48 protein-coding genes (2 of these 48 running past the window's edge) are annotated in these 56667 nt (G+C 71.0%); 18 read left to right on the top strand and 30 right to left on the bottom strand.

The features are described 5' to 3' along the window. Window positions 1-151 carry the end of a TolB family protein gene (locus OV207_RS16030; RefSeq protein WP_267556070.1) on the top strand. The gene continues 818 nt to the left of window position 1, outside the view, so 151 of the gene's 969 nt are visible here — the last part of the coding sequence; its start codon lies off the left edge, out of view; the stop codon is at window positions 149-151. Between the two features lie 22 nt (window positions 152-173). On the opposite strand, the gene OV207_RS16025 is transcribed toward OV207_RS16030, so the two are convergent. From OV207_RS16025 to OV207_RS16010, 4 genes are read right to left on the bottom strand one after another with little or no spacing between them, the layout of a single operon-like run. After that, on the bottom strand, window positions 174-581 hold the full coding sequence (locus OV207_RS16025; protein WP_267556069.1) for a DUF3592 domain-containing protein: 408 nt from the start codon (window positions 579-581) through the stop codon (window positions 174-176). Then, on the bottom strand, window positions 578-1039 hold the full coding sequence (locus tag OV207_RS16020; RefSeq protein ID WP_267556068.1) for a DUF3592 domain-containing protein: 462 nt from the start codon (window positions 1037-1039) through the stop codon (window positions 578-580). Before OV207_RS16020 ends, OV207_RS16025 begins: the two co-directional genes overlap by 4 nt. Before the next feature lie 7 nt (window positions 1040-1046). Next, on the bottom strand, window positions 1047-1517 hold the full coding sequence (locus OV207_RS16015; protein ID WP_267556067.1) for a DUF3592 domain-containing protein: 471 nt from the start codon (window positions 1515-1517) through the stop codon (window positions 1047-1049). A 52-nt stretch (window positions 1518-1569) separates the two neighbouring features. Beyond that, on the bottom strand, window positions 1570-2055 hold the full coding sequence (locus OV207_RS16010; protein WP_267556066.1) for a hypothetical protein: 486 nt from the start codon (window positions 2053-2055) through the stop codon (window positions 1570-1572). Window positions 2056-2341: 286 nt separating this feature from the next. On the opposite strand from OV207_RS16010, the gene OV207_RS16005 reads away from it, so the two are divergent. Next, on the top strand, window positions 2342-2821 hold the full coding sequence (locus tag OV207_RS16005) for an ankyrin repeat domain-containing protein (protein ID WP_267556065.1): 480 nt from the start codon (window positions 2342-2344) through the stop codon (window positions 2819-2821). A 94-nt stretch (window positions 2822-2915) separates the two neighbouring features. Here the strand turns inward: OV207_RS16005 and OV207_RS16000 are convergent, their stop codons facing one another. Beyond that, on the bottom strand, window positions 2916-5129 hold the full coding sequence (locus OV207_RS16000; protein ID WP_267556064.1) for a (Fe-S)-binding protein: 2214 nt from the start codon (window positions 5127-5129) through the stop codon (window positions 2916-2918). A gap of 419 nt (window positions 5130-5548) precedes the next feature. On the opposite strand from OV207_RS16000, the gene OV207_RS15995 reads away from it, so the two are divergent. The 4 genes from OV207_RS15995 to OV207_RS15980 all read left to right on the top strand — a co-directional run bounded on the left by OV207_RS15995 (window position 5549) and on the right by OV207_RS15980 (window position 10651). After that, the gene (locus tag OV207_RS15995) at window positions 5549-5710 is read left to right on the top strand and encodes a hypothetical protein (RefSeq protein ID WP_193349868.1); all 162 of its coding nucleotides are present in this window, start codon (window positions 5549-5551) and stop codon (window positions 5708-5710) included. Window positions 5711-6222: 512 nt separating this feature from the next. Next, complete coding sequence (locus OV207_RS15990; protein ID WP_193349867.1) at window positions 6223-7518, top strand: vWA domain-containing protein; 1296 nt, start codon at window positions 6223-6225, stop codon at window positions 7516-7518. 168 nt (window positions 7519-7686) lie between these two features. Further along, a complete protein-coding gene (locus OV207_RS15985) occupies window positions 7687-10008 on the top strand; it encodes a protein-disulfide reductase DsbD family protein (RefSeq protein ID WP_267556063.1) in 2322 nt (773 codons plus the stop codon). 58 nt (window positions 10009-10066) lie between these two features. Continuing rightward, window positions 10067-10651, top strand: coding sequence for a redoxin domain-containing protein (locus OV207_RS15980; RefSeq protein ID WP_193349865.1), 585 nt, complete (start codon window positions 10067-10069; stop codon window positions 10649-10651). A 61-nt stretch (window positions 10652-10712) separates the two neighbouring features. Here OV207_RS15980 and OV207_RS15975 read toward each other — a convergent pair whose 3' ends face one another. Then, window positions 10713-11717 carry an oxygenase MpaB family protein gene (locus OV207_RS15975; RefSeq protein ID WP_267556062.1) on the bottom strand — a complete coding sequence of 335 codons (1005 nt, stop codon included), beginning with the start codon at window positions 11715-11717 and terminating at the stop codon, window positions 10713-10715. Window positions 11718-11890: 173 nt separating this feature from the next. Here OV207_RS15975 and OV207_RS15970 point away from each other — a divergent pair, with 173 nt between their 5' ends. Together OV207_RS15970 and OV207_RS15965 are read left to right on the top strand one after the other, a co-directional pair. Then, the gene (locus OV207_RS15970; protein WP_193349863.1) at window positions 11891-12127 is read left to right on the top strand and encodes a hypothetical protein; all 237 of its coding nucleotides are present in this window, start codon (window positions 11891-11893) and stop codon (window positions 12125-12127) included. A 68-nt stretch (window positions 12128-12195) separates the two neighbouring features. Then, the gene (locus OV207_RS15965; RefSeq protein WP_267556061.1) at window positions 12196-12804 is read left to right on the top strand and encodes a DUF6992 family protein; all 609 of its coding nucleotides are present in this window, start codon (window positions 12196-12198) and stop codon (window positions 12802-12804) included. A gap of 20 nt (window positions 12805-12824) precedes the next feature. Here OV207_RS15965 and OV207_RS15960 read toward each other — a convergent pair whose 3' ends face one another. The 5 genes from OV207_RS15960 to OV207_RS15940 form a co-directional block, all read right to left on the bottom strand. Next, entirely contained in the window at window positions 12825-13739 is a 915-nt protein-coding gene (locus OV207_RS15960; RefSeq protein ID WP_267556060.1) for a S1C family serine protease, read from the bottom strand. Between the two features lie 12 nt (window positions 13740-13751). After that, the gene (locus OV207_RS15955) at window positions 13752-14642 is read right to left on the bottom strand and encodes a S1C family serine protease (protein WP_267556059.1); all 891 of its coding nucleotides are present in this window, start codon (window positions 14640-14642) and stop codon (window positions 13752-13754) included. Between the two features lie 155 nt (window positions 14643-14797). Continuing rightward, on the bottom strand, window positions 14798-15655 hold the full coding sequence (locus OV207_RS15950) for an ROK family protein (protein ID WP_267556058.1): 858 nt from the start codon (window positions 15653-15655) through the stop codon (window positions 14798-14800). Beyond that, window positions 15652-16845 (bottom strand): glycosyltransferase, encoded by a 1194-nt coding sequence (locus OV207_RS15945; RefSeq protein ID WP_267556057.1) that lies wholly within the window; start codon window positions 16843-16845, stop codon window positions 15652-15654. The genes OV207_RS15950 and OV207_RS15945 overlap by 4 nt, the downstream gene beginning before the upstream one ends. Continuing rightward, on the bottom strand, window positions 16830-18416 hold the full coding sequence (locus tag OV207_RS15940; RefSeq protein ID WP_267556056.1) for an asparagine synthase C-terminal domain-containing protein: 1587 nt from the start codon (window positions 18414-18416) through the stop codon (window positions 16830-16832). The genes OV207_RS15945 and OV207_RS15940 overlap by 16 nt, the downstream gene beginning before the upstream one ends. Before the next feature lie 206 nt (window positions 18417-18622). On the opposite strand from OV207_RS15940, the gene OV207_RS15935 reads away from it, so the two are divergent. From OV207_RS15935 to OV207_RS15925, 3 genes are all read left to right on the top strand, one after another. Then, entirely contained in the window at window positions 18623-20563 is a 1941-nt protein-coding gene (locus OV207_RS15935) for a RecQ family ATP-dependent DNA helicase (RefSeq protein ID WP_267556055.1), read from the top strand. Window positions 20564-20737: 174 nt separating this feature from the next. Beyond that, window positions 20738-22525: a DEAD/DEAH box helicase gene (locus tag OV207_RS15930; protein ID WP_267556054.1), complete on the top strand. Its 1788-nt coding sequence runs from the start codon at window positions 20738-20740 to the stop codon at window positions 22523-22525. Window positions 22526-22565: 40 nt separating this feature from the next. Beyond that, the gene (locus OV207_RS15925) at window positions 22566-23360 is read left to right on the top strand and encodes a radical SAM protein (RefSeq protein ID WP_267556053.1); all 795 of its coding nucleotides are present in this window, start codon (window positions 22566-22568) and stop codon (window positions 23358-23360) included. A 9-nt stretch (window positions 23361-23369) separates the two neighbouring features. Here OV207_RS15925 and OV207_RS15920 read toward each other — a convergent pair whose 3' ends face one another. The 6 genes from OV207_RS15920 to OV207_RS15895 all read right to left on the bottom strand — a co-directional run bounded on the left by OV207_RS15920 (window position 23370) and on the right by OV207_RS15895 (window position 31663). After that, window positions 23370-25532, bottom strand: a complete 2163-nt coding sequence (locus tag OV207_RS15920; RefSeq protein ID WP_267556052.1) for an ATP-binding protein — start codon at window positions 25530-25532, stop codon at window positions 23370-23372. Between the two features lie 228 nt (window positions 25533-25760). After that, on the bottom strand, window positions 25761-27065 hold the full coding sequence (locus OV207_RS15915) for an AMP-binding protein (RefSeq protein ID WP_267556051.1): 1305 nt from the start codon (window positions 27063-27065) through the stop codon (window positions 25761-25763). Beyond that, window positions 27062-27628, bottom strand: a complete 567-nt coding sequence (locus OV207_RS15910; RefSeq protein WP_267556050.1) for a hypothetical protein — start codon at window positions 27626-27628, stop codon at window positions 27062-27064. The genes OV207_RS15915 and OV207_RS15910 overlap by 4 nt, the downstream gene beginning before the upstream one ends. Next, the gene (locus tag OV207_RS15905; protein ID WP_267556049.1) at window positions 27625-29304 is read right to left on the bottom strand and encodes a M48 family metalloprotease; all 1680 of its coding nucleotides are present in this window, start codon (window positions 29302-29304) and stop codon (window positions 27625-27627) included. The genes OV207_RS15910 and OV207_RS15905 overlap by 4 nt, the downstream gene beginning before the upstream one ends. Further along, window positions 29301-30131 (bottom strand): hypothetical protein, encoded by an 831-nt coding sequence (locus OV207_RS15900; protein ID WP_267556048.1) that lies wholly within the window; start codon window positions 30129-30131, stop codon window positions 29301-29303. The genes OV207_RS15905 and OV207_RS15900 overlap by 4 nt, the downstream gene beginning before the upstream one ends. Further along, on the bottom strand, window positions 30128-31663 hold the full coding sequence (locus tag OV207_RS15895; RefSeq protein WP_267556047.1) for a MoxR family ATPase: 1536 nt from the start codon (window positions 31661-31663) through the stop codon (window positions 30128-30130). Before OV207_RS15895 ends, OV207_RS15900 begins: the two co-directional genes overlap by 4 nt. Before the next feature lie 80 nt (window positions 31664-31743). Here OV207_RS15895 and OV207_RS15890 point away from each other — a divergent pair, with 80 nt between their 5' ends. Continuing rightward, complete coding sequence (locus OV207_RS15890; protein WP_267556046.1) at window positions 31744-33015, top strand: tetratricopeptide repeat protein; 1272 nt, start codon at window positions 31744-31746, stop codon at window positions 33013-33015. A gap of 14 nt (window positions 33016-33029) precedes the next feature. Here OV207_RS15890 and OV207_RS15885 read toward each other — a convergent pair whose 3' ends face one another. Then, window positions 33030-33659 carry a response regulator transcription factor gene (locus tag OV207_RS15885; protein ID WP_267556045.1) on the bottom strand — a complete coding sequence of 210 codons (630 nt, stop codon included), beginning with the start codon at window positions 33657-33659 and terminating at the stop codon, window positions 33030-33032. Window positions 33660-33766: 107 nt separating this feature from the next. Then, window positions 33767-34843, bottom strand: a complete 1077-nt coding sequence (locus OV207_RS15880; RefSeq protein WP_267556044.1) for a dipeptide epimerase — start codon at window positions 34841-34843, stop codon at window positions 33767-33769. 309 nt (window positions 34844-35152) lie between these two features. On the opposite strand from OV207_RS15880, the gene OV207_RS15875 reads away from it, so the two are divergent. Continuing rightward, entirely contained in the window at window positions 35153-37195 is a 2043-nt protein-coding gene (locus OV207_RS15875) for an ATP-binding protein (RefSeq protein WP_267556043.1), read from the top strand. 8 nt (window positions 37196-37203) lie between these two features. Here the strand turns inward: OV207_RS15875 and OV207_RS15870 are convergent, their stop codons facing one another. The 3 genes from OV207_RS15870 to OV207_RS15860 all read right to left on the bottom strand — a co-directional run bounded on the left by OV207_RS15870 (window position 37204) and on the right by OV207_RS15860 (window position 39712). Beyond that, window positions 37204-37899 (bottom strand): suppressor of fused domain protein, encoded by a 696-nt coding sequence (locus OV207_RS15870; protein ID WP_267556042.1) that lies wholly within the window; start codon window positions 37897-37899, stop codon window positions 37204-37206. 115 nt (window positions 37900-38014) lie between these two features. After that, window positions 38015-39211, bottom strand: a complete 1197-nt coding sequence (locus OV207_RS15865; protein ID WP_267556041.1) for a GNAT family N-acetyltransferase — start codon at window positions 39209-39211, stop codon at window positions 38015-38017. 90 nt (window positions 39212-39301) lie between these two features. Further along, complete coding sequence (locus tag OV207_RS15860) at window positions 39302-39712, bottom strand: winged helix-turn-helix transcriptional regulator (RefSeq protein ID WP_193349840.1); 411 nt, start codon at window positions 39710-39712, stop codon at window positions 39302-39304. Window positions 39713-39820: 108 nt separating this feature from the next. Between OV207_RS15860 and OV207_RS15855 the strand changes: the two genes are divergently transcribed. Then, a complete protein-coding gene (locus tag OV207_RS15855) occupies window positions 39821-40678 on the top strand; it encodes an SDR family oxidoreductase (RefSeq protein ID WP_193349839.1) in 858 nt (285 codons plus the stop codon). Here OV207_RS15855 and OV207_RS15850 read toward each other — a convergent pair. The 3 genes from OV207_RS15850 to OV207_RS15840 all read right to left on the bottom strand — a co-directional run bounded on the left by OV207_RS15850 (window position 40665) and on the right by OV207_RS15840 (window position 43006). Next, window positions 40665-41447 (bottom strand): DUF5953 family protein, encoded by a 783-nt coding sequence (locus OV207_RS15850; RefSeq protein ID WP_267556040.1) that lies wholly within the window; start codon window positions 41445-41447, stop codon window positions 40665-40667. The two genes, OV207_RS15855 and OV207_RS15850, sit on opposite strands and share 14 nt — an antisense overlap. Window positions 41448-41449: 2 nt before the next feature. Next, window positions 41450-41902, bottom strand: coding sequence for a DUF6310 domain-containing protein (locus OV207_RS15845; protein ID WP_267556039.1), 453 nt, complete (start codon window positions 41900-41902; stop codon window positions 41450-41452). A 306-nt stretch (window positions 41903-42208) separates the two neighbouring features. Continuing rightward, complete coding sequence (locus OV207_RS15840) at window positions 42209-43006, bottom strand: acyl-CoA desaturase (protein WP_193349837.1); 798 nt, start codon at window positions 43004-43006, stop codon at window positions 42209-42211. Between the two features lie 257 nt (window positions 43007-43263). Between OV207_RS15840 and bioA the strand changes: the two genes are divergently transcribed. After that, window positions 43264-44595 carry an adenosylmethionine--8-amino-7-oxononanoate transaminase gene (gene bioA, locus OV207_RS15835; protein WP_193349836.1) on the top strand — a complete coding sequence of 444 codons (1332 nt, stop codon included), beginning with the start codon at window positions 43264-43266 and terminating at the stop codon, window positions 44593-44595. 163 nt (window positions 44596-44758) lie between these two features. Further along, on the top strand, window positions 44759-46213 hold the full coding sequence (locus tag OV207_RS15830; protein WP_267556038.1) for an FAD-binding oxidoreductase: 1455 nt from the start codon (window positions 44759-44761) through the stop codon (window positions 46211-46213). A gap of 12 nt (window positions 46214-46225) precedes the next feature. Here the strand turns inward: OV207_RS15830 and OV207_RS15825 are convergent, their stop codons facing one another. The 3 genes from OV207_RS15825 to OV207_RS15815 all read right to left on the bottom strand — a co-directional run bounded on the left by OV207_RS15825 (window position 46226) and on the right by OV207_RS15815 (window position 51537). Continuing rightward, window positions 46226-49651: an ATP-binding protein gene (locus tag OV207_RS15825; RefSeq protein WP_267556037.1), complete on the bottom strand. Its 3426-nt coding sequence runs from the start codon at window positions 49649-49651 to the stop codon at window positions 46226-46228. A gap of 192 nt (window positions 49652-49843) precedes the next feature. Further along, window positions 49844-50455, bottom strand: coding sequence for a DedA family protein (locus tag OV207_RS15820; protein ID WP_227027440.1), 612 nt, complete (start codon window positions 50453-50455; stop codon window positions 49844-49846). Beyond that, window positions 50455-51537 carry an AI-2E family transporter gene (locus OV207_RS15815; RefSeq protein ID WP_267556036.1) on the bottom strand — a complete coding sequence of 361 codons (1083 nt, stop codon included), beginning with the start codon at window positions 51535-51537 and terminating at the stop codon, window positions 50455-50457. The genes OV207_RS15820 and OV207_RS15815 overlap by 1 nt, the downstream gene beginning before the upstream one ends. A gap of 403 nt (window positions 51538-51940) precedes the next feature. Between OV207_RS15815 and OV207_RS15810 the strand changes: the two genes are divergently transcribed. Further along, window positions 51941-52462 (top strand): hypothetical protein, encoded by a 522-nt coding sequence (locus OV207_RS15810; RefSeq protein WP_193349832.1) that lies wholly within the window; start codon window positions 51941-51943, stop codon window positions 52460-52462. Between the two features lie 76 nt (window positions 52463-52538). Continuing rightward, window positions 52539-54635: a S9 family peptidase gene (locus OV207_RS15805; RefSeq protein WP_267556035.1), complete on the top strand. Its 2097-nt coding sequence runs from the start codon at window positions 52539-52541 to the stop codon at window positions 54633-54635. Here the strand turns inward: OV207_RS15805 and OV207_RS15800 are convergent. Both OV207_RS15800 and OV207_RS15795 read right to left on the bottom strand, forming a co-directional pair. Next, complete coding sequence (locus OV207_RS15800) at window positions 54632-56239, bottom strand: hypothetical protein (protein WP_267556034.1); 1608 nt, start codon at window positions 56237-56239, stop codon at window positions 54632-54634. The genes OV207_RS15805 and OV207_RS15800 overlap by 4 nt on opposite strands. A 55-nt stretch (window positions 56240-56294) precedes the next feature. Next, window positions 56295-56667, bottom strand: partial view of a GNAT family N-acetyltransferase gene (locus tag OV207_RS15795; RefSeq protein ID WP_227027439.1) — the 3' portion only. It continues 224 nt past the right edge of the window; 373 of the gene's 597 nt are visible here — the last part of the coding sequence; the start codon falls outside the window, past its right edge; its stop codon occupies window positions 56295-56297.

The raw sequence follows: 56667 nt of genomic DNA, 5'->3' as shown, positions 1-56667 counted from the left end.
CCCCAGTTGGACGAGCAGCACGGAGCTGGGCTTCCTCTTCAACGACTCCGGCGGTGACCCGAGCATCTACCGCGCCCCGGTGTCCTCGACGGCCAGCTCCGTCAGCCTCGCGGTGCCCGCCGCGAACGAGCCCTTCTACGGGCCCCGCTGACGGGCGCTCGTGAGACCGGGCCTCAGCCCAGGAGCACGCCGAAGCCCCCGGCCATGAGGCCCAGCATCACCAGCGTCCAGAAGCCGGTCCTCACCCAGCCGACCCCCATGCCCAGGGGGCGGCTCCGGCGCGGATCCTCCGGCAGGTAGACGACCTCCAGGGGCGAGCCGGGGGACAGCGCTGTCCAGTCCTCGTGCGTCTCGCTGTACTCGTGGTGGAGCACCGTGCCGTCGGGCAGGCGGAAGGCGTAGTGCACCGCCGCGTTCTCATCCACCTGGCCTGGAGTGATGCGGAGCACCTCGCCCCGCACGCGCTGCCCGCGCCGGTGGAACCTCCAGGTGACGGCGAAGTCCTTCCATTGGAACGCCAGCATCACCGCGGGGACTCCGACGAAGAGCGCCGCGGCCAGGACCTTCGCCAGGAGGTTCATGGGGGCGCCGGGGTGGTGCGTGCGGGCGCTTCTCCCTGTCGGGTGAAGTACTCGCGCAACACGTCCCGGGTGGTGCAGCTCGCGAACAGCACGAGGCAGGTCGCCGTGATGAGGAAGAACCTCTGGCTGAGGCCCGTGCCCACGGCCATGTGGTCGTGCGGCGCGTCCGCCCGGTAGAGGATGTCGACGGGGGAGCCTGGAGCCCGCTCGGCCTCTGGACGCGGTGGCCACTCCTGGAAGCTGCCCCGGAGCTCCGGACCCTCCGGCGGACGGAAGGTGTAGTCGACGCTTCGCTTGTTGCTCCGGGGATACCTGACGCCAATCACCTTGCCCTGGGCGCGCAGCCCGTGCCGCTCCAGCCGCACGACCCCGTAGCGGATGTAGATGAGGACACCCAGGATGATGAGGGGGAATCCCAGGCCGGCCACGAGGAGGCCCATCAGCATCGAGAATTCCATGGTGTCCTCAGGATGGCGTGGGGGCGGACGCCGAATCAACCGCCGGTGACGCCGGTCCGGCCCGGGCCAGCAGGATCAACAGCCCGAGCAGGCTCAAGGGCACCAGCACCGCGGTGAAGAACAGGGCGAGCCCCAGGGACATCAGCCCGTGGCCCTCGGGGAAGCTCCAGCGCGGTTGTTCGCGGCTGTAGAGCACCTGGATGCGGTCTCCGACGCGCAGGCGCTTCCACAGCCCGGAGGAGACGTTGCGGCGGTTCTTCACCGGCGTGCCGTCGTGCGTCGTGAAGGCGTAGTGCAGCACGTAGTCACTGTCATCCGAGTACGCGTGGAACTCCTTCTTGAGCACCGTGCCTTGCGCGTGGACGTCCGCGTCCACGATGCGCGAGTCCCGCTGGTACATCCCCCACGTCATCACCAGCACTGTCAGGCCAACCGCCGCGAACGACGCGCCCAGGACGCGGGCCGCGATGAGGGACATGGTGGAGTTCTTTCTTGCGCCACGCTGTCGAGCCGCTGATTCCGCCCGCCTTCTAATACGGGCTCAGCGGAGGCGTTCCTTTGGAAGGGGGAGGCTTCCGGAACGGCTGCGGCTCGAATTCTCGCAATGGGCCTTGGGGCGAAGGATCCCGCTCACCCTGGTTGTGTGATCCGGTGATGCCACTGACGAAGTAGAAGATGAAGACGCAGACAAAGAGCGCACTGAGGATGAAACGGGTGAGTCCAATGCCCCCGTCCCTGGGCTGGTTCTGGCTGGGATCTTCCGGCAGATAGAGAATGTCGAACTGGGCTCCTGGATGCGGATTGGCCAGAGGGACGATGGCTCTCCTGTTCTGGATCCTTGATCCATCCGGGAGGAAGAAGAAGTAGTCCACCACGTCGCCTCCCTCGTCACTTTCGACGCGGAGCACGGTGCCTTGCGCGTGCACCCCCTCCTGGCGGAGACGCAGGGTGAGTCTGTGCTTCTTGAAAAGGCTCCCCAGCATCGCGAGGGGGACGCCCACGAAGACCAACAGCATGACGACCAATAACGGTAAAGGCATGGCGGCCTCAGATTGGCGAAGATTGCTGTGAGAGGGCAATCCGGGCAATCCACTGACTGGGTGGTTCCTTGTTCAGGGCCTGGGCCCGGGACCTGAAAGTGACAGTCCGGTGAACTGGGGCCCTGTCCGCCTCCACGGTGAACGCCCCGGGCGCACCGCGGCAATCACCGTGGGCCCCCAGCGTAGCCCCTGGCGGGTGGGGCGCCCTGGCATCGCGTGCGCCGACACGCGATGCTGCCCACCGCTGCTGGAGGTGTACACCGTGTCCCTGTTCGATGCCGTCACCGCGGGCGACCGCGCCGCCCTCGCCGCCCAGCTGGACGCGGGCGCCGACCCCAACCCCTTCGACGCCGACGGGCGCACGCCCCTGATGGCCGCCGCGCGCGTGGGCCGCGAGGACCTGGTGCGGCTGCTGCTGGAGGCAGGCGCGGACCCCACGCTGCCCGACAACCTGGGGGAGACGCCCTTCGTCACCGCCGCCGCCTATGGCCACGTGAAGGTGTGCGCGCTCCTGTCCTCCAAGGCCACCGACGACGAGAAGGACCTGGCCCGCACGCTGCTGGCCAACCAGGGCCTCACGGAGCTGCCCTCGCGCCCCTCCGAAATCGCCCCGGACGACTTCCGCCGCAAGCTCGCCTCCGCGAGCGCCTACGTCGTCGGCAAGCTGGGGGATGACGGCGCCACCAGGCGCCTGGAGCGCGTGCTGCGCTCGGAGAAGGGCGCCGACAAGGGCCGCAAGTAGCCCAGGCCTCGCTCGCGCTGAAAAGCAGAAGGGCCCGGCCGCTCCCACTTCGGGGAGCCACCGGGCCCTCGTCACATCTGGAGGCCTGTCGCCGCTACTCCGGCTTGGCGCTCACCACGGGGCTGGGGGACACGGTGCCGCCCTTGTGCTGGGGCTCCAGCGCGTCGGCGACCAGCTCGGTGATGTCCTTGACCTGGATCTGCTCGCGGCCGGTGTCGTTCTTCGCGTCGTTGAGCATCGTGGAGCAGAAGGGGCAGGCCACCGCGACGATGCCGCTGCCGCCCTGCTCCTTGTAGTCGCCCACCATGCCCGGCTTCTTCTTGTCCGCGGCGTCCGGGTAGGGCGTGTTCGGGTCCTCCGCGTGCTTGAGCGTGAGGGCCACCTCGTTGATGCGGTTGTGGTTGATGCGCGTGCCGATGTGCTCCTCCATCCACATCCGGCCGCCACCGGCGCCGCAGCAGAAGCCCTCGCGCTTGCTGCGCTGCATCTCCACCACCTCCAGGCCCGGGATGCTCTTGAGCACTTCACGGGGCGCGTCGTACACGCCGTTGTGCCGGCCCAGGTAGCAGGGGTCGTGGTAGGTCAGCTTGGTGCTGGTGTTCATCACCGACGAGAGCTTGATGCGCTTCTCGTTGAGCAGCTCGTTGATGAGCTGCGTGTGGTTGATGACGCGGTACTCGCCGCCGAACTCCGGGTACTCGTTCTTGATGGTGTTGAAGCAGTGCGGGCACTGGGTGATGACCGCCTTCACGCCCATGGAGTTCCAGGACTCGACGTTCGTCTTCGCCAGCGTCTGGTACAGGTACTCGTTGCCCATGCGGCGCGCGGAGTCGCCGTTGCACATCTCCTGCTTGGACAGTGTCGCGAACGACACGCCCGCCTCGCGCAAAATCTTCACCAGCGCGCGGCTGACCTTCTTCTGCTTGTCGTCGTAGCTGCCCGCGCAGCCCACGAAGAACAGGTACTCGTACGGGCCGCCCTCGTCACCCCAGGTGGGCAGCGCCAGGTCGGAGGCCCACTCGTCGCGCTGGTCCTGGCCGATGCCCCAGGGGTTGCCCTGGCGCTCCATGCCCTCGAACACGCGCTGGATCTCCGCCGGGAACTCCGCCTTCACCTGCACCTGGTAGCGGCGCATGTCGATGAGGCGCGGGACGTTCTCGATGAACACCGGGCACGCCTGCTCGCACCAGCCGCAGCTCGTGCACGCCCACACCGTCTCCGCCTTCAGCGCGCTGCCAATGATCTCCGGCAGGGGCTCCTTGATGCCGTTGGGGCCGTAGCCCTCCTCCACCCAGCGCTCGTTGTCCCAGAGCCAGTGCTTCAGGTCCTGGTTGACGGCCTTGTGCGTGAGCGGCTTGCCCGTGATGTACGTGGGACAGTGCGTCTGGCACCGGCCGCACTCCGTACAGGAGTACAGGTCCAGGCCGTTCTTCCAGGTGAGGTCCTTCACCGTGGCGGCGCCGAACTCCTCCTTCTCCAGGTTGGGCGTGGGCAGCTTGCCGGTGGAGTGCGTGCGCTGGAAGAAGACGTTGGGCAGGCCCGTGATGATGTGGAAGTGCTTGCCCAGCGGCAGGAAGTTCAGGAACGCCAGGATGATGGCCAGGTGGATGAAGAAGCCCGCCACGCCCAGCACGTGCGCCACCGTGGGGCCCAGCGGCATCATCAACAGACCCGTCAGGCTGGTGAGGGGCTCCCACCACACCAGCGCGGACGGCGTGGACGGCACCTGCGTGGCGCCCACCGGGACCTGCTGCGCGGCGGCGTGCGCGGCCACCATGTGGCTGCCGCCGAACATGAACTCCGTCACCATCAGCCCGGCGATGAAGCCCAGGATGAGGTACGCCTCCCACGACTGGGACATGCGGTCCGGCTTCACCTTCCAGCGCGTCCACACGAAGTACGCCACGCCCAGCAGCGCCAGCCCCGCCACCACGTCCTTCAGCAGCAGGTACAGCTTGTAGGCGAACAGCAGCGGCGGCGCCGCGTCCCACGCCGGGTGGCTCAGGTCGGTGAGCACCTCCAGCGCCGTGGACGAAAAGCCCATCACGAACATCATGACGGTGCGCAGCGCCAGCACCATGAACGCCGCGTAGATGAAGATGTGGAACAGGCCCGGCGTGAACTCCTCCGGATCCACCATGCGCTGCTGCCCCAAGCCGAAGCGCAGCAACTGCACCGCGCGGTAGGGGATGCGGTCCAGCCGGTTCTCCTTCTTCATCGCGAGCAGCACGCCCGCGCGGCCGGACATCGTGATGATGAAGAGTGAGAGTGCGCCTGCCAGCAGCAGGCCGGTGATGATGGGACTCATGGAACCTCGGGACCTCTGGGGCCGCACGGCGTGGGGCGCCGGGTTGCCGCGTTGCGGCAATTCTTGAGTGTTCGTCAACCCTAGCAGGGGTGATTCTCGAATCAAGCATCGAGCGGAAGGGGCGTGTCCGCCAGCAGGCCCTCCGGTGGCAGCGCCTGCTCTCCGGCCTCGTACCAGAACGGTGCCTGGTCTGCTGGGCGGCAGGCGGCCGGGCGGGCTGCATTCGTCACCGGAGAAACTTTGGGGCCCCCAGGGCTTTACAAAACAGAGGCGAACTCCCAACATGTTCGTAAATCGGTCAAGCAGCGCTTGTAAAGGGACCCGCATGGGGCGGGCCCGGTGACCGACGCAGGGCGTCCAAGGGGATGCGAGCCGTCCAGGCCGTACACCCCGTGAATGGAGCGCCAGAGGAGCCGGACATGAGCCACGACGACAGCACGTACCTGGATGAGGGGCGGGACTATTTGGCCATGGGCGACGACGGTCAGGCCACCACCGTGGTGCCGTTGCAGTCCGTGGAAGGCCGGCGCTGGGGCCATCTGGACGAAGAGGCCTGGGGCGGCTGGGACGTGGTGGAGTGAGCCGCGGCCCCCGCGGCCCGTGGACTGCGCGGGGGCATTCGTTTGGACGTCGGGGAGCTGACACTCCCGGGCGGTGATGCGGTGCGCTGGGCCCAGGCGCTCCCCTTCCTCCGAAGGGTCGAGCCCACCCGGAGCCGTCCGTGAGCCGACGCTCTCCGGCGACTCCTGAAGTAAATCCGTAAAGCGCTGAACGGTTCTGCCGACCTGTAGGTGACGCAGGGCGTCCTGGGACGCCGCGCGTGGGCCCCCGCGCGTTGATCGCCGCGTCGCGGTCCGCGTCCCCGGGAGGGCGCGTCCGCGTGTGCTGGCGGCCGCGCGGCGGAGGAGGGCCTCGCGCTGCGGGAGGGGACGCCGGGGCACGTTGCTTTCGCGACCGGAAACCCGACATCCTGTTTGAAGCGGTGGGACTTCCGGGACGGACGCGGGCCAGCGACAGGGGCGTCCGGGGTCAGGTGGAGTCTTCGCGACGGATTCGCGGCAGGATGGGCCCCATCCACCATGCGGGAGTGCGGATGAAGCAGACGGCCTGGGCAGTGGAGCGCGACGCGGAAGGCGGTCGCGAAGTCCTGCTGCTCGTGACCCTGGAGGCCGAAGCGGAGACGCCTCGGGCCCCGGTGGCGGTGAACCTGGTCATCGACCGCAGCGCGTCCATGCGCGGCGCGCCGCTGGCGGCGGCGGTGGAGGCGGCGCGCGCGTTGGTGGAGCGCGCGGGCCCCCGCGACTACGTGGGCCTGCTCACCTTCGACGCGGACGCGGAGCAGGTGCTGCCCGTGCGCGCGATGGAGGCCAGCGCGAAGGCGGCCTTCCTGAAGACGCTCTCCCGCCTGGAGTCCGGCGAGGGCACCGCGCTGCACGAGGCGGTGGAGCGGGGCGCGGAGGCCGTGCGGCGCGTGCTGGTGCCGGGCGCCCGGCCGCAGCTGCTGATGCTCACCGACGGCGAGCCCTCCGTGGGCCCCACCGCGCTGGGCGAGTTCAAGGTGCTGGGCACGCGCGTGGCGGACTCCGGCGTGGCGCTGCACGCGCTGGGGCTGGGGCGGCACTACCTGCCGGAGATTTTGGAGGCCCTCACGGGCCCGTCCGGCACGGGCTTCACGCACGTGGACGACGCGGAGGGGCTGCCGCTGGCGGTGGGGGCGCTGGGCGCGGAGCTGTTCGGAGAGGTGGTGTCCGACGCGCGCGTGTACGTGCTGCCCACGGGCTTCGCGGACCTGCGCTGCCGCCACCGCTACCCGTCGCGGGTGGAGGGTGACGCGATGAGCGCGGCGCTGGGCGCGGTGTCGCACGCGTTCGCGCGCCGGGTCCTCTTCTCGGGCGTGCTGGAGAAGGGCGAGTGGAACCTCACGGTCACCGCCTCCTACACGGAGCACAACGACACCCGGCGGATGTCCGTGCCGGTGACGCGCCTGCTGCCTGACAGCGAGGAGGGCCGCTTCGTGCGCGCGGTGTCCGCGGAGCTGGAGCTGGTCTCCTTCGAGGCCGCCGCGTGGAAGGCCCTGTCCCGGCGTCAGCAGGAGGCGGCCGAGCGGGCGCTCGAGGGCGCGGACAAGGGGCTGTACCGGCTGGCCCGCCTGGGCGCGGTGGACGTCCCCGCCCAGCGGCACGTGGACCGGCTGGCGGACCTGCGCCGGGCGGTGGAGCGCCGGGCGGCCCAGCCGTCCGCGCTGGGGGTGCGCCGGGCCCAGTCGGAGGTGTCCCGCATCACCATGAGCCGCATCGGGCCAGCCCTGCCGGTGGCGGCCAACGGGGGCGCCCTGCCCGCCGGGAACATCGCGGCCGTCCTCCCCTGGAAGACGGACGAGAAGCCGTAACCCCCTGGCGGCTGGGGCGTATGGAAGGGCAGCGGGGGCCGCAAGCCGGCCTCCGCCATGCCCGACGTGCGGGCGTGAGGAATGCACGGCTGCCTGGACGGTTCAGTGGACCCTTGGGGGACGCATCCCAGGTAGCACGGCGTTCCCAGGTGGATTAACGGGAGTCGCATGACGCATCCGTGGCGCAAGAGGTCTGGAAGCCGGCTCGGTGGATTGGGCGCGGTGGCAATGGTGCTGCTGGCGGCGGTGGCGCAGGCCGCGCTGCCGGCCTCCGCCGTGGGCAGCACCGCGCCCGACGAGGGCGACCCGCGTCTGGAAGGCGCGCTGGTGCTGGACGCCACGCAGGTGAAGGCGGGCGGCGAGCTGCGCGTGGGCGTGCGCCTCACGCTGGATCCGGACTGGCACGTCTACTGGAAGAACCCGGGGGACTCGGGGCTGGCCACGGACGTGTCGTGGGATGCGCCGGGCGTCACGGTGGGGGATTTGCGCTGGCCCTTCCCGCAGACCTTCCGCACGCCGGACGGCTTCATCACCACGCACGGCTACCACGACCAGGTGCTGCTGTTCGCCCCGGCGCGCGTGTCCGAAGCCGCCACCGGCACGCTGACGGTGTCCGCCGCGGTGGACGCGCTCGTGTGCAAGGTGCACTGCATCCCCGCGCAGTTGTTGCTGTCGCGCACGTTGCCGGTGGGGCCGGAGACGGTGGCGGATCCGGAGTTCGCGCCCCAGTTCGACGCCGCGCAGGCCCAGGTGCCGCTGGCGCCGGACGCGCAGGGCGCGCCGCGCGTGGCCCTGGCGCTGGAGGGCACGACGCTCACCGCGGGCAAGGCCTTCACCGGCACGCTCACCGTGACGACGGCGGACGGCAAGCCGTACGCGGGCGGCGTGGAGGGTGACTTCTTCGTGCCCGGCCGCATCCTGGGCGTGGACCAGGTGGCGCTGAAGCCGTCGGGCGAGGGCCGCTTCGCGCTGGAGGGCAAGGCGTCGTCGGTGGCGGCGAAGCGCGAGCCCCGGCTCACGGGCTCGCTGCGCCTGGGCACGCAGGCCACGGGTTTCACGGCGGTGGACGTGGACGCGCCGCTCGCGCCCATGGTGGCGGACGGCGCGGTGGCGGCCGCGGCGCCGCTGAAGCTGCCGTCGGTGAAGGACGCGGCGGGCAAGGTGGCGCCCGCGGCCGTGGCGAGCGCCCCGGCGGCGGCGGAGTCCCCCATGGGCTTGGGGCTCGCGCTGGTGTTCGCGTTCCTGGGCGGCGCGCTGCTCAACCTGATGCCGTGCGTGTTCCCGGTGCTGGCGCTCAAGGCGTACGGCTTCACGCGGATGGTGCAGGAGGAGAAGGGGAAGGTGGCGCCGCACGCGGCGGCGTACGCGGGCGGCATCCTGGTGACGATGATGCTGCTGGCGGGCGCGGTGCTGGCGGTGCGCGCGGGCGGCGCGAGCGTGGGCTGGGGCTTCCAGTTCCAGGAGCCGCTCTTCGTCGCGGCGGTGAGCGCCATCCTGGTGGCGTTCGCGCTGAACCTCTTCGGCGTCTACACGCTGGGCGCGGACGGCACGGCGCTGGCGGGCAAGGTGGACCAGAGCCACGGGCTGCTGCGCAGCGCGGGCGAAGGCGTGCTCGCGGTGGTGCTGGCCACGCCGTGTTCGGCGCCGCTGCTGGGCACGGCGGTGGGCTTCGCCTTCGCGGCGGGCGCGGCCACGGTGGTGGCGGTGTTCCTGGCGCTGGGCCTGGGCCTGGCGCTGCCCTTCTGCGTGCTGGTGCTGGTGCCGGGCCTGGCGAAGCGGCTGCCGAAGCCGGGCATGTGGATGGAGCGCGGCAAGCAGTTCCTGGGCTTCGCGCTGCTCGCCACCACGGTGTGGCTGGTGTGGGTGATGGGCGGGCTCGCGGGCGTGGACGGCATGGGGCGGCTGCTCGCGTTCCTCATCGCGGTGGGCCTGGGCACGTGGCTGTACGGCCAGTCGCAGGGGCTGGAGGGCGGGCGCCGGGGCGTGACGGTGGGCCTGGCGGTGTTGACGCTGGTGGGCGCGGGCGCGGTGGCGCTGCGCTTCGATGAGGCGCAGGCGTCGGTGGAGACGCGCGGCGCGACGGTGGCGGCGCATGGCGGCTCGCAGGCGTGGGACGAGGCGGCGGTGTCCGCGGCGCTGGCGGCGGGGCAGCCGGTGTTCGTGGACTTCACGGCGGACTGGTGCCTGACGTGCAAGTTCAACGAGCGCACCGTGCTGTCGCGCGAGGACGTGCGTCAGGCGTTCATGAAGCACAACGTGGCCTTCTTCGTGGCGGACTGGACGCGCCGGGATGCGCGCATCACCGCGAAGCTGGCGGCGCACGGCCGCGCGGGCGTGCCCATGTACCTGGTGCTGAGCCCGGGTTCGCCGGACAAGCCCGAGGTGCTCAATGAGCTGCTCACCGCCGACAGCGTCATCCAGGCGGTGCAGCGGGCGGACGGATGCGAGTCGCCGCTGAAGGCTGGCTCGATGGTGTGCGCCCGGCCCTGAGTTGTCTGGGATGGATGTGGTGTTGAACCGCAGCGTTTCAATCTCTGGAGGTTCCGTCATGAAGCAGCTCTTCAAGGCAGTCGCGCTCACCGTGGCTTTCGTCGGTGCCCCCGTCCTCGCCGCCGACACCGCGGAGGTGGGCAAGCCCGCTCCGGCGTTCACGCTCAAGGACGAGGCCGGCAAGACGCACTCGCTGGCGGACTACAAGGGCAAGGTCGTGGTGCTGGAGTGGGCGAACTCGGAGTGCCCGTTCGTGAAGCGGCACTACGAGGCGAAGACGATGCAGACGACGCAGAAGGGCTTCGACGCGAAGAAGGTGGTGTGGCTGACGGTGGACTCCACCGCCTCGCACGACGCGAAGTTCGCGGCGGACTGGAAGAAGAAGGAGGGCTTCACGCAGCCGGTGCTCGTCGACACGGACGGCAAGGTGGGCAAGAGCTACGCGGCCAAGACGACGCCGCACATGTACGTCATCGACGGGCAGGGCGTGGTGCGCTACGCGGGCGCCATCGACGATGATCCGCGCGGCAAGGGCGCGAAGACCAACTACGTGAAGACCGCGGTGGACGCGGTCCTCAACGGCCAGCAGGTGCCGACGGCGACCTCCGAGCCGTACGGCTGCTCGGTGAAGTACAAGAGCTGAGCCGCCCCGCTGTCGTGACGTGAGAGAGGCCCGTGTCCCCTGCGTGGGACGCGGGCCTTCTTCATTTCGCGTCCCGGTGCGCGTACTCCGGGCCCAGGTCTTCGATGCGGTAGGCGTTGCCGGGATAGGTGCGGTTGAGGCTGCCCTCGATGGGGGACGGGTAGCGCTCCAGGGACACGTAGCGTTTGACGTGCTTGCGCACCTTGAGGGCCGTGCGCGTCAGGCCCGCGACCCAGGCGGGCGGGGCGGCGAACTGGATGGCGGGCAGCAGTCGCGGGGGGACGAGGCCCATGCTGATGGGCGGCACGAGCGCGCGCAGGGGACGCGGCACCCAGCCGGCCAGGATGTCCACGGTGGCCTGGGCCACGCGGTGGCTGGCCTCGTTGGGCACGAACTCGCGGGCCTCGTAGTCGCGGACGTAGGCGTCGAAGGCGGCCCGGTCCGCCGGGATGTCCTTCAGGCCCATGCGGCGGCCAATCTCACACCAGTAATGGAACCAGGCTTCGCGCTCATGGGCGGTGAAGGGGCGCCAGCCGAAGTCGTCCATCCACTGGATGGGGAATTCAATGAAGGTCCAGAGGACGAAGAGGAAGTCCTCGTTCGGGATGCGGAAGAAGGAATGGATGTGATTCATCTGCTCCAGGGAGCGCCGTCCCGCCTCCACGTCCCAGCCGCACTCCATGAACTGCGCGATGAGCAGCCGCGTGTCGTCGTAGCGCTTCTGGCCGCGCTTGCGGAACTCGCCCGTGCGGTCCAACAGGGTGGAGACGGAGCGGCTGCCGTAGGTGTGGAAGAGCGCGATCTCCGTGGCCCGCTGGATGTCGAACGGGAACTCGTAGTTGGTGAGCAGGTGCACGATGCGCTGGCAGTCCCGCCGAGCATCCAGGGAGGCAATCTCACGGCGCACCTCCGGCAGGCGCGGCCGCCAGAAGGGCTTGCGGTAGGTGCGGCCGGGAACGCGGGTGTCCGGGCGTGCCCCGCGCCCCTGCCCGGCACTGGCCGCGAAGGGACAGCCTGCGGGCGCGGCGGCGTCCTGGGGGCGTGCTGGAAGGGCCGGGTCGTTCATGGACGTGATGCTAGCCCGCTCCGCCCCGGCACGCCGTAGCGGGAACCCCTTTCAAGAGGGCCGCCTGTCGGGCGGTGCTCGCCGTGCACCGACGAAGGTGGGAGGCCTTGTCGGTGGCGCGGGGTCGCCGGACCTTTCGTTGGGAGCACGACTCCCGGACAGGAGACGCGGACATGGCCAGCAACAAGGGACCGCCGGTGAAGGGAACCGAGCGCACGGACACCCAGAGCGCCGAGGCGCTGGAGCGTGAGGCACGACACCAGCGCGAGGGCACCGAGCGGGGCGATGTAACGGACGAGGACGTGGGCGAGGACCGCATCCTCCAGAAGGGCATTGGCGGCTACGGCGCGCAGGAGGGCACGGAGCCCGCGCGTGAAGCCCCACCGCTCAGCGACGACGGCGACCGGTAGCGTTGACCGGAGCACGCGACGGGGCGGCGCGAGCGTGACGCCGGGGGGCGACTCCCTAGAGTGGCGCAATGGCTCCCGCCCGCCTCGTGCGCTCCTGCTTCGTCCTGGTGCTGCTGTTCCTCGCGATGCCGTGGGCCGCGCAGGGGCAGGAGTCCACCGCGCCCCCCACCGACGGCAAGGCGTGGCTCGCGGAGCACAACGCGGAGGCGGTGCGGGTGAACCGCACGGCCATGGGCATCCTGTTCGGCTGGGCGGTGCTGAACATCGGCACGGGCGTGGCGGGACACTTCGCGAGCGAGGGGGAGACGCGGGCCTTCTTCCAGGCGAACGCGGCGTGGAACCTGGTCAACCTGACCATCGCGGCGATTGGCTACCACGGGCAGGCGACCGCGGAGCCGGGCTCCTGGGACCTGGCGCGCAGCCTCTCCGAAGGAGAGCGCATGGAGAAGCTGCTGCTCTTCAACGCGGGCCTGGACGTGGGCTACATGGCCTTCGGCGGGTTCCTGTGGGAGCGCGGGTCGCGCAAGGACTCGGCGCGCCTGCGCGGGTGGGGCAAGAGCCTGCTGGTGCAGGGCGGGTTCCTGCTGGTGTTCGACGGCGTGCTGACGTTCCTCAACGCGCGGCTGAACGGGCAGCTCACGGCGCGGCTGGTGCCAGCGCCGGATGGAATCGGGTGATGCTGACGTGGCCGTGAGGTTCACGCCGCCACGGGTTCAACGCGCTTGCGTGCGCGGGCGGAGACGCCCTTGCGGCGGCCCTTGCGCAGCACGTCCAGGTGCACCGCTTCGTCGTTGGCCAGCGCCATCAGCCGTTGCAGGTCGTCCACGCTGTTGACGGGCCGGCTGTTGATGCCGAGCAGCAGGTCGTCCGGCTGGAGCCCGGCGTCGTCGGCCGGGGTGCCCTCCTGCACCTTCAGCACGCGCACGGCCCGGAGCTGGCCCGTGTCCCGAGCGAGCGCGGGCTCCAGGTTCACCGCCGTGGCGGCGATGCCCAGGAACTTCCGGTCCACCCGGCCGCGCTGGATGAGCAGGCCCGCGACCCAGGCCGCCGTGGTCGCGCTCACCGCGAAGCCGATGCCCTGTGCATACGGCAGCACCAGCGTGTTGAGCCCCACCACGCGCCCGCGCGTGTCGAGCAGTGGCCCGCCGGAGTTGCCCGGGTTGATGGCCGCGTCCGTCTGGAGCATGCCCTCCAGGATGACGCCGTCGGGCAGGGTGATGGAGCGGTTGATGGCGCTCACCACGCCCAGCGACACCGACTGCTCCAGGCGGAAGGGATTGCCAATGGCCATCACGAGCTGGCCCACCTTCACCGTCTCCGGATCCGCCAGCGGCAGGGTGGGAAAATCATCTCCCTCCGCGCGCACCACCGCGAGGTCGGTGGGAGCATCCCCGCCCACCAGCGTGGCCCGGCGCTCCTCGCCGTTGTGGAGCTGCACCACGAGTCGCTTCGGCGTGCGCATCACGACGTGCCGGTTGGTGAGCACGTAGCCGTCCGGCGTGAGGAACAGGCCGGTGCCGTGGCCGCGCGCGTGTTCCACGCCCACCACCGCTGGCGCGGCGCCCGCGACGAGGGACTCCAGATCATCGGACAACTGCTGCAACAGCTTCATGGCCGGCTCCTTTCACGAACGCTTGCCCACGGTGACGGGCACTTCGCGCAGCTCCCCCGCGCGCAGCACCTTGGCCTGGAGGGACGTGCCCACCTTCTCGTCGCCCAGGTAGCCGAGCAGGTCCTCCACGCCGTGCAGCGACTGGCCACCCAGGCTCACCAGCACGTCGCCCAGCAGCAGCCCGGCCTTCTGCGCGGGCCCTTCCGGATCCACCGACAGCAGGATGAGCCCCGCCTTCGTGCCGTCGATTTCACGGGGCAGGCGCACCGGGTAGGCGCCCACGCCCAGGTAGCCTCGGCGGATGCCCCCGTGCTCCCGCAGCGAGTTCGCCACGCGCGTCAGCGTGTCGCCGGGGAGGACGACGGCGGCGGTGCGGGAGAAGGCCGCCGTGGGGATGCCGAGGAAGCGGCCCTGCGCGTCCACCAGCGCCCCACCGGAGAAGCCGGGCGGCAGGTCGGCGTCCGTCTCCAGGTAATGGTCCACCTGCCCGCCCGCGTGCGTGCGCCAGTCACCGCCGAACGCGCTGACGATGCCGAGCGTCGCCCGGGCGGTGCGTCCCGGACGGCCGAGGGCCAGCACGACGTTGCCGACCTTCACGCCGTCGAGCGGCGCGGGCGCGAGCGCGGTGAGGTCGGTGGCGTCGGCCTTGAGGAGCGCGAGGTCGGTGCTGGGGTCACGGCCGACGAGCTCGGCGGACACCGAGCGACCGTCCGCGAGGCCCACCTGGATGGAGCCTTCGTGTTCGACGGCGTGGCTGGTGGTGAGGATGTGACCGTCGGCGTCCCAGACGATGCCGCTGGCGCCCCGGCGACGGCGGGCCTCCACGCGGACGAGGGAGGGGGCGATGCGCTCGACGACGGTGGCGATGGACTGCGAGAGGGCTTGGAGGGCGTCGGTGGACATGGGGTGTTCCTTTCGAGCCTGAAACTAAGAGGCTCGAAGGCACGCCACATCGGCGAACCGGGCAGGACGGGGACCTGCCCGTTTGGATGGGATGCCCGCCCATCCGGGCTGGGTCGTGCTCGTGCCCGGTGCTTCGGGCAGGGGACGCCATGCGCTCAACCAGGGTCGAGCAGCGCTCCTCCCGGGCCGAAGCCCAGTGACAGGCACAGCACCCGCTGTCCCGTGACCCGGGCGTCGCGCCGCGCGGACTCGGCCGCCAGCTCCGCGTCGTTGAGCACGAACACCGGGCCTCCTGCTTCGGGCAACCCGGCGCGGGCGAGGATGTCCGACACGAGCGACGCCGCACCCTCGAAGCCGTAGGTGCAGCCTCCTGGCTCCAGGTCTTCATCCAGCGGACACGGCAGGGCGAGGCACAGCGCGTCCGGCGCGGTCCGTGGGTCCTCCGTGAGGAATGTGTTCAGCGCGTCCGCGATGAACGCCACGGTGTCCCGGATGTGGTGGCCGTCCCTGGGACGTGGCTGTCCGATGAACAGCGGTGGCAGGTGGGTGAGATCCCGCTCGAAGACACGCGTTGAGCCGGGCCTCGCGCACTTGATGCTGGTCTGGCCCACGTCCACGCAGACCGGTGTGTTGAATCCCTGTGCCTCCAGCATGCGCAGGCCCGCATGTACGGGCGCGAAGCGCGGCGTGGGCGCGATGTACACCGGGCAGGGCAGGGTGGCCGTGGCTTCCTTCAGCGCGGCCTGGAAGCCATCCAGCTCCGCCAGCCCTCCACTCAGATACGCCGCATCCGGGGCGTGTCGCGTCACCAGCAATGCAAGCGCCTCGGCCAGCGCCGGCATGAGGCGCGCCGTGAGCGTGGTGCCCGGCACTCCCGCGCGTCGGTCCTCCTCTACCCACGGCGAGCCCAGCACCTCCCACAACTCGCGACCGGACACGGGCAGGTTCCACACCTCCAGCGGTGTAATGCCCGGGGGATGGTGCCTGCGCGGACTCCACTGCACGGACGTCACGCGACGAGTCCGGCGATGCGTTCGGCGGCGGCCCTGGCGCCGTCATGGGCCCGGTAGGACCGGGAGATCTCCGCCACCTGTTCGCGCATCGGTGACGCGGGCGCCAGGAGCTGGGCGATGGCCTCTCGGCATGTCTCCACCGTGAGGTGCTTTGGGTCCCTGGCGAGCCCTGCTCCGGACTTCTCCAGGAAGTGCGCCTGCACGGGCTGGTCGTTGCACACCGGCAGCAGCAACATCGGCACGCCCGCCGTCATCGCCTCCATCACGGAGTTGGCGCCTCCGTGGGAGATGAACGCGGCCGCGCGCTCCAGCACCTGTCGCTGCGGCGTGTAAGGCACCGCCACCACGTCACCGGCCAGCGTGTTCGGGAAGTCCGTGTCGGCCAGCTCGCCCGCGCACAACACCAGCGTCACGTTGAAGGGCCGCGCGGCCTCCGCGATGAGACGGAACAGCTCCGGCTGATACGAAATCTGGCTGCCGAAGGACACGTACAGCACGGGCTTGTGGCCCAGGCGCTCCCACGGGAAGGACACCTCGTCGCCCCGGGACTCGGGCGGAACCGAGGGCCCGACGAGCAGCGTGTTCGGCGGGACTCCCGCGTCCGGGCCCAGGAAGGCCTCGGTGGCGAAGATGACGTTGAGCCGGGGCGACAGGCATTCACAGGTGCGGAAGCGCGCGTCGAAGCCGTGCTTCTGGAACAGCGCCTGCCGGTCGTTCGCGAGTGCTCGCACGTTGCGCAGCAAGGGAATGTCCGGCCGAGGCTCCAGCAGGGTGAGCGCGGAGGACACGCCTGCCCACGGAATGCCTTCCGTGTGCGCCGCGAGGACCGCCGCGTACTGCATGCCGTCCAGGGCCATCACGTCGGGGCGGAAGGCGCGCACCACCTCGCGCACCGGCTCCAGGAATGCGGGGGCCGCGTCCAACAGCAGGCCACGGATCCACTTGCCCAGGGCCACGTCGTCCAGCACCAGCTTCGCCAGCGCTTCGCCTCCCGTTTCGATGCCAGGGGGCTGCGTTTCACGGTGAGGTAGGCGCAGGACCTCCACGCCCAGTCCGTCCAACTGCGAGGTCGGTTCGGGGATGCACAGCCAACCCACGGTGTGTCCCAGGCGGCGCAGCCATTGAGCCACCCCGACCATGGGATTGAGGTGGCCCTTCTCGGGCGAGGTAGCGATCAGGACTCGGGACATGGGGGATGCGCCTCGGCGTGGGCCTGGAGCATGGCCAGGGACACGAGTCGCATCAACAACCGATCCATTACCCCAGCCCGAGCGTCCTCGGGCGATAGGAGTGTGTAGCGCTCCAGCAGGCGGGAGACCGCCTGGGGGTTGATGACCTGGAGGGACTCCAGCCGTTCGGAGCACAGCCAGGCGCGGTACAGCTCCAACCAAAGCGAACGCACCGGACTGGAGAGCGCGGTGTGTCCATACCGGGGCAGCTTGCGCGCGAGGCGCACCTCATCGGGCACGAGTGAACGCACCGCATGACGGAACAGCCATTTGCCGAATCCGTCCCGCATCAGCACGGACTCCGGCAGCGCGAGCGCCATCCGAGCGAAGTCCGGGTCCAGGTACGGCGTGCGGACGGTGAGGCCCTGGGCCCGGGCGCCTCGCAGTTCGGGCGGGAGGATGAGCTCCCGCAGCACCCATTCGGCGTAGCGAAGCTCGCCGGATGCGGACGCATCCACCGGGGGCAGCTCCCACGGAGCGGGCAGCGCCGCGAGCACGTCCCCCAGGTTGTCCACAGGGGGGGATACTGGAGCGTGATCGCTGTTCACGCCCTCGGAAACACCCCTCAAGTTGTCCACAGGCTGGAGCCCGTCGCGCAGGGGCACTGTTTGATCGCGACCACGGGTTCCAGAGGGAACGGCCCCGGTTTCCCCAGCGGGCGATGCAGCGCGGGCCGCCGACTCCTGATCGCGGGCCTTGGCCTGCCCCAGAGGTGTTCCCGAGTTGTCCACAGCCCCCCCAGGGGCTCCAAGGCCGTCCTCATGATCGCGCGGGTCGCCGCTGAACGAGGCCCGCAAGTTGTCCACAGTGCCATGGCCCGTCGTGGGCACCGGGGCCTCGTCGACCAGCGCGGCCAGCGCGCCGGGCCGCAAGACCTCCACGGCGAGGGCCCGGTCTTCATCCACACGGGCCTTCGCGGAGGCCATGGCGCCCGGGGTGCCCTGGAGGACCTCGTCCGCGCCCGCGCCGCTCAGGAGGACGGGGCCCGCGCCCATTCGGAGGGCCTCCAGGTAGAAGACGAAGCTCGCCACGGCGCGGGCGTTGAGGATGACGGTCTGGTTGGCGAGGACCGCCTGCTCGAACAGGTCCGGCAGCACGGCGTCGGGGATGCGCACGTCCACCAGCTCCGCCCCTGTCACCTGTGCCATCCGCCGCGCGTTGCTCCGCTCCACCGCGTCCGCGAAGTGCACGTCCATGGTCCACGCGCGCACCCGGCCGGGGGCATGTCGCGCGACCATCGCGCACAGGGCCGCGCTGTCCACCCCACCGCTCAGGCTCACCTCGTGGGGGCCGGCTTCCACATGGGCTCGCACGGTGTCGGACCAGACGGACAGCAGCCGCGCCGCGAGCGCGTCCTCGTCTTCACGCGTGTGCCCCGGCCGAATCACGCGAGGCAGCCTCACGGCGAGCCCGGAGTCCGGCACCGCATGGGCCGCGCGCGTGTGGCACAGCAGGTCGAGCACCACTCGGGCGGACAGGCCACGCAGGTGCGTCCTTCCGGAGGGCGAGGCGGCGGGGGGCCCGAGAGACATCAGGGCAGCATCATAAGGGCCGGAGCCATGCTCATGTAGAGTCACGACCCTCGCTTCCAAGCGGACATGCCCTCGTCCCCGAGCCCCGTCTCGCCATGACAGGTGCTGCTCGCATCGCATGCGCAGGCGCGAGAAGGTTCGGGAGCGTTCCTGGCAGCGTGGACGCGATGGGAACAACGCTTCAGGTGAACAGGGGAGGGCGGGACATGCGGGAGGATGCGGTGGACGTCGTGTTGAGGGAGCGCTTCGGCCTGGAGTCCTTCCGGCCCGGACAGCGCGAGGTGCTCACGGCGCTGCTGAAGCCCCAGGGCTCCGCGCTCGCGGTGTTCCCCACGGGAGGTGGCAAGTCGCTGTGCTACCAGCTCCCCGCGCTGCTCCTCGAAGGACTCACGGTGGTGGTGTCGCCGCTCATCGCGTTGATGAAGGATCAGATCGACGCGCTGGACCGCAAGGGCATCCGCGCGGCGCGGCTGGATTCATCCCTGTCCCTGGAGGAGTCGCGCGAGGTGACGGAGTCCCTGCGGAACGGGACGCTGAAGCTGCTCTACGTGGCCCCGGAGCGCTTCAACAACGAGCGCTTCATGGGCCTGCTGAGCGAGCTTCGAATCTCGCTGTTCGCGGTGGACGAAGCGCACTGCGTCTCCGAGTGGGGTCACAACTTCCGGCCGGACTACCTCAAGCTCGCGCAGGCGGCGCGGACGCTGCAGGCCGAGCGCGTCCTGGCGCTCACCGCCACCGCGACGCCGCAGGTGGTGCACGACATCTGCGAGGGCTTCGGCATCCCGGAGCAGGACGCCATCGTCACCGGCTTCTACCGGGGCAACCTCACGCTGGAGACGACGCCCACGGGCATCGAAGCGCGCGACGCGCTGTTGGTGGAGCGGCTGAAGTCCCGTCCGCCCGGCTCCACCATCGTCTACGTCACGCTTCAGAAGACGGCCGAGCGCATCGCGGCGCGCCTGTCCGCGGAAGGCCTGCCCGCGAGCGCCTACCACGCGGGCCTGGAGTCGGAGGACCGCGAGAAGGTGCAGGAGTCGTGGACCCACTCCGCGAAGGGCATCGTCGTGGCGACCATCGCGTTCGGGATGGGCATCGACAAGGCGGACGTGCGCGCCGTGTATCACTACAACCTGCCCAAGGGCCTGGAGAGCTACAGCCAGGAGATTGGCCGTGCGGGCCGGGACGGCAAGCCCTCCGTGGTGGAGCTGCTGGTGTGTCCGGACGACGTGCCCACGCTGGAGAACTTCGCGCTCGGGGACACGCCGCTGCCGGAGGCGCTGGAGGCCCTGGTGACGGAGCTGCTGTCCTCCGGACCCGAGCTGCACCTGGACCTGTACGCGCTGGGCAACCGCCACGACCTGCGCCCGCTGGTGCTGCGAACGGCGCTGACGTACCTGGAGCTGGAGGGCGTACTGCGCCAGGGCACGCCGTTCTACGCGGGCTACAAGGTGCAGCCGACGGGCACGGTGGAGGCGCTCATCGGGAAGTTCCAGGGCGAGCGCGCGCGCTTCGTGAAGGACCTGTTCGCGCACGCGAAGAAGGGACGCACCTGGTACACGTTCGACCCCGCTGAAATCTCCAAGGCGATGGGCCAGCCGCGCGACCGCATCGTGAAGGCGCTCGACTACTTCCAGGAGCAGGGCTACGCGGAGACGCAGGTGGCCGAACCCCGCCAGCGCTACACCCGGCTGCGCGAGCGCGAGGATGCATCAGCGCTCGTGTCCCTGTTGCAGGAGCGCTTCCAGAAGCGTGAAGCCCAGGAGGTGTCCCGGGTGCGGGAGGTGCTCAAGCTCGTCACGCATGACGGGTGCCAGAGCAACGCGCTGGTGGCCCACTTCGGAGAGCACCGGGAGGCCCCGTGCGGACACTGCACGTTCTGCCGCACGGGCGTGGCCCGCGTGCTGCCGCCGCCCCATCCCCGACCGGACCTGCGCGAACACCTGGACACGGCCACGTTCCGGTCGCTTGTCACGAAGCACCCGGACGCGCTGGGCCACCCACGGCAGGCGGCGCGCTTCCTCTGCGGCCTGAGCAGCCCCGCGTTGTCCAAGGCGAAGCTCAGCGGCCACAAGCTCTTCGGCACCCTGACCGAATGGCCGTTCGCCCAGGTGCTGGCGTTCTGTGAGAAGAGCGGACGCAGCGGCTGACTACGCCCAGGTGTCCGCGCTGGCGTACGTCTGCCGGAGTGCATTGCGCGGATCCTCGTCTCGGTGAAGATCGTCCACCGGAAAAGCAGTTCGGCTCAAGGCACAGGTCGATGGATACCCAAGCCGAGATGCCGGGTGTTGTCCCTTGTTCCTCATGACGGGTAGCCTCCACCTGTGGCGACGCTGATCCCCTCCCTGAGTCAGTGCCTCGGCCGGATGCAGGCCGGTGAGAAGCGGTTCGCCCGCAGGCTGGAGGAGAAGCTCGAAGCGGACTACCTCCTCTGGTACGACGTGCCCATTGGAGGAACGGGACACCACCCGGACTTCCTCGTCGTACATCCTCGCCGAGGACTCCTGGTCCTTGAAGTGAAGGACTGGAAGCGCGACACGCTGCGAAGCCTCGACAAGGCGCGCGCCGTCCTCATGACGGAGACGGGTCCCAAGGAGGTGGCCAACCCCTTCGAACAGTCGCGCACCTATGCCCAGGAGATCGCGACGCGGCTCCAGCGCGACCCGATGCTCGTCTGTCCTGAGGGTCCCTATCGGGGCCGGCTGGTGCTGCCCTGGAGCCACGGGGTCGTCCTCTCGAACATCACCCGCAAGCAGTTTGACGAGGGGAACCTGGGCGAGGTGCTCCCCCCTCACCGGGTCATCTGTCGGGACGAGATGGCGGAGGACGTCGACCCTGAGCAATTCCAGAAGCGGCTCTGGGACATGTTCCCCTGGGCTCCCACTCAGCCTGTCTCCCTGCCGCAGTTGGATCGGATTCGGTGGCACATCTTCCCGGAGCTGCGCATTGGCAGCGAGCCGCTGGACCGTTCCGCGCCGGTCCAGGTGGAGATGGAGCTGTCCGTGCCGGACCTCATCCGCATCATGGACCTCCAGCAGGAGCAGCTGGCCCGCAGCCTGGGCGAGGGGCACCGCGTCATCCATGGGGTCGCCGGCTCCGGCAAGACGATGATCCTGGGCTACCGCTGCCTGCAACTGGCGAGGACGCTCCATCGCCCCATCCTCGTCCTCTGTTTCGGCAAGCCGCTCTACGGATGGCTGGAGCAGATGCTGCGGGCTCGCGGACTCTCGCAACAGGTGGTCATCCAGACCTTCCACTCCTGGTGCCATGCCCAGCTCCGCCATTTCCACGTCGGACTTCCACCCCAGGGGCTGGCGCCCGGAGACTACGCCGAGCAACTCGTCCAACGGGTCATCGCCGCCGTGGATCGCGGCCTGATTCCCCGGGCACAGTACGGGGCGGTGCTCATCGACGAAGGGCACGACTTCCAGCCTGAATGGTTCAAGCTCGTCTCACAGATGGTGGACCCGTCCACCAATGCGCTCCTGCTGCTCTATGACGATGCCCAGGCCATCTACCCGCACAAGCGCTTCAGCTTCCGAAGCGTCGGCATCCAGGCCCAGGGGCGCACCACCATCCTGCGGCTGAACTACCGCAACACCGCGGACATCCTCCAGTTCGCTGCGACCTTCGCGCAGGAAGTGCTGACTCCCAGCGATGCGGATGATGACGGGGTTCCGCTTGTCCAGCCCCAGTCGGCGGGACGGAGGGGACCCACTCCCCAGATCATCTCCCTGCCAAACCTGCACGAGGAGCTGCGCTACATCGCGGGACGCCTCCAGCAGTTGCATGCGGAGGGCAGGGTCTGGAACGAGATGGCCCTCCTCTATCGCAGCGCTGACATCGGCCGTGCCGCCGTCCAGCACCTGACCCGGATGGGCATTCCCCTTCAATGGGTGGGCAAGGGGGCTGGTCAATCCACGTTCAGTCCGGGCGAGGCCAGCGTGAAGGTGCTGACCTTCCACTCCAGCAAGGGACTCGAGTTCCCTGTCGTCGCCATTCCTCGTCTCAAACGTCCTTCGCCGGAGCGACCCGACGCCAAGGAGGAAGCCCGCCTGCTCTACGTGGCGATGACGCGCGCCATGGACCAGTTGGTCCTCACCGCGAGCTGAGGTCCGTCCGCTCCCGGATTCGGGGCTACAATCCGGCCCCGTGCGCTACGAGCTTCACGACAGCCGCGTCCTCACCTGGTCCCTGGAGGCGCACGTCACCACGCATTGCAACCTGCGCTGCGTGCAGTGCTGCCCGCTGTCGCCGCACCTGCCCGCGTGGGCCGTGGCGCCGGAGGCGCTGGGCGAGGACCTGCGCAAGCTCGCGCGCGTGCTCAAGCCCAACGTCTTCAAGCTCACCGGCGGCGAGCCCTTCCTCCACCCGGACCTGCCCGCCGTGCTCGACGCCGTGCGCGCCTCCGGCATCTGCGAACAGGTGTCCATCACCACCAACGGCTTCCTCGCCCAGAGCGCCCCCGACGCCGTCTATGAGCGGCTCGACCGGATGACCCTGTCCGTCTACACCTCCGCGCCCCTGCCCGAGCGCTCCATCGCCCGCATCACCGAACGCTGCGAACGCCACGGTGTCCACCTCACCGTGAAGTCCATCGACGCCTTCCAGCGCATCACCCCGGACGCGCCGCTGGACTCCGACGCGGAGGTCCAGGACGTCTTCGCGAAGTGCTGGCTCAAGCACCGCTGCCACCTCGTCTACCAGGGCCGCTTCTTCACCTGCACCCGCCCACCCCACGTCGCCACCGTGCTCGCCGCGCGGCACCCGCACCTGCCCGCGCTCGCTGAAGCCGATGGCCTCCCGCTGGACGGCCCGGAGCTGCTGACGCGCCTGCTGGCCTACCTGGAGCGCGACACGCCGCTGGCCACCTGCCGGCACTGCCTGGGCTCCAGCGGCCCGTGGGAGCCCCACGCACAGCTCCCGCGCCCCCGCGCCTCGCCCTGAGCCGGCACGTCAGGACGGCGCAGGGAGCCCGGCGGGCTGCTCCGCCCGCAGCGGCAGGTCCACCGTGAAGACGGCGCCCTGTCCCAACTGGCTCTCCACCCGCACCGTGCCGCCCATGGCCTCCACCAGCGTGCGCGTGATGTAGAGCCCCAGCCCCAGGCCGCCGTAGTGCCGCTCGCTCACCGCGCGCTCGAAGCGTCCGAAGAGCCGGGGCAGCGACTCCGCCGCGATGCCGATGCCCTGGTCCCGCACCGTCAACACCGCGTGCCCGTCCCGCGTCTCCAGCCGGATGTCGATGGGGCGCCCCTGGCCGTACTTGATGGCGTTGTCCACCAGGTTCACCACCACCTGCTCCAGGCGCGGCCGGTCCCACCAGCCCTCGGTCACCGCGTCCACGCCCTCCACCCGCAGCACGGAGCCCGCGCGCGCCGCGGGGCCCTCGTAGGAGGCCACCACGTCGCGCACCAGCTCCGCCAGGTCCACTCGCGCGGAGTTCAACGACATCCTCCCGGACGCGATGCGCGACACGTCCAGCAGGTCGTTCACCAGCTCCGCCAGCTTCTTCAACTGCCGCGTCCCCACCTCCAGGTAGCTCTCCACCAGCGCGCGGGACACCGGGCCCGGGGTGCGGTCCATCTCCCGCCGCAGCGACTGGAGCTTGAGGTTGAGCGGCGTGAGCGGCGTCTTCAGCTCGTGGCTCGCGATGGACAGGAACTCGTCGCGCAGGCGCACCGCTTCGCGCGCCTCCCGGTACAGCCGCGCGTTCTCCATGGACAGCGCGGCGCGGTTCGCCAGCTCCTGGAGGAAGGGCAGGTCCGCCATCGTGTAGTGGCGGCCGGACGCGTGGCTGGTGGCGAAGCTGATGACGCCCAGCGTGCGCTCGCGAGCCACCAGGGGCACCACCGCGAAGGAGCGCAGCCTCAGGCTCCGCAGCAGCTCCATCCACCCGGGGTCCTCGGTCAACTTCAAGAGCGCCGCGTCGGTGACGTCCTCCACGAAGAAGGCCTGCCCCTTGCTCAGCAGCGCTCCAGCGCCCGTCATCGGGAAGCAGCACGCCTCCGGGGGCGGCGTCCGCAGCCGCTCCGCGAGCGCCTCCGACTCCGTCCTCGCGTGCGCCACCTCCATCCGCTTGTAGGTGCCGTCCTCCATCGCCATGTCGACGATGCACCAGTCCGCCAGCGTGGGGACCGCCAGCCGCACCACGTTGTGCAGCGTGGCCTCGTAGTCCAGCGACGTGGCCAGGAAGGAGCTGGCCCCCGCCAGCAGCCGCAGGTGCTCTTCGTTGTGCGACAGCTCGCGCGCCAGCTGCTCCGCCCGCGCCCGGGCCTTCACGTGCTCCGTCACGTCGAAGCCGAAGCCGGCGACGCCATCCACCCGGCCCTGGGTGTCATGCGTGGGCGTGTACGTGACGTCGAAGTAGTACTCGCGCACGGAGCCGTCCGGCTGCTTCAACTGGAGCGGGATCTCCTTGCCCTGGAAGGGCTCGCCCGTCGCGTAGATGGTGTCCAGCAGCCGCGAGATGCGCTCGGCCTCCTCCTTCGTCCCCACCTCCCGCGCGGGCTTGCCCAGCAGGTCCGGGTTGCCCAGCATCGCGGAGTTGAGGGGGTTGGACAGCTCGAAGAGGTGGTCCGGCCCGCGGAAGATGGCCAGGTGCGCGGGGGCGTGCATGAACAGCTCGCGCAGGCGCGTGCGCTCGTACTCCGCGGCGGCGCGGGCCGCGCGCTCGCGCTCCAGCAGGGTGGCGCGCTCCGCGTTGGCCTTTCGCAGGCGCGCGTTGAGCATCGTCACGAAGAGGGACAGCGCCAGGAAGAGGCTCAGTTGGAAGAGGGCTCCAGGCAGCACCTTCCAGGTGTGCACGGGCGTCAGGAAGAAGTAGTCCACCGTCACCAGCGACAAGCCCGTGGCCACGAGCCCTGGCCCCCACCCGCCCCGCCACCCCGAGAACATCACGGCGGCGAAGAAGGCGAGGAAGGGCATGCCATGGGTGATCGACCAGAGCCCCTGCTGGACGGCGAAGGCCAGCGCCACGCTCGCCACCGCCACCCCGTAGCGCAGGAAGCGGGAACCCTCATGCGCCGGGAGGGTCCCTGGCGTCTGGCTGGACGCCGGAACGAGGGAGGGTGCCGGTGGGGGCAGGGGGGCCCGGGATGCGGACGTCGAAGGGGCGGGCATGGACTCGGTTCAGCCTACCTGGGGCTGGGCCCTCATCGGGCTTCCTTGCTGGCCGGAGTGTTGGGTCGGGTCAGGCCCTGCATCAGGCCCAGGGCCGAAACGGCGAGGCCCTGCTTGCCCAGCTTCCGAGTCTCCATGGCGTGCATCCTCACGATGGGGGTCCTTCCCGGGAGGGTCTTCATGCGGACCGTGGGAGTCCAGGGCAAACGACCGAATGGCCGGCCGGCCTCACCCCGGAAGCGGCAGCTCGCTGCGGAAGGGGAGCGGCTTGGCGGCCGGCGGTGGTGCCTGCGCGCCCCACGTCCGTGCCGTCACCACGGGCGCGGCCCAGCCCAGGTTGCGCAAGGCCGCGCTCAATCGCTCACACAGCGGGCCCACGCTGTCCGGTGGCGCGTCCGTCAGCTCCAGCGTGAAGCCCTCCCATGACACCTGCGTCAGCCGGAAGGCGCGCAGCGGGTGATGCTTGAACACCCACGCCAGGGACCACGCATCCACGCTGCGTCCCGTGGGGGTGTGGAACGCGCAGGCCCCACGTCCGCCAAAGCCCGTCAGTGTCCAGCCATGGAAGCCGCAGGCGCACGCATCCCTGCTTACGGTGCCCGTGTCCCCCGGCTGGTAGCGCAGCAGCGGCAGCACGCCAGGCCGCAGCCGCGTCACCACCACCTCCGCCCCGTCCGGCTCCAGCCAGACGTCCGGCGCGAGCACGTGGAAGTGGCCCGCGTTCGCGTCCCGCCGGCACTCCCACGCGAGCGGCCCCGTCTCCGTGGAGGCGTAGTAGTTGAGGACCGGCACGCCCCGCCCGTGCTCCCACGCGTCGCGCAGCGCCCGGGGCAGGTGCTGCGCGGAGGTGAGCACCAGTCGCGGCGCGGGCACCTCCGGGTGCGCCAGCAGCCAGCGCAGGCCCTCCGGGTCGGAGAAGACGATGGCCGCGCGCACCCGTCGCAGCCGCGCCACCGCGTCGTCGCGCAGCACGGAGACGCGGTGCAGGGCGCCGTCGTGGAAGAGCGGCAGCCGCACCGAGTACTCCAACCCGCCCGGCAGCACGTCCAGCAACACCACGCGCGGACGCGGCGGCGGCACCGTGCCGGTGTGCTCGGTGAAGAAGCGCAGCACGGCCCACATCAGCAGGCAGTCGCGCCGGTCCCTGAGCACGTTCACCGGGTCGCCCGTGGTGCCGGAGCTCTTCACCACCACGCACTCGTCGGACGCGGCGGGCAGCGTGGGCACGTCCTCCCAGTGGCGCGCGAGCGTCGCGCGGTCCAGCGCCGGGAAGTGCCGCAGGTCCTCCAGCCGCTGGAGGTCGCCCGGGTGCAGCCCCGCCTCGCGCAGCACGCGCAGGTAGTAGGGCGAACCCTGGAGCGCACCGCGAAGCCACCCCAGGCGCGACTCCAGCGCCGCGCGGGCCACGGCCTCGTCCGCCGTGGACGCGCCGCGCGCGAGCCCCGCCGCCACGTCCAGCGCCCACGGCAGGTGGGGCCGCTGGGTCTGGGCGTCGCGGCGGATGCGGGCCCGGGGCGCGACCGCCAGCGTCACTCGCGCCAGCCCCGCGCCTCGGCGTCCTTCTGCTGGGCCTCCTGCAACATCTTCGTGCGCCGGTCCGCCTCCTGCTTGCGCGCCTCCTCCACCTTGCGCAGGTCCGTGACGGCCTGCCGGTAGTCCAGGTCCTTCAGGCGGCGCTTCGACTCCTGCTCCGTCTCACCCTCGATGTCCGCGCCCAGGGCGGACACCCACTTGCGCAGGAACTCCTCCTGGCGGAAGGCGTTGGAGCGCACCATCTCCGCCGTCAGCGGATGCACCTCCTCGAAGAACTGCTGGAGGCGCGCCAGCGGCGTGCGGTCCGCGGTGAGGTAGAGCACCGTCTTCTTGCGCAGGTCCGACGACACCAGCACGTGCGCGAGCATGCCCACCTGTTCGCGGAACAGCGGGTTCTTCACCCGCTTCTCCAGCTTCTCCCACTCGGCCTGGGAGGGCGGCTTCTGGCTGCCCTGGCGGAAGGTGTCGCAGAGGATGGCCACCGCCAGGTCGTGTGGATACGGCGACACGATGGGCGAGGCCGCCAGTTGTTCACGAAGGTGTGCGAGCGAGAACGCCATCATTTCTCCAACAAGGCATCGGCCAGCGCCGCGGCGGCGGGACCGAACTCAGACATCCACTGCACCGTCGCCAGCCGGAAGCGCTTGTCCGCGAGCACCGGCGCCAGCACCTGCCGGGCGCGCTGCTCCTCCGGCACCGCGAGGAAGGCCACCACCCGGCGCGACTTCTTCACCGCTCGGGCCAGGCGCTCCAGCGCCCCCTTGTCCTGCATGTTCGACAGGAAGTCGCTGTCGGAGATGATGACCCGCATCACGTCCGGTCGCTCCTCGGCGAACGCCGACATCTCCTCCACCGGGAACCACGTCCCCCCGCCGATGTAGTGCAGCAGGAAGTCGCGCGCCGTCTCCTCGTCGTACATCCACGGGGAGACGAGGGGCTGGCGGTCCGAATACACGATGCCGCGCACCGTGGCGCCCTTGCGCAGCGCGGACGCCGCCAGCACCTGCGCCGCCAGCGTCATCGCGTTGAGCTGGTGCTCGGGGTTGGGCATGGAGCCGCTGGTGTCCAGGTACAGCTCCAGCGCCGGCACGCCCAGGTCCGACGGAGGGGGCAGGTCCGCCTCCAGCTCGCGGCGCAGCGGGGAGATGGCCGCCAGGTGGCCCTGCGTCACCACCGTGAGCGTCCAGTCGATGGTGGACGGGTCGTCGCCGTACTCCCACGCCTCCGGCGTCGTGCGCAGGTACGGCTCCGGCTTCGCGGGGTCGGAGGGCAGCTTCAGGATGTGCCGGTCCACCAGCCGCCGGTAGTGCCGCGCGACCAGGGCCCGGCGCAGCTTTCCGCCGCCCTTGCCGGGCACGTGGTTCGTCACGCGGCCGATGGTGGTGAGCGGATCCGCGTCCTTCGTGTCGTGCGTCGCGTCCAGCCAGCCCTGCTCCTGGGCCTCCGCCAGCGCGCCCGCCCACCGGCCGCCGGCCTGCACCGCCGCGTCCAGGTCATCCTCGTCCGGGTCGGGGACGTCCCCGGCCAGCGGGATGCGGAAGCGCGTCTTGCCGGGCTCGTCGATGTAGCGGATGAACGCGGCGCAGAAGTAGAGGAACTGCAGACGTGGATCCGGCAGCGCGTAGAACGTCTGCACGAACAGGCGCGCCTGGCTGCGGAAGCCCGGGTAGTCCCGCTCCAGCGTCTCCAGGCGCCCCCTGGGCACGAGGTCGCCGGGCTCCTTGCGCCACAGCTCCTCGTAGAGGGCCAGGTAGAAGCAGAACAGCGGGGTCGTCCCGCCGGCCTTGTCCTGTCCCGGCTCCGGCGCGCGGAGGAAGCCCCGGTACACCTCGCACAGCGCCTCCGCGTGGGTGCGCCCCACGAACTCGTTCACCTGGAGGTCGAAGAACAGGTTGGTGAGCGACTGGCCCAGTCCGGGCAGCAGCCGCTGCTCCAGCACGCGCAGCTCCGCGTCCCACCCCAGCGTGTGCGGGAAGCGGACGTGGTGCCCGATTTCGTGCGCCAGCACGGCGGTGAGGCTGTCGCGCGCGCCCATCCGGTCCAGCAGCTCGAAGTGGACGAACACCTGCCGGCGCACCATGTCGATGTACGCGAGCGGTTCGTCCTTCGCGTCCTTGTCGGGGCGGAAGGGCTGGTGCGGCTCGGGCGGGCTCAACTGCACGCGCACGTCCCACAGCGCCAGCGCGTCGCGCCAGCACCGCTCCACCTCCTCCGGGGTGAAGGCCGCGCGGCGGGTCATACCGGCAGGATGACCGCCAGCCACTGGGACGTGTGCATCGTGGCCACCGCGCGCCATTCGTTGCTCAGGGTGCTGTACCAGTCGCCCGCGCGCGGGTCGCGCTGCGACAGCGACGTGATGGCCTTGACGGTCACGAGCGTGGGCTCCAGCCGCTCATTGCAGCCCATGGGGCCCAGGAGCATGGGCTTCTTCGAGAGCCACACCCCCTGGGTGGCCGCGTCGCGTCCGCCGGCGGCGGTGGCGCGGTGCCGGTCGTGCACGCACACCACGGTGGGCGCGAGGAAGTGCACCTCCCCTGGCATGAAGCGGCTGTCCTCCTGCGACAGGTCCACCCACAGCGCGGTGGACGTGTCGCCCAGCGCTTCGGGGGGAGGCTCCATCGCCTCGTTGGCGATGGCGTGCAGGTGGCCCTCGATGTCGTCCAGCGAGGGCAGGTTCGCGCCCACGCGGCAGAACAGGCGCTGCACCCACGGGGGCGCGGACTCCAGGTTCTCGCTCAGGTTCCACATCCGCGCGAGCGCCGCGGCCCGCCGCTCATGGGCCAGCGCCGGCAGCAGCCGGGGCACCAGCTCCGACCACGCGAGCGTGAAGAAGTTCTGCCGGCCCGCGGACGCCGGGTACAGGTAGCCCAGGCCGATGCCCTCGGCGCCCAGGCGCAGGTAGTCGCGCAGCAGCTCCTCGCCCTGGACGGCGTCCGTGCCGGAGGCCGCCAGCCCCTGGCCCATGCGCGCCACCGGGCCGGAGATGAAGCCCTGCCACAGCGCCTTGTCCCAGCGCACGAAGCGCGAGCGCGCCTCCTTCTCCACGGTGTCGATGAACTCGCTCATGGCTGACCGCCCGGGTTCTCCTTCAGCCACGTCGCGTAGTTGCGGTAGCGGCTGTAGAGGGACTTCAAGTGGATGATGTCCTCGTACACCGGGCCGGACAGCTCGTGGCGGGACATCAGCTCGTTCATCAGCACGGTGACGGCGGACAGGCGCTTCTCCGTGGTGCGCAGGTCCACGCCGGACAGGCCCAGGTCCAGCTCCGTGCGCAGCTGGAAGACCTTCTGGCGCAGCGGCGCGTGCGTGCCGTAGCGGGCCATGGCCATGTCGAACATGTTGCGGATCCACGCCACGCGGTCCTGGAGCAGCAGCTTGTTGCCCTTGCCTTCAAAGAAGGGGCTGCGCGCGTTGGGGGTGAGCTTCTCGTGCAGCACCCAGGGGATGATCTGCCGGAAGTCCTCCAGCTCCACCGCGCGGTGGCCCCGGAAGAACGCGAGCGCCTTCGCGAAGTGCAGGATGGTCTGGTACGCGCGCACGCTGGTGCCGTTCTCCGTCTGCGTGCAGAGGTGCACCTTCTTGTCCAAGGGGCACTGCTCGTTGCACACCGCGGCCACCGTCTGCCCGGCGAGCTTCAGCGTGTCCTTGTGCTTGAATTCAAAGCGCGGGGACGCCATGCGGCAGAAGTCGAGCTGCCCCAGGAAGAAGGCCACGCGCTCCAGGGCGCCCTTGGGCACCTCCACGGCGAGGATGGCGTTGTAGGCCTTCTCCAGCTCGCCCGGCGTGAAGACGATGTCCTTGGGGAGCAGCTCCTCCGGGGACTTGTCGGACTCGATGCGCTGGAGCAGCGTGTCCACGAAGCCGGAGTTGAACGGCACGGCGCGCACCACCACGTCGATGCGGTCCTTGAGCGCCTCGATGACCTGGAAGGTGCCGCCGCCCTGGTCGTCGTTGGCGGTGAGGAACCAGGACGAGCGCCCGGTGTAGACGTACTGGTCCATCATCTCCGCGTAGCCCTCGCCCAGCAGCGACAGCAGGGCGGACTGGGTCTTCGTGGGGATGCGGTTGTACTCGTCGATGATCTTCACGCGCTGGCTGATCCACTTGCGCCAGCTCACCTTGACGGCGGACAGGTCCTCCGCCTTGAGCATGTCCGACGGCAGCGGCGCGCCCAGCAGGTCCGCGATGGACAGCTGCGGATGCCCGCGCTGGATGCCCCGGTGCACGTCCTCGCGGCCCATGCCGGACAGGAGCGCCATGAGGATGGCGGAGGTCGTCTTGCCCCGGCCCGGGCCGCCCACGAGCAGGGCGCGGCGGCAGGTGAAGAGGGTGAGCAGCGGGATGAGGACGAAGGAGCTGTAGCTCATGTCCTCCGGCAGGTGCACCTCGTCCCCGGCGGCGTTCTTCAGCGCCGCGGTGCCGCCGAACTCGATGTCGTAGTAGGGGCAGATGACGGCGTTGTTGGTGATCCACCAGTACGCCTGCCGCATCTTGTCGTGGAGGCTGCCGCCGTCGCGCTCGGACAGGTGGACGCTGAGGCCCTTGTCCGCCGATGCGCGCCCGGTGAGCAGGCGCGAAACCCAATCCTGGTTGGCCATGGAGGCCGTGGACTCTAGCCCGTGGGCGAGGGGGTGGGGGAATGGATGGAGGCTGCCCGGTCCTCCAGTAGGCTGGAGCGATGAAGGTCCTCTGGCGTGCCCTGTCCCTGGCGTCCCTCTCGGTGCTGCTGTCCTGCGCGTCCCTTCCGTTCAGCGCGGAGCGGCGCGCCGAGGCCCGAATCCGCGAGGCCGTGGATCGGATCTGGGTGGACGACCTGGCAGGTGCGCAGAAAGCCATCACCCACGTGCTGGAGGACGCCCCGGGCAACCCGGCGGCCCTGGTGGTCCAGGCCTGCCTGTTCCTGGAGCAGGGCGACCTGGACGCCGCGACCCGGAGCGTGGCGCGCCTGGACGCGGTGGCCCCGAGGCAACCGGAGACGCACATCCTCCAGGAGCTCATCGAGGAGCGCCGCCGGACGCCGGTGCCCGGGTGGAGCGAAGCGATGCGGCGGGCGTGGGTGGACGCGGGGGCGCCGGACCTGGAGAAGGAAGGGCTGGCGACGAACCTCACGATGTGGACGGCGCCCGTCTCCCCCACGGTCTGGGAGCGAACGGAGTCCGCGGAGGATCGCCTCGTCGCCATGCTGGCCGACGACGGCACCGAGGACCAGGAGCGATGGCTCGCCGACCACCTCTTGGAGTTGCAGGACCCCAGGCTGATGCTCTCCGCCCTGCAATACTTCCAGCACCGCGAGGACCGGCAGCCGGAGGTCCGCGCCCGGGCGCGACAGGTGCTGCGAAAGCGACTGGCACCGCTCGCCGCCGCCGAGGCGCGCGAGTCCGAGCTGCCGTTGATGCTGCTGTTGGTGGACACCTCCCTGGAGGCGCCGCTCACGCCGGAGGAGATGGCGGCGCTGGAGCGCCTTGCGTCCCTGCCGCTGTACACCCGCACGACGATGTCCCAGGCGTACGCGGACGCGGAGCGACGGTTCAGGGCCTCGGGGATCACCCATCCCGGCGCCGGCCCCTTCATGGCCGCCGTGATGTCGATCCACACGGCCGCGCCGTTCTGGCTCCTCACGCGGGTGGACGTGACGAAGGACCGGCTCTCCGCCGAGGAGCGGATGCGGTTGGGCCGGTCGGTGTGGACGCTGGGAGGACGCATCGCCTCCGGGCCCACGCTGCTGGAGCACCAGCTGGGGTTCCGGCTCATGGAGCAGGGGGCCGAGCTGATGGGGGATGAGGCGCAGCGCGCCCTGGCGGCCTCGGAGCTCCGGCAGGGAGAGGCGATCCGCACCGCCTCCAACCAGATCCTCATCACCCGGTGGCCGCTGCCGTCCCTCTTCCGGGACTGGATGAAGGAGAGCGTGGCCCACGAGTGGGAGCACCTGGGCAAGCTCGTGGAGCCCTGACGCGCGACTTCGCGTCAGAGCGTCACGAGCCCCAGCCGCGCGGCGCGCACCACGGCCTCCGTGCGCCGCTGCACGCCCAGCTTGGCCAGCACCGCGTTGACGTGGAACTTGGCCGTGTGCTCGCTGATGGCGAGCCGGTCCGCGATGGCCTTGTTCGACAGGCCCTCCGCCAGCAGGCCCAGCACCTCGCGCTCGCGCGGCGTCAGCGCGTCGTGCGCCGGTGCGCCTGTTGGGGCCGTGCTTCGCGGCGCGGCGCGGACCTGGGACAGCCCGGGTTCGAACACCGTGAGCCCGCGCGCCACGGCGTGCAGCGCGGCCACGAGCATTCCGGGCGCCACGTCGCGGAAGAGCAGCCCGCGTGCCCCCGCGCCCAGCGCCAGCTCTCCCGCCGCTTCGTCCGTCACCAGGGCCAGCACCGGCGCGCCCAGGTCCGGCGCCGCGCCCTCCGTCAGCCGCAGGCCCGTGTCCCAGAGCACCACGTCGGGCGGTCCGCCCCGCGCCGTCTCCAGCTCCACCTGCGTGCCGGAGGCCGTGACCGTCCAGCCCTCCCCCTGGTCGCTCAAGGTCCGTGCGAGCGCACCCCGGGCCAGGGGGTCCTCCGACACGAGGGCCAGCCGCTGCGATGAAGGGGGCGCATCCAACATGGACCCCTCATCCCTAACCGCGCCCGCCGCGTTCGCCACCCCGCCCGGCGCGCGACCTCCCCGCCGTCACTCGGGAAACAGCCCGTGTGAAGAAGCGTGAAGCGGCGCTAGCGCAGCGTGACGCCGTGGCCCGGTGCGTCCGCGTCCAGCGTCAGCCGCGAGCCCGCGTAGTGCGCGCCGCCCTGGAACGGGTGGCTCGCGATGAACAGCGGCGTGTCCAGGTCCGCGTAGGTGAAGCCGCCCAGGCCCGCGGCCAGGTGCGCGGACGCGCTCATCGCGAGCACGCTCTCCACCATGCCGCCCACCATCAGCTCCAGCCCCGCCGCGCGCGCGAGGCTCCACATCGTCATCGCCTCCACCATCCCGCACTTCATCGTCTTGATGTTGATGGCGTGGCAGGCGCCCTCGCGGATGAGCCGCAGCACGTCCCGGGACGACCGCGCGGATTCGTCCGCGCACACCGGCACCTTCGAGCGGCGCGTCACCTCCGCGAGCCCCGCGAAGTCGGCGGCGGGCACGGGCTGTTCGAACAGCGACAGCGGCACGTCCGCCCGCTCCAACTCCTTGAGGAAGGCCAGCGCCTCCGCCACGTCGTAGCCGCCGTTCGCGTCCGCGAAGAGCCGCGCCTTCGGGGCCTCCTGGTGGATGGCGACCAGCCGCGCCGCGTCCGCGTCCGGAGCCAGCGCCCCGACCTTCACCTTCAGCGTGTCGATGCCCCGCCCCAGGATGGCGCGCGTGGACGCCACCGCGTGCGCCACGTCCCCGGCCGTGACGGTCATGTCGATGTCCAGCGCGGTGCCCGCCCCGCCGAAGAAGACGTGCAGGGGGACGCGGTGGTGCCGCGCCAGCGCGTCCAGGAGCGCCATCTCCACGCCACACCGCGCGGACGGGGCGAGCGCGAGCGCATCCGCCAGCGCCTCCGACGTCGGTCGCCACGCCCGCACGTCCCGCCCCAGGAGCAGCCCCCGCACCGACTCCAGCGCGGCGAGGGTGCTCGCCTGGGTCTCCCCGCTCACGGCGGTGAAGGGCGCCGCCTCGCCCAGGCCCACCGTGCCGTCCGCGAGCGTCACGCGCACGAGCGCGTTCTCCGCCGCGTGCTGCGCGCCCGTGGCGATGGCGAAGGGCTCCGTGAGGGGCAGGTGCAGCGCTTCGAAGGCGACGTGGGTGATGAGGGTGGGGCGCATGGTCGGAGACGAGTGTGGCCGACGTCCCGGTGGCCTGGGAGCCCTTTCAAGAGGCGCCCGGCTCCGCCCATCCCTCTCAGGAGGTAGTCCGCCTGCCTTGGCCCCCCTGGTAGGCCACCTCGTTCGTGTCCCAATTACATGCAAATCAAGACTGGTGTGAAATTCGCGTACGGGAGGACCCTCACTTGAGCCGCCGTGCGATTCGTGGCGACATGCGGGGCCCCGGGGGTTGGGTCAGGGCCCGGGCCACGCAGGATATCCTGTCAGGGGGAGTCTTTCCGTCCCCACAGGATGCGCCGGAGGAGGCGGATGTCCGCGACCGACACGACCGTGGCCCTTCCGCTCCCGGATTCGCTCCTGGCCGCGCTCGAAGAGGCCGAGCGAGAGCACCCCGAGGCCTGCATGGTGCTGCGCGCCGTGCGCTCCGACGTCGGCGCCATCATCGACTTCGAGTGGCTGTGGGCGAACCCCGCCGCCGCGCGCGCGCTGGGCCATGACGCGGAGTTCCTGCGCGGACGGCGCCTGGGCGAGGTGTCCGCGCCGGACGGGCTGGCGGACCGCATGGACGTCCTGCGCCAGGTGGTGGAGTCCGGCCGGCCGCGCGCGGACAACTTCGCCGAAGGGGAGGTCTGGCTGCAGAGCACCGCCGTGCCCCTGCGCGACGGGGTGCTGGTGCGGCTGCGCGACGTCACCAGCGCCCAGCGGATGGAGGAGGGGCTGCGCGACACGCTGGACTGGGTGCGCGACGTGCTGGAGAGCATGCCGGACGCCTTCTTCACCGTGGATACGGACTGGCGCATCACCTACGTGAACCGCAAGGCCGCCGCGCTCACCGGACACACCCAGGAGACGCTCTTCCGCCGCGTGCTGTGGGAGGCGTGCCCGGAGATGTGCGGCACGCCCATGGAGCGCGCGCTGCGCGAGGTGGCCACGGAGGAGGGCTACCGCCTCTTCGAGCTGCGCACCGCGCGGGAGCGCTGGCACGAGGTGCACACCTGGTCGAGCGGCCGCAACATCTCCGCCTACGCGCGCGACGTCACCGACAAGAAGCGCGTCCAGGCGGAGCGCGACGCGCTGCTCGCCCGCGAGCACTCCGGCCGGCTGGAGGCGGAGGCCCTGGCCCAGCGCCGCACGCACGAGCTGATGGCCGCGCGGGAGCGGCTGGTGCAGTCGGAGAAGCTGGCCATGGCGGGCCAGCTCGCCGCGGGCGTGGGCCACGAAATCAACAACCCCCTGTCCTACGTCGCCGGCAACCTCCAGTTCGCGGTGGAGCAGCTCACGGCGCTGGCCCGCCGCGCCGGCGCCGGCCCCGCGGTGCAGGCGTCGCTGGGCGAGGCGCTGGAGGCCCTGCGCGAGGCGCGCGAGGGGGCCGAGCGCATCCGCGTCATCGTGCGCGACCTCCAGACCTTCGCCCGCGCGGACGAGCTGCGCCTGTCCCCGGTGGACGTGCACACGGCGCTGGAGTTCGGCATCTCCCTGGCGATGACCCACCTGCGCAGCCGCGCCCAGGTGGAGCGCTGCTTCGGGCAGGTGCCCCAGGCGCTGGCCCACGAAGCGCGCCTGGGCCAGGTGTTCCTGCACCTGCTCATCAACGCCGCGCACGCCATCCCCACCGGCGACTTCGAAGGTCACCGGGTGACGGTCACCACCCGCCGCGAGGGCGCGTGGGTGCTGGTGGAGGTGTCCGACACCGGCCTGGGCATGACGCCGGAGGTGCTCCAGCGCGCCTTCGAGCCGTTCTTCACCACGCGCCCGCTGGGCGAGGGCACCGGGCTGGGGCTGTCCATCTGCCTGGGCCTCGTGCGCAGCATGCACGGGGAGCTCACCGCCACCAGCATCCCGGGCATGGGCAGCACCTTCCAGGTGCGGCTGCCCGTGGCGGAGGCCTCCGTGCAGCCCCAGGTCCCCGCGGTGCGCGAGGCGGACGGGCCCCGGCGCAAGCGCGTGCTGGTGGTGGACGACGAGCCGCAGCTCACCGCCGTGCTGCGGCGGATGCTCGGCCGGCAGCACGACGTGGTGGTGGCCCACAGCGGCCGGGAGGCCCTGGCGCTGCTGGAGCAGGACGACGCCTTCGACCGCGTCTTCTGCGACCTGATGATGGCGGACCTGACCGGGATGGACGTGCACGCGGAGCTGTCGCGGCGCAGGCCGGAGCTGCTGTCGCGCTTCGTGTTCATGACGGGCGGCAGCTTCACCGAGCGCGCCCGCACGTTCCTCCAGGCCGTGCCCCTGCCGCGCATCGACAAGCCCTTCGAGCCGGGCCTGCTGCTCGCGCTCGTGGACTCCTCGCCTCCGCGCCCGGGGTCGTCGTCCGGCACCCCGCGCGCGAAGGCAGGTCAGGCAGGCCCCTGAAGGGGGGACTACAGCTTCGCTTCCTCGCGCTCCGGCCGGGTGATGTACGCGGTGCTCGGGTTCGCCGGGTCCGCCAGCTTCTGCAGCAGCTTGTCCATGCCATTGGAGCGCGAGAAGGCCATCTCGTTCTTCGTCACGCCCACCAGCGTGAGCAGCTCCACCTGGCCGCTGGGCAGGGTGAAGTGGCTGGGGCGCGTGGCGTCCTTCACGAACACGAAGCCCGAAAGCTTCGTCTCACCGCCGGTGAGGGTGCCGTCCACCGGGTAGCGGTGGCCCATGGCGAACAGCCGGGCGCACACGAGGTTGTAGGCCATCATGTCCAGGAGGCGCAGCACGGGCCAGCGCTCCTCCTCGGGCGTGTGGATGACCATCTCGTAGCCCAGGCCGCTGCGCGCATCGTCCGCCAGCTCCTCGCCGGGCGACACCGTGAAGGGGTTTGACAGGCCGCTCGTGACGTAGGTCCAGTAGGGGTGCTCGGTGCTGGGGGGCGCAACGCGCACGCCCATGGGGAGCCAGTTCGGATCCAACGCCTGACCCTGCGCCAGCTCGCTCTCCAGCCACCCCTCCAGCACGCCGGTACCTTCCAGGAGGTCGACTTCCTCGCGGATGGTGCCGAACAGCTTCGGGTACTCCACCTCGTCACGGTCGGCCCAGCAGTCTTCGTACCACTGGATGAAGTCTTCCTCTGTCTCCGGGACTTTCATGGGGGCGGACTCTAGAGGTTCACCCCGATTTCACAACTTCAACCGAGCGCCGTCGTCATCCGGCCGGTGGGCTGGCGGACAGACGCTCGGGGTTCCCACGACTTCCGGTGCGGGTTCAGGTTCCGGTGGACCCGGGGGCGACGGGGGGCGCGGGGTTCCACGGCTTGAGGCCGCAGATGCGCTCGGCCTCCTCCACCGCGGGCGTCAGGCGCTGGCGCTCCATGCGCAGGAAGCCCCGCACGGCCTTGTCCAGGCGCTTGTCGAAAATCAGGTGGGCGCTGTGCACGGCGGTGGGCTCGAAGCCGCGGGACACCTTGTGCTCGCCGCCCGCGCCGGGCTCGAACACCTTGCGGCCCGTCTGGATGCAGTCGTCCACGGACTGGTACAGGCAGACATTGAAGTGCAGGAAGGGGTGCTCCTCCGTGCAGCCCCAGTAGCGGCCGTAGAGCCGCTCCGGGGTGACCAGGTTGAAGGCGCCCGCGATGACGTGGCCGTCCCTCACCGCCTCCACCAGCTCCACGGACTGGGGCAGGTGCTGGAACACGCGGTCGAAGAAGCCCGGGGTGAGCTGCACCTGGCCCCAGGCGTGGCGCTCGCAGGTGGAGGTATAGAAGGTGTACGCGCGCTTCGCGTGCTCCGGGCCCAGGTCCGCGCCCCGCACGGTGCGCAGCTGGATGCCCTGGGTGGCCGCGGCGGCGCGCTCGCGCTTGAGCTGGTGGCGGCGCTTGGAGTCGAAGCGCGCCAGGTAGTCGTCGTAGCTTTGATAGCCGGGGTTCTTCCAGTGGAACTGGAGGGTGATGCGGCGCGCGAGCCCGGCCTCCTCCAGGAAGTCCGCCTCCTCGTCGGTGGGGTAGAGGACGTGCACCCCGGAGCACCCCGCGTCCTCGGCGCTGGCCACCGCTGCTTCCAGGAGCGCGCGGCGCAGGGCGGGGGCGTCCTCGCCCGGGGCGATGAGGAAGCGCGGCACGGTGGCGGGGGACAGGGGGCCGCCCACGAGCAGCTTGGGGTAGTACTCCACGCCCAGCTGGGCGGCGGCGTTGGCCCAGCCGAAGTCGTAGATGTATTCGCCCATGCTGTGGAACTTGAGGTAGGCGGGCGCGGCCGCGACCAGCGTCTTGCCCCGCCACAGCGTCAGGTGGTGCGGGGCCCAGCCGGTGTCCTCGGTGGCGCTGCCGCTCTCCTCCATGGCGGACAGCCACGCATGGCGCACGAAGGGCGGCGCACCGGGGGCGACGAGCGCGTCCCACCGCGCGGCCGGGACGTCGTGGATGGCATCGAGGATGCGGACCTGGAGCGGGGTGTCGACGGGCACGGAGGCAGTCTTAACGCGAGCCCCGGCCCTTCGCTTTCGTCCGTTCCGCCGGCCGGCGTCCGGGGGAGGGGGCGTGGGCCGCCTGCCGGGTCAGGAGGCCTTCTTGCGGCGGACTTCCTGGGTCCGGGCGGTGAGCACCCGGTGCAGGTTGTCTTCAATCCAGGTGGTCAGGCCCTTAACGTGCTCGGCGACCTCCTGGCCCAGGGGGGTGAGGCTGTAGTCCACATGGGGGGGAATCACCGGGTGGGCCTCGCGCAGCACGAAGCCATCCTGCTCCAGGGCCTGGAGCGTCTGGGCGAGCATCTTCTCGCTCACCCCGCCCACCTTGCGGCGCAGCTCGCTGAAGCGGTGGGTGCCCTCCTCCCGCAGCGCGATGAGCACCAGCACGCCCCAGCGGCTGGTGAGGTGCTCCAGCACCCCGCGCGACGGACACACGGCCGCGTACAGGTCCCCCCGCTGCTTCACCTTCGCCAGCAGTGCGCTGCCCTTGCTTGCCTTCATGGTTGACACTTACCACAAGGTGCGTACTTACGGAAAGTGAGTACCCCCGTTAGGGTAAGTGCCAGTCCGAATCCACGCGCACGGCGCGGGAAGAAAGAGGCACGGGTCATGATCGTCGTCACTGGAGCCACGGGGAAGCTGGGGCGGTTCGTCGTCGAGGGGCTCTTGAAGAAGGTGCCCGCGAACCAGGTCGCGGTGGCGGTGCGGGACCCGGACAAGGCGAAGGACCTGGCAGCGCGCGGGGTGCAGGTGCGCCGGGTGGACTACAGCCAGCCGGGGACCCTGGACGGGGCGTTCGCGAAGGGGGACACGGTGCTGCTCATCTCCGCGAACGAGGTGGGCAAGCGCTTCCCGCAGCACTCGGCGGTGATTGACGCGGCGAAGAAGGCGGGCGTGAAGCGGCTGGCGTACACGAGCATCCTGTCCGCGGACACGACGGGCATCGCGCTGGCGGCGGAGCACAAGGCCACCGAGGAGGCCCTCAGGGCTTCAGGGGTGCCGTTCACGTTCCTGCGCAATGGCTGGTACTTCGAGAACTACACGGAGAACCTGGCGCCGGCGCTGCAGTACGGCGTGGTGCAGGGCAGCGCGAAGGACGGCCGGGTGGCCCCGGCCAGCCGCGAGGACTACGCGGACGCGGCGGTGGCGGTGCTCACGGGCACGGGCCACGAGGGCCAGGTGTACGAACTGGCGGGGGACACGGCCTTCACGATGACGGAGTACGCGGCGGAGGTGTCGCGCCAGTCGGGCAAGGCGGTGGCGTACGTGGACCTGCCGGCGCCGGAGTACTCGGCCGCGCTGGTGAAGGTGGGGCTGCCGAAGCCGTACGCGGACATCCTGGCGGACGCGGACGCGGGGCTCGCGAAGGGTGAGCTGTTCAATGACAGCCACACGCTGAGCCGGCTCATCGGGCGGCCCACGACGAAGCTCGCGGAGGCGGTGGGCGCGGCGCTCAAGGCGCGCTGAGGTCGGAGCGTCCGCCGATCTCCGGGAAGCGCTCGTAGGCGCGCAGGAGCGCTTCCAGGTGGCTGGGGTTGTCGAGGTCGAGCGGCGCCTCCGTGAGGCGCACGACCCATCCTCCCGTGGGGGTGCGCCGCGAGCGTGACAGCAGCTCCGCGTCGCGCGCCGGGTCCGGGAAACCGAGGGTCCGGACGGTGGCGGCGGACCAGTAGTTCAGCCACCCGAGGTAGTAGGGGATCTCCGGCGAGCGGATGTCCTCGCAAAGCTTGAGCGCTGGCAACCCGCGCGGGGGGGCTGGCGGCCCTGCGGGTCCGCCAGCTTTGACAGTGCGGGCTGTCTGAAGCGCGATCTCCATGGACGCGTTGCCGGGGGTCATCCGCCCCCAGTGAGCGTGCGCACCCTCCGCCACGGCTTCCAGCACGGCCTCCGCCGAGGCAAGGGTCGTGGCATCCAGGGGCAACTCCGCCTGCACGTCGAGCTGTGTCTGGCCACCCGGTGCCGCACTGGCCCAGAGCTTGAGTCCGGAGAGCGTCACGAAGTGGCTTTCGTCGCCGTTGCAAAGAAGCCGAAACGCCCGGTCTTCCTGCGGCTCCAGGACCCAGGCGTCGCGCTGGGGCAGCGGGATGAACTGCCCTTCGTCTGAAATGGTCCACGCAAGCCGCAGGCCGGGCAGCGCGTGTTCCATGCCGTGGACCACCGCCAGGGGACGCGTGTCTCCGTCCACGAGCCAGGGCGCGTAGACCTTCAAGCGAAGTGTGTCGTTCGGGGCAACCATCTTCAGCACCAGTCCATGAGGACGACAGTGAGGTCGTCGGCAGCTTCGCGCAGCGCGGTCAGATGCTTGCTGCTTCGCACTCCGACATGGAAGCCGTACCCGCACGCCTTTGCTAAGTCGCGTTCGCGCCGCAGCTCTACTACCTGCTTGTCGATCACGATTCTTCGAAGAGCGGGCGTGTACGAGTCGAAGTTGTCGGTCTTGATCTCCCACAGGATGCGGGCCGCGGATTGCACCGCGTCGAAGCGCTTGCCGTTGATCAGGACATCGAACCCGCTCATGCCGTTCTGGGGAACCCTGTCGGCGCACTGGTTGTGCAGGACGTCGCCTCCCAGGTGCGGCACTCTCTCGGGGATGCACTTCGGGTCGCCGTTCGGAGTAACAGGGACGGGCGGTCTCCGGTTCGCGCCGACCCCCTGCGCTTCGGGATCCGGATGGGCCCGGGGATCCACCATGACGGTCACCGGAGGCGTCAGCCCCATGGGCGCCGGCATCAACACGGGCTTCGGTCCCGCGAGGGGCGCCACCCAGGGCACCGCCACCTGATGCAGCGGCCTCTGCTCCGTCGTCGAGCAGGCGCAGAGCATCACCAGGAGCAGGCCACATGTCCGGAACGTCATTTCCCGGGGAGTGTGGCAGTGCACCTCCCAGGGGCGCCAGCGCCAACCGCTTCCAGCAGGGCCGGCACCAGGCCCCCGGAAACGACAACGGGGGAGCAGTCCTGACGGACGGCTCCCCCGCGTGACTTCAACTTCAGGACCTCAGGCCGTCTGCGCCCCGCCACCGCTGGCGCGCGCCACCTCGCGCGGCTCCGGGTACACCGCGCGCTGGGGCGTGGTGATGCGGATGACGCCCAGCTTCGACAGCACGCGCATCACCTGCCACGTGGGGTCGATTTCGAAGGCGCGCGCCGCGAAGTTCGGGCTCGCGCCGAACTTGTGGTGGTTGTTCTGGAACAGCTCGCCCATGCACAGCACGTCCACCGGCAGCGTGTTGCGCGAGTGGTCGCTGCCCTTGAAGTTGCGGTAGCCGTACTTGTGCCCGCACCAGTTCACGATGGCGCCGTGCACCGGCCCCATCACGAAGTGCACCGGCAACAGCAGGAACATCCAGGGCGACGTCGCGAACGCCACGTAGAACGCCGTGTACAGGCCCACCCACACCAGCGGCGCCCACCAGGACTGGCCCAGCGTCTTGTCCACGAGCGGCCACTCCGGGTATCCGCCCTCGAAGCGCGGCTCCGGCGTCACCGTGCCCTTCACGAAGCCGTCGTAGCGCTTCTTCGTGTGCAGCATCATCCGCAGCGCGTCCTTGAAGAAGTGCGGAGAGTGCGGGTCCTTCTCCGTGTCGGAGAAGGCGTGGTGCTCGCGGTGCAGGATGGCGTACGCCTTCGGCGACAGGTACGACGAGCCCTGCACCAGATAGGTGAGCAGGTGCATCACCTTCTCCGTGCGCGGACCCATGCTGTACATGCGGTGCGCCGCGTAGCGGTGCTGGAAGAAGCTCTGGAAGAAGACGCAGAGCAGCCAGTGACTGATGAAGAAGATGACGATGGCCATGACTCTCCCGTGCTGTCAGACCAGGGGTAACACCGCGGCTGTCACGGCAATGTCAGCGCGCTCCATGACGGCGGCAGGCTCCAGCACTTCCGGGCCGTTCCGGGACGAACGACACCGGGCATCCCGCCCCTGGGCGTGTCCGCTGACGGATAGGCGCGGTGCGGCAAAGGACGTTGCGGCCCGCCCCCAAAGGGGGGCAGAACGGCACGCGGCGCGTCACCCGGGGCATGGATCATCCCCAGTCAGGAGCACACACCGTGGAGCGGGCAGCCCTCGTCGGCCTGGACAAGCAGCACGTCTGGCACCCCTACACCGCCATGGCCCAGTACATCGCGGACACCGACCCGCTGGTGGTCGTCCGCGCGGAGGGCGTCTACCTCCATGACGCCGACGGTCGGCGCTACCTGGACGCCAACGGCTCCTGGTGGGTGTCCACCCTGGGACACCGCCACCCCCGCCTGGTGCGCGCCCTCACCGACCAGCTCGGCTGCCTGGCCCACGCCTCGCTCGCGGGCGTGACGCACGGGCCCGCCGCCCTGCTGGCCTCGGAGCTGGCCGCGCTGGCCCCCGGCGCGGACCGCGCGGACGTGCCGGCGCAGGAGAAGCTGTCGCGCGTCTTCTATTCGGACAACGGCAGCACCGCGGTGGAGGTGGCCATCAAGATGGCCGCGCAGTACTGGGCGCAGAACGGCCGGCCCCGCCGCACCCGCTTCATCACCCTGTCCGGCGCCTTCCACGGTGAGACGCTGGGCGCCACCAGCGTGGGCGGCGTCTCCGAGTTCCGTGACGTGTTCGGCCCGCTCCTCTTCGACGTGGTGCACGTCCCATCCCCCGCGGAGCCCGGCGGCCACGCGCGCGCGCTGGAGCAGCTGCGCGCGGCGCTCCAGGCGGATCCGGACGGCATCGCCGGCGTCATCCTGGAGCCCGTCATCCAGGGCGCGGTGGGCATGTGGATGTCGTCGCCGGACTTCGTGCGCGAGGTGCGCAAGGCCACCCGCGACGTGGACACCTTCCTCATCGCGGACGAGGTCTTCACCGGCCTGGGCCGCACCGGCGCGCGCTTCGCGGTGGACCTGGCGGAGGTGGTGCCGGACCTGCTGTGCCTGGCCAAGGCGCTGAGCGGGGGCCTGCTGCCCTTCGGCGCCACGCTCGCGTCCGAGCGCATCTTCGCGGGCTTCCTGGGGGCGAAGGACCGGGCGCTCTATTACGGGCACTCCTACTGCGGCAACCCGCTGGGCGCGGCGGTGGCGCGCGAGGTGCTGGCCGTGTACCGGGACGAGGACGTGCTGGGCCAGGTGCAGCGCAAGGCGCCCCGCGTGAAGGCCGCCTTCGAGCGCATGGCCGCCACCCTCCCCGGACTCGTGCGCCCGCGCGCGGTGGGCATGGTGGGCGCGCTGGACCTGGGCGGCGGGGGCTACTTCGCGAACAGCGGCTGGCGCGTGTACGAAGCCGCGCGCCGCCGGGGCTTGTACCTGCGCCCGCTGGGCGACACCGTCTACATCGCGCCCGCGCTCAACATCCCGGACGCGGACCTGGACGTGCTGCTCGCTGGCGTGGAGGACAGCCTGCGCGAGGTGGCCTCGGGCTGAGGCCCACCGGGAGAGGCGGAGGGGCGGAGCGCTGCGTCCGCTCCCGCCGGTCGGCGCGTGCCTGGAAGCCCCTCGCCGCCTCCCTATGTCGTGCGGCGGGCGGCGTGCGCATTCGTTGATTCAGGCGCTGTGTCGTCGCCAGCCCATCCAGGAGGGAATTCCCATGACCGTCGAAACCCAACGCCCGCGTCCGACGAGCGGCACGGGTCCACCCCCCGGGCTGACGCCGGACAGCGTGGAGCCCTTCCGGGCGCGGCTGCGGGGCGCGCTCCTCCAGCCGGGGGACGCTGGCTACGAGGAGGCCTGCCAGCTGTACAACGCGATGATCCACAAGCACCCGGCCATGGTCATCAAGTGCGCGGACGTGGCGGACGTCATCGCCTCCGTGAACTTCGCCCGGGAGCGGAAGCTGGAGCTGTCCGTGCGCGGCGGCGGACACAACGGCGGCGGCCTGGGGCTGTGCGACGGCGGGCTGGCCATCGACCTGTCGGACATGCGGGGCGTGCGGGTGGACCCCGAGGCCCGCACGGTGCGGGTCGCGGGCGGGGCCGTCTGGGCGGACGTGGACCACGCCACCCATGCCTTCGGGCTCGCCGTGCCCTCCGGCATCATCTCCACCACGGGGGTGGGCGGACTGACGCTGGGGGGCGGCATGGGCCACCTCACGCGCCGCTTCGGCCTCACCATCGACAACCTGCTCGCCGTGGACATGGTGCTCGCCGACGGCCGGCTCGTCACCGCCAGCGCGGAGAAGTACCCGGACCTGTTCTGGGCGGTGCGCGGCGGGGGCGGCAACTTCGGCGTGGTGACCTCGTTCCTCTTCCGGGGCTGTCCGGTGGACACCGTCATCGCCGGCCCCACGCTCTGGCCCCTGGACCGCGCGGCGGAGGTGATGCGCTGGTACCGCGAATTCCTGCCGGCCGCGCCCGAGGAACTCAACGGCTTCTTCGCCTTCATGACCGTGCCGCCCGCGCCCCCCTTCCCGGAGGAGCTCCACCTGAAGAAGGTGTGCGGCGTGGTGTGGTGCTACAGCGGGGACCCCGCCAAGGCGGACGCGCTGTTCGCGCCCGTGCAGGCGCTCAAGCCCGCGCTGCATGGGGTACAGCCCATGCCCTACCCCCTGTTGCAGACCGCATTCGACGCGCTCTACCCGCCGGGGCTGCAATGGTATTGGCGCGCGGACTTCGTGCGCGAGCTGAGCGACGAAGCCATCGCGCGCCACCTGGAGTTCGCCGAGCGCCTCCCGTCGATGCAGTCCACCATGCACCTGTACCCCGTGGACGGGGCGGCGCACCGGGTGGGCGCGAAGGACACGGCCTTCAGCTACCGCGACGCCCGCTGGTCGGAGGTCATCGTCGGCGTGGATCCCTCGCCGGAGCGGGCGGCGGAGGTCACCGCCTGGACGAAGGCCTACTACGACGCGCTGCACCCCTACTCGGCGGGCGGCGCCTACGTGAACTTCATGATGGAGGAGGGCCAGGAGCGCGTGCAGGCGACCTACCGCGACAACCACGCGGGGCTGGTGGAGGTGAAGAACCGCTACGACCCCACCAACCTCTTCCACTGGAACCAGAACATCCGGCCCGACGTGGAGAAGCCCCCTCAGGTCGCGCACTGAGGCAGGCCGCGCTCAGGCCTGCGCGTGGGGCTTGAGCGGCAGCTCGATGGTGAAGGTGGCGCCGCGGCCCGCGTCGCTGTCCAGGCGCAGCTGGCCGTGGTGGCCCTGGACGATTTGACTCGCGATGAAGAGCCCCAGCCCCAGGCCGTGCACGGAGCGGGGCGGGCCTCCGCGCTCGAAGCGCTCGAAGACGCGGGCCTGGTGTTCGCGGGCGATGCCGGGCCCGGAGTCCGCGACGCGGATGGCCAGCTGGCCGTCGTGCCGGGCGACCTCGACGCGGATGGGCTGACCGGGCGCGTACTTGATGGCGTTGGACACCAGGTTCACCAGCACCTGCTCCATGCGCGAGCGGTCCCACCACACGCGCGCGCCGGACTCCACCCGCAGCTCCACCGCGCAGCGGGCCTGGTGGAGCTGCTCGTGGAAGGACTCGAGCACCTCCCGCACCAGCTCCACCGGGTCGCTCTCCTCCAGGTGGAAGTCCAGCTTGCCGGCCTGGATGCGGGAGACGTCCAGCAGCTCGTCCACCAGCCGCGCCAGCCGCTCCACCTGCCGCAGCGCCGTGTCCATGGCGACCTTCAGCTTCTCGGGCGTGGGCGGCTCGGCGCGCTGGGAGGACAAGCGGCGGCGCGTCACCTCCAGGTGCAGCAGCAGCGCGGTGACGGGCGTCTTCAGCTCGTGCGACGCCACGCCCAGGAAGGTGTCCCGCGAGGTGAGGGCGTTGCGCAGGTCCTGCGTGAGGGCCTCCAGGCGCTGGCGCGCGCGGACCTGTTCGCTGACCTCCTGCACGGCGACGAGCAGCCCCAGGATGTGGCCCTCGCTGTCGCGCTGCGGGTGGATGTCCACGTCCGCCAGCAGCTCCTTCAGCCCGCCCCGGCCGTCCGGCTGCCGCACCGGCACTTCGCGGCCCACGAAGGGCTGGCCCGTGTGGAAGACGCCCTCCAGGCACTGGAGCAGGACGCCGTGGCCCCCTTCCGGCTGGGCGTCGCGGGCCCGCTTGCCCAGCATGTCCCGGCCCATCAGGTCCGCGAACATGGGGTTGATGACCGTGAACACCAGCTCCGGGCCCGTCATCACGCACATGGCCGTGGGGGCCTGCATGAAGAAGTCGGAGAGCTGCTGGCGCGCGCGCCCCAACTGGAGCTGGCTGTCCACCCGCGCCTGCAACTCGCGCGCGGAGAAGGGCTTCACCAGGTAGTCGTCCGCGCCAGCCTGGAGGCCCTCGATGCGCGCCTCCTCGCCCGCGCGCGCGGACAGCAGGACGAAGGGGATGCCGCGCGTGCGCACGTCGTCGCGCAGCTTGCGCAGGAGCCCGAAGCCGTCCAGCCGGGGCATCATCACGTCGCTCAGGATGAGGTCCGGCTTGTCCCGGAGCGCCGCCTCGAAGGCCGCTTCGCCATCCGCCACCGTGCGCACGTCCCACTGCGGGGCCAGCAGGCTGCTCACGTACGCGCGCATGTCCGCGTTGTCGTCCGCCACGAGGATGCGGCCGCGCCCCGGCGGCAGCACGAGCCCCGCGCCCTGGTGTCCCAGCGCGGTGGTGGGCTCCACGCGCGGGGCCTGCTCCGGCACCGACGGGGGGATGGCGTCCGGCGCGTCCGGGAGCCACCGCAGCGCCTCCTCGCTGAAGGCCGACCCCAGCTTGCCCGCGTGGGCCTCCCCCCGCGCCTGATGGACGTGCTCAGGGGGCAGGTGCGCGCTGCCCAGGGGCAGCTCCACGAAGAAGGTGCTGCCCTCATCCTCCACGCTCTCCACGCCCAGCGTGCCGCCGTGCAGCTTCACCAACTCCTGGATGAGCGCCAGCCCGATGCCGGTGCCTTCGTGGGTGCGTCCCCGGGACGTCTCCACGCGGTGGAAGCGCTCGAACACGCGCGGCAGCTCCGCCTCCGGGATGCCCGTGCCGGTGTCACGCACGGTGAGCCGCACCCGGTCGCCCTCGCGCGAAAGCCGCACGGTGACGGCGCCCTGGAGCGTGAACTTGAAGGCGTTGGAGAGCAGGTTGAGGACAACCTTCTCCCACATGTCCCGGTCCACGTAGACGGGCTCGCCCACGTCCGCCACCTCGACGGTGTACGTCAGGCCTGCCTTCTCCATGGCGGAGCGGAAGACGCTGGTCAGGTCCTCGGTGAGCTGGCCCAGGTCCGTGGGGTGGAAGCTCGCCTTCACCCGCCCGGCCTCGATGCGGGAGAAGTCCAGCAGCGAGTTCACCAGCTTCAGCAGGCGCAGCGCGTTGCGGTGGGTGAGCTCCTGGCGCGCGCGCTGGGCCGGGGGCAGCGGGAAGGAGGTGTCCGTGAGCGACTCCTCCAGCGGGCCCAGGATGAGCGTGAGCGGCGTGCGGAACTCGTGGGACACGTTGGAGAAGAACGCCGTCTTCGCCCGGTCGATGGCGGCCAGCGCCTCCGCGCGCTGCGCCTCCGCTTCGTACGCGCGCACGTTCACCAGCGCGGTGGTGAACGTGCCCTGCAGCTGTTCGTAGAAGCCCCGGTAGGCGTCGTCCAGCGCGCGCCGGGGACTCACGCCCGCCACCAGGTAGCCGAAGGGCTCCGTCATGCCGGCGGGGATGAGCGGCAGCACGCGCGCGTGGACGGGCGGATCCTCATACGGGCCACACGTCACGCCCTCCAGCGGCGCGCGCGGGACGTCCACCGCGCGCGGCTCCGCCGTCGTGCTGGCCGCGAAGGGCCACGGCCCGTCCAGCCCCGCCTCCTCCGGACTCCACGCGCTGCCCGGGGGCAGGCCCATGGCGTTCACGAGCCGGACCCCGTCGCGGGCTTCGTCGCGGCGGTAGAACAGCAGGAAGGGCACGTCGAGCGCGGCGTCCGGGGGCAGCTGTGGCAGCGCGGCGCCAATGGCCTCCACCGTCTTCACCTTGCCCAGCAGGGCGGCCAGCTCGCGCAGGGTCTGCGTCCTGCGCGCGCTGAGCATCTTCTCCGTGACTTCGGTGATGGGGTGGAAGAGCCCGCCCACGCTGCCGGACTCGTCGCGGATGGGGCTGAAGGAGAAGGTCATGAAGGCCTCCTCCAGGTAGCCGTACCGGTCCAGGAGCATGCGCTGGTTCTCGATGTAGGAACCCGTGCCGGCGCCCGCCTTGTCGAACGCGCCCCCCACCACGGGCAGCGCCGTGGCCCAGCAGACGCGGAAGGGCTGCCCCATGGACTCTGGATGCTTGGCACCGCAAATAGGCCGGTAGCTGTCGTTGTAGATCTGCACGCGCTCCGGTCCCCACGCGATGAGGATGGGGAACGTGGAGGACAGGCACAGGCTGACGGTGGTGCGCAGGCTCTGCGGCCAGGTCTCCACCGGCCCCAGCGGCGTCCTGGACCAGTCCATGGCGCGGATGAGCTTGCCCATCTCGCCGCCTCCCGAAAGCCAGTCCATGGCCTCGGGGGAGGACGCCCCCATTCCGGGGCCGCCTTGCGTGGTGCTGTCCTGTTCCATGTCTCCTCGGGAAGTCTCAGGGGCCCGGCCGTCGCCTGGCGCGACGCGAGGCGGAGTGCTCCGGGGCAGGGCGGAGGAGCACGCTGTGTAGATACTGGAACCGTGAAGCCGCCGCCGCGACGCCGTGACGGGAGTGTGTGCTTGCCAGCTCCCACGCCGGGTGGGGCAGGGGGAGCGCCTGCCCGCGAGGCGTCACGCAGGGGCCCGGTCGTGCTGACGCCCGCGCACGTGGCGCACGCCGAGTACGACCAGCAGCGCGGCCACGCCCGCCAGCGCAATGAAGTGCTCCACCTGACCCACGCCCTTCGCCACGCGGTCCACGCTGGCGGAGCCCACGTAGCCCAGCGTCACCACGAGGGGGGAGCTCAGGCACAGCGCCAGGCCGTCCCAGAGGAGGAAGCGGCGCAGGGGCATGCCCTCCGCGGCGGCCATGGCGAACACCGGCACGCGCAGCACGGACAGGAAGCGGCCCACGAAGACGACGCGCGAGCCGTGCTTCGCGAACAGCGCCTGGACGCGTGCGCGGCGTTCAGGGGGAAACAGGCGGCGGGTGCGCGGGTGCGTGTACAGGGCCTGCCCCAGGCGCCGGCACATGAGGAAGAGCACGGTGTCGCCACACAGCACGCCCAGGAAGCACACGGCCATGGCCGCCGGCAGCGGCATCAGGCCCCGGTGCGCGAGCACGCCCGCGGCCAGCTGCACGAGGTCCTCCGGGAACGGCAACCCCAGCCCGCCAGCCACCAGCACCAGGAAGATGAGCGGTCCGGAGCCGTGGGTGAGCAGCAGCTGGAGGGGTGAGGCCATCAGGGCTCCAGGGTGACCGTCGCGGCGCGGCGCTCCTGACGGAAGAGGAGGACTTCCCGGATGATGATCTGCACCGCGGCCGCCACCGGCACCGCGACCACCGCGCCGACGATACCGGCCAGTTCCACACAGAAGAGGACGGCCAGCAGCGTGAGCAGCGGGTTGACGTGCACGGTGCGCTTGAAGACGAGCGGCGCCATCACGTTGCCCTCCAACTGCCCGTACAGGAGGAAGTAGACGAACACCGCCAGCGCCTTCCACATGCCGCCCGTCGCCAGCGTCAGCAGCGTGATGAAGCCGCCCGCGATGATGGGCCCCGCGTAGGGCACGAGGCTGGAGAAGCCGCTCGCGACCCCCAGGGGCAGGTAGAAGGGCAGGCCCAGCACCGCCAGCATGGTGGTGGTCAGCACGGCGTTGATGGCGCAGATGAGGGTGATGCCGGACAGGTAGCCGCCCGTCGCGGTGTAGATGTTGCGCAGCACGCGCACGTAGCGCAGGCGGTAGTCCGGACGCGCCAGGTCCAGCATGCGCCGCAGCAGGCCGCCGCCGAACACCAGCATGAACACCACCAGGAAGAAGACGGTGAGCACGCCGCCCAGCAGGCCCACCACGCCGCCAATGGCGCTCATGAGGAGCTCCGGCAGCGGGCCCGCGAGCGCCGGGGTGGCCTCCTCCAGGCGCTCGTTCCAGCCCAGGCTGTGCAGCCGCTCGTTGAGCGCGCGCAGGATGCCGGTGCCGCGCACCTGCCGCCACAGCTGCGGCCACTGCGTGACGAGCGCGTCCACCTGCGCCACCAGGTCCGGAATCACCAGCAGGCCCAGCGCGGACACCGCCACGAAGAGCGCCAGCAGCACCAGCGCGATGGCCATCCACCGCTTGAGGCCGCGCTTCTCCAGCCGCGACACGCCGTGCTCCAGCGACAGGGCGAGCAGCGCCGCGATGCCCGTGAGCGTGAGCGCCACGCGCGTCTTGACGACGAGCATCACCAGGATGATCACCCCCAGCACCGCGAAGCACACGGTGAACACCGTGCGGGGCGTGACCTGGGAACGCAGCTCCAGCCTGACCTCGGGTTCAGCCACCGTTCGCGCTCCCCAACGGCGGCCACCATGCACGGGCCCCGTGTCCTGCGGATGCGACATCCCGCGCCCGACGGCAACCGTCGTCGTCCGCCAAGTGTGTGCGCCGGGGTCGCATCCGGTTCAGGTGTCCGGCGGCTGACATCCGGCGCCGCCGGTGGCCGTTCGCGGGAGGCAATCGCGGCGGGCCCGGTTCGTCCTCCGCACAGCCGGAAATCCCGGCCCGTCCTTCCCCCGAAGGCGGGATGCGCGTCCGCAAGCCGACGGCCGTGCCGCCCTGCGTCCAGCAGCGGACGGGCGGGGACGTCAAGGGAAGCAGGGACTGCATGCTTTGCCGGGCCGGCGCGTCAGACCGGGATGGGAACCTTCGTGGGGAGGGGACCTTCGCGGGATGGGAGAGGACACCATGAAGAAGATGGGTGAGCAGGAGCTGGACGGGATGCGGCGGGAGGCTCGCGAGACGGAGGCCCGGTGGCGGATGCTGGCGGCGAAGCTGACGGAGCTGGGCGGCGAGGCGATGGACGCGCAGCTGCTGGTGACGTTCCGGGGCGCGCGAGACGCGGGGGCGGTGCCGCCGGACGCGGGATTTTTCCTGGTGGCGCACATCCTCACGGCGATGGCGGACGAGGCCATCGCGGAGGATCCGCGCGTGCGGATGCGGGCCGGGGAGCTGGACGCGATGGAGCGCGAGTACGGCCTCACGGGGGAGGGCTGGCCGGAGGGCGACATCCCTCCGGAGGACTGGGAGGCGCTCTGCGTGGAGTACGAGCGGGCGTGTGACGAAGCGCGCGCGGCGTTCTTCCGCGCCTATGGCGAAGAGGAGATGGCGCGGCTGTACCTGGACCAGCGCGTCACCTTCCACCACCGCTTCGAGAGCGGGCGGCGCTTCTTCCACGGGCTGCCCATGCTGCCGGAGCTGCTCCACTGACGGACGGCGCTGCCCGCGCGGGCCCCTTCCGCCGGGGTCCGCTACACTTCGCCGCGGTCCTTCGCGGAGGCGGTTGATGCGAGCGGGAAGCCTGGGTCTGGTGGTGGGGTGCCTGGTGTGGAGCGCGGTGGCGTCCGGTGCGGCGCCGGCGGTGCCCGCGCGTCCGGAGGCGGGCGCGGTCTACGACGCGCTCCAGCGCATGGTGCGCGTGCAGCAGGTGGCGCTGTCGCCGGACGGCGCGCGCGTGGCCTGGGTGGAGTCGGTGCCGCCGAAGCCGGGCGCGGCCTCGGAGGCCACGCGGCTCCAGGTGCTGGAGCGGGCGCATCCGGAGCGGGCCCCCTTGCGCATCACCGCGTCGCCGGACGGCGCGCCGTGCGCGGAGGGGTCGCTGGCGTGGAGTCCGGACGGCAAGCGGCTCGCGTTCCTGTCCACGGCGTGCGAGGGCCCGTCGCGGCAGCTCTACGTGGCGGACGCGACCGGGACGTCCGTGCCCGCGCGCCGGCTCACGACGGTGAAGGGCGTGGTGGCCACGCCGAAGTGGTCGCCGGACGGGAAGTCGGTGGGGGTGCTCGTCATCGACGGCGCGGAGGACGCGCAGGGGCCGCTGGGGCCGGCGGCGCGTGAGACGGGCGTGGTGCGGGCGTCCGCGCCGGTGAAGCGCTTCGCGGTGGTGGCGGTGGAGGACGCGCGGCTGCGCTTCGCGTCGCCCGCGAGCCTGTTCGTCCACGAGTACGCGTGGAGTCCGGACGGGGCCCGCGTGGCGCTCACGGCCTCGCCGCCGCCGGGGGACGCGAACTGGTGGATTGCCCGCGTGTACGCGGTGGAGGCGGCGACGGGGGAGACGTCGCTGTTGCATGTGCCCCGCTGGCAGGTGGCGGAGCCGACGTGGAGCCCGGATGGGAAGCAGCTCGCGTTCATTGAAGGGCTGATGAGCGACGAGGGCAACACGGGCGGAGACGTGTGGGCGGTGTCGGTGCCGGAGCGGCTGGCGGCGAAGGTGCGGCCCGGGGAGAAGGCGGCGCTGCCGGCGCGGGTGCCTCCCGCGCGCAACCTGACGGACGGGATGAAGGCCACCGCCACGGACCTGTTCTGGCCGACGCCGGAGCGGCTGGTGTTCGCGGCGCAGGTGCTGGGCGAGTCCGCGCTGCTGGCGGCGTCAACGACGCCCGGGGAGCCCACGGTGTTGTGGAAGGGCCCGGAGCACCTGATGGTGTCGCTGGGGCGCGACGGCGTGACGAGCGCGGTGGTGCGCGACACCTTCACCCAGCCGCCGGAGGTGTGGACGGGGCCCGTGGGGGCGTGGACGCAGGCGACGCGGCTCAACGCGGACATGCGCGTGGCGGTGGGGGACGTGCGCAGCGTGACGTGGACGAGCGACGGGCGGCGGGTGCAGGGCTGGCTGGTGCTGCCTCCAGGCTCGGCTCCAGGCTCGGTGGACGTGAAGGGCCGCAAGGTGCCCATGGTGACGGTGGTGCACGGCGGGCCGGCGGCGGGCGTCACGCCCGCGTTCAACCCGCAGACGGTGCTGCTGTCCGCGCGGGGGTACGCGGTGTTCCTGCCCAACCCGCGCGGCAGCTACGGCCAGGGAGAGGCGTTCGTGCAGGCGAACCGCCGCGACTTCGGCCACGGCGACTTCCGCGACGTGCTGTCCGGCGTGGACGCGGTGCTGGCCTCCGCGCCGGTGGACCCCGCGCGCCAGGGCATCACGGGGTGGAGCTACGGCGGCTTCCTGACGATGTGGGCGGTGACGCAGACGCAGCGCTTCCAGGCGGCGGTGGCGGGCGCGGGCATCGCGAACTGGCAGAGCTACTACGGCACGAACCACATCGACACGTGGATGCTGCCGTACTTCGGCGCGTCCGTGTACGACGAGCCGGAGGTGTACACGCGCTCGTCGCCCATCAACGCGGTGAAGCAGGTGCGCACGCCCACGCTGGTGCTGCACGGCGAGCGGGACGTGGAGGTGCCCGCGTCGCAGGGCTATGAGTTCCACAAGGCGCTGAAGGCGCTGGGGGTGAAGACCCAGCTCGTCATCTACGCGGACGAGGGCCACGGCTTGCGCAAGCCCGAACACAAGAAGGACCGGCTGCTGCGCACCCTGGACTGGTTCGACGCGAACCTGGCGCCGGTGCCACCGCCACCGGCGCCGAAGGTGCGGGCTCCAGCGCGTTAGGGGGCTCCAGGCGCCGGGGGCGCGGGAGTGGGGGGCTTCAACGCGGGCTCCCACCGCACGGGACCGAGCATGAGCGAGCCCGGGGGCTCCTTCGAGGTAGGGCTCGGGCGGAGGGCGCGGCCCCGGGTGTCGAGGGCCAGCGGCTCGTCCTCGACGTCGCCCAGCACCTGTCCCGCGCGCAGGTCGATGAGCTTGCCCATGATGATCCCCGTGTCGCCCGCCCAGGCTTGGAAATAGCTTCCTGACCCGCTCACGACGCTGTCCTTCCCCGTCTCCGCGTTCCACAACCGCAGTCGATGGGTCCACTGGCGATCAGGCGCCGTGGGCTTGATGCTCTCCTTCAGCAGCGCCCACGCCCCGACGAAGGCCACCGGCTCCTGGTTGAGCAGGGACTGCGCGGTGTGTCGCTTCATGTCGACGACGAGGTACTCCCCTGTGCTGGGCTGGGTCTTGGATTCGACCTCAAGGGAGACGAGCCTCCCATCGCGTCCGGAGTCGCTGCCAGACGATTCCAGGGCCTGCATGGACGTCCGCCAGCCAAGAGGCTGATGGATGCTGGCGCCGTGCAGCTCCAGGGGAATCAGGTCCTGCTTCGTATCGCAGGCGACCAGGAGCTGCCGGCGCTCCGCGTCCGCATGGACCACCATCCCGGCGCAGCCCGCGGGGACCCAGGTCTCCTTCCGGCCATCCGCGTGTTCAAAGAAGATGGACTGGTCCGGAGCCCGGCGGAGCATGCCCTCACCCAGGGGCTGGACGACGTCGCCTTGCTGGAGGAGGGGGCCTCCTTCCACCCGGCGGAGGCGGCGCACGGGCCTGTCGCCCTGCCATCCGTAGGACGAACTGGACCTGACGGGGCCCCGGCACATCGCGGAGGCGAGCGTGGTCTTCTGCTGGGGCCACGTCTGCTTCCCGTCGCCGTCCGTGTCCTCCACCACGTCGAACACGGCCCAGTGTCCTGAAGGATCCAGCAGGACCTGCCCGATGAGTCCCTTGCCCGCGTCGAGCACGCGCTCGGTCCCCTGGCGCAGGTCGCGCACGACCGCGACGGACGTCTCTCCCTGGGGACGGAGGAAGAGGAGCCGCTGGCCGTCCTGGGAAAAGCTGGCGCGGGAGGTCGGCCGGGGGCTCGTCGTATCGGGCGTCACCCCCGAAGCCAGCACCTTCTGTTCGCGGGTCTCCACGTCGAAGAGGGCGAGCGTGGCGTCGCGAACCAGGACGAGGAAGCGCCCCGTGGGATCCACCGCGACGAGTTCGTCGATGGGGATGCCCGCACCGGGCTCCAGGAAGAGGTACGGGCGCAGCGCGTCGCCGGAGGTGTGGCCGTGGTGGCCGAAGGTGACCTTGATGTGTCCATCGCCGTCGGTGTCCTCTCGCGCCTGACAGGCCAGGAGCCAACGTCCGTCCTGCGCGGAGTCCATGAACAGGAACGGATGGGCGGTGCCGTAATCGCCGGAGGGGGACGCGTCCTCCACGGGGGGCGCGGGAGACGCGCGGGAGGATGCCTCCCCGGTCTCGGAAGGCTCGGAGGACGCCGGACGCGACGCGGGTCCACGGGATGCGCACGCGGACAGCATCACGGCGAAGAGGAGGGGATGAAGGCGCATGCCATCAGCGTCGTCGATGCGATGCTAGGCAGGCAAGCTGCCCCCTGCCTGCCTCTCAGGGCCCGCCGCGCAGCCCAGGCTCGGGAGCGGCCACGAGCGAGGTGAGCACGTGGTCGCGCCACCTGCCGTCGAGCAGCAGGAAGTCCCGCGCGTAGCCCTCCACGACGAAGCCCAGGCGGCGCAACACCGCGGCGCTGCGCAGGTTCTCCGGCAGGTGGCTGGCCTGGACGCGGTGCAGGCCCATGGCGCCGAAGGCATAATCACAGACGGCCTGGAGGGCCTCGGTCATCAGGCCCTTGCCTTCGTGGCGGTGGTCCAGCCCGTAGCCGATGTCCGCCGCCTGGAGGGGACCCCGCCGGATGTGCGTGAGCGCGACGCTGCCCAGCACGGGGGACAGGGAGATGGGCTGGCCCCGGGGCAGCAGGAAC

Source organism: Corallococcus sp. BB11-1, from assembly GCF_026626625.1.
Classification (GTDB): domain Bacteria; phylum Myxococcota; class Myxococcia; order Myxococcales; family Myxococcaceae; genus Corallococcus; species Corallococcus soli.
This window is presented reverse-complemented; position numbering and strand designations above follow the sequence as displayed.

Coding starts and splice junctions, on each gene's coding strand:
- OV207_RS16025 (WP_267556069.1), bottom strand. CDS start 581: ATGAACCTCCTGGCGAAGGTCCTGGCCGCGGCGCTCTTCGTCGGAGTC.
- OV207_RS16020 (WP_267556068.1), bottom strand. CDS start 1,039: ATGGAATTCTCGATGCTGATGGGCCTCCTCGTGGCCGGCCTGGGATTC.
- OV207_RS16015 (WP_267556067.1), bottom strand. CDS start 1,517: ATGTCCCTCATCGCGGCCCGCGTCCTGGGCGCGTCGTTCGCGGCGGTT.
- OV207_RS16010 (WP_267556066.1), bottom strand. CDS start 2,055: ATGCTGTTGGTCTTCGTGGGCGTCCCCCTCGCGATGCTGGGGAGCCTT.
- OV207_RS16000 (WP_267556064.1), bottom strand. CDS start 5,129: ATGAGTCCCATCATCACCGGCCTGCTGCTGGCAGGCGCACTCTCACTC.
- OV207_RS15995 (WP_193349868.1), top strand. CDS start 5,549: ATGAGCCACGACGACAGCACGTACCTGGATGAGGGGCGGGACTATTTG.
- OV207_RS15990 (WP_193349867.1), top strand. CDS start 6,223: ATGAAGCAGACGGCCTGGGCAGTGGAGCGCGACGCGGAAGGCGGTCGC.
- OV207_RS15985 (WP_267556063.1), top strand. CDS start 7,687: ATGACGCATCCGTGGCGCAAGAGGTCTGGAAGCCGGCTCGGTGGATTG.
- OV207_RS15980 (WP_193349865.1), top strand. CDS start 10,067: ATGAAGCAGCTCTTCAAGGCAGTCGCGCTCACCGTGGCTTTCGTCGGT.
- OV207_RS15975 (WP_267556062.1), bottom strand. CDS start 11,717: ATGAACGACCCGGCCCTTCCAGCACGCCCCCAGGACGCCGCCGCGCCC.
- OV207_RS15970 (WP_193349863.1), top strand. CDS start 11,891: ATGGCCAGCAACAAGGGACCGCCGGTGAAGGGAACCGAGCGCACGGAC.
- OV207_RS15965 (WP_267556061.1), top strand. CDS start 12,196: ATGGCTCCCGCCCGCCTCGTGCGCTCCTGCTTCGTCCTGGTGCTGCTG.
- OV207_RS15960 (WP_267556060.1), bottom strand. CDS start 13,739: ATGAAGCTGTTGCAGCAGTTGTCCGATGATCTGGAGTCCCTCGTCGCG.
- OV207_RS15955 (WP_267556059.1), bottom strand. CDS start 14,642: ATGTCCACCGACGCCCTCCAAGCCCTCTCGCAGTCCATCGCCACCGTC.
- OV207_RS15945 (WP_267556057.1), bottom strand. CDS start 16,845: ATGTCCCGAGTCCTGATCGCTACCTCGCCCGAGAAGGGCCACCTCAAT.
- OV207_RS15940 (WP_267556056.1), bottom strand. CDS start 18,416: ATGTCTCTCGGGCCCCCCGCCGCCTCGCCCTCCGGAAGGACGCACCTG.
- OV207_RS15935 (WP_267556055.1), top strand. CDS start 18,623: ATGCGGGAGGATGCGGTGGACGTCGTGTTGAGGGAGCGCTTCGGCCTG.
- OV207_RS15920 (WP_267556052.1), bottom strand. CDS start 25,532: ATGCCCGCCCCTTCGACGTCCGCATCCCGGGCCCCCCTGCCCCCACCG.
- OV207_RS15910 (WP_267556050.1), bottom strand. CDS start 27,628: ATGATGGCGTTCTCGCTCGCACACCTTCGTGAACAACTGGCGGCCTCG.
- OV207_RS15905 (WP_267556049.1), bottom strand. CDS start 29,304: ATGACCCGCCGCGCGGCCTTCACCCCGGAGGAGGTGGAGCGGTGCTGG.
- OV207_RS15900 (WP_267556048.1), bottom strand. CDS start 30,131: ATGAGCGAGTTCATCGACACCGTGGAGAAGGAGGCGCGCTCGCGCTTC.
- OV207_RS15895 (WP_267556047.1), bottom strand. CDS start 31,663: ATGGCCAACCAGGATTGGGTTTCGCGCCTGCTCACCGGGCGCGCATCG.
- OV207_RS15890 (WP_267556046.1), top strand. CDS start 31,744: ATGAAGGTCCTCTGGCGTGCCCTGTCCCTGGCGTCCCTCTCGGTGCTG.
- OV207_RS15885 (WP_267556045.1), bottom strand. CDS start 33,659: ATGTTGGATGCGCCCCCTTCATCGCAGCGGCTGGCCCTCGTGTCGGAG.
- OV207_RS15880 (WP_267556044.1), bottom strand. CDS start 34,843: ATGCGCCCCACCCTCATCACCCACGTCGCCTTCGAAGCGCTGCACCTG.
- OV207_RS15875 (WP_267556043.1), top strand. CDS start 35,153: ATGTCCGCGACCGACACGACCGTGGCCCTTCCGCTCCCGGATTCGCTC.
- OV207_RS15870 (WP_267556042.1), bottom strand. CDS start 37,899: ATGAAAGTCCCGGAGACAGAGGAAGACTTCATCCAGTGGTACGAAGAC.
- OV207_RS15860 (WP_193349840.1), bottom strand. CDS start 39,712: ATGAAGGCAAGCAAGGGCAGCGCACTGCTGGCGAAGGTGAAGCAGCGG.
- OV207_RS15855 (WP_193349839.1), top strand. CDS start 39,821: ATGATCGTCGTCACTGGAGCCACGGGGAAGCTGGGGCGGTTCGTCGTC.
- OV207_RS15850 (WP_267556040.1), bottom strand. CDS start 41,447: ATGGTTGCCCCGAACGACACACTTCGCTTGAAGGTCTACGCGCCCTGG.
- OV207_RS15845 (WP_267556039.1), bottom strand. CDS start 41,902: ATGGTGGATCCCCGGGCCCATCCGGATCCCGAAGCGCAGGGGGTCGGC.
- OV207_RS15840 (WP_193349837.1), bottom strand. CDS start 43,006: ATGGCCATCGTCATCTTCTTCATCAGTCACTGGCTGCTCTGCGTCTTC.
- OV207_RS15830 (WP_267556038.1), top strand. CDS start 44,759: ATGACCGTCGAAACCCAACGCCCGCGTCCGACGAGCGGCACGGGTCCA.
- OV207_RS15825 (WP_267556037.1), bottom strand. CDS start 49,651: ATGGAACAGGACAGCACCACGCAAGGCGGCCCCGGAATGGGGGCGTCC.
- OV207_RS15820 (WP_227027440.1), bottom strand. CDS start 50,455: ATGGCCTCACCCCTCCAGCTGCTGCTCACCCACGGCTCCGGACCGCTC.
- OV207_RS15810 (WP_193349832.1), top strand. CDS start 51,941: ATGAAGAAGATGGGTGAGCAGGAGCTGGACGGGATGCGGCGGGAGGCT.
- OV207_RS15805 (WP_267556035.1), top strand. CDS start 52,539: ATGCGAGCGGGAAGCCTGGGTCTGGTGGTGGGGTGCCTGGTGTGGAGC.
- OV207_RS15800 (WP_267556034.1), bottom strand. CDS start 56,239: ATGCGCCTTCATCCCCTCCTCTTCGCCGTGATGCTGTCCGCGTGCGCA.